The sequence below is a fragment of the Streptomyces atratus genome (assembly GCF_014648655.1).
GTDB classification, from domain to species: domain Bacteria; phylum Actinomycetota; class Actinomycetes; order Streptomycetales; family Streptomycetaceae; genus Streptomyces; species Streptomyces atratus.
On record NZ_BMRN01000010.1, the window covers coordinates 112,665 to 170,335 of the forward strand.

Sequence of the window (57,671 nt, forward strand, 5' to 3'; positions counted from 1 at the left end):
GCGCTCCCAGGAACAGAACGACGAGGGCTACTCCGACGGCGACGCCGAGATCAAGCGGATGTTCGTGATACCCGAGGGCCGCGGCAACGGGCTGGCGCGCCGCATCCTGGCCGCCCTGGAGGCCGACGCGCGGGCGGCGGGCCGTGGTCGCATGGTGCTGGAGACCGGGGACAAGCAGCCCGAGGCGATCGCGCTGTACACGTCCAGCGGTTACACCCCATGCGAGAAATTCGGCCACTACCGCACGTACGAGAACAGCATCTGCCTCGCGAAACCGCTGCGGTAGCAGGTCTCACCGCCCCGGGCCTCAGGCCCCGGCCGCGTACCGCCAGAACTCCCGCATCACCGCGGGCGGGGTCGGTCCGGCCATTTCCAGCTGAGTGAGCAGGACGGTGACCGTGCCGGTGGACGGGGTGAGGTGCGCCGCCGTTCCGGTGCCGCCCACCCAGCCGTAGCGTCCCGGTACGTTCCAGGGGTCGATGGCCTCGACATCGACCGAGCCGCCGAAGCCCCAGCCCTGCCCCTCCAGGAACAGCGTGCTGTCGTCACGCTGCGCCTGCGTCAGATGGTCGGTGGTCATCTGCCGCACCGACTCGGCCGACAACAGCCGCCGTCCGTCGGCACTGCCCTCGGCGAGCAGCATCCGGGCGAAGGAGTACCAGTCGTCCACGGTCGAGACCAGCCCGCCGGCACCGGACGGAAACACCGGCACGCTGCTCCACTGCCCGTCGGGCGCATCGACCAGTTGGAGACCGCCGCCGCCCTCCGGGTCGGTCCGGTAGTAGCTGGTGAACCGGTCGAGCTTGTCGGCCGGTACCGCGAATCCGGTGTCGGCCATACCCAGCGGCGCGAACAGTCGCTCGGCCAGGAACTCGGGCAGCGGACGGCCCGAGACCCTGGCGATCAGCACGCCCAGGATGTCGGAGCAGGTGTTGTACAGCCAGGCCTCGCCCGGCTGGTGCAGCAGCGGAATGCGCGACAGGGTGGCCATCCACGCGTCCGGCGCCTCGATGAACCGGGGCTGCGGCGGTCCTTGTTTCAGCTCGCTGAACAGCAGTCCGACCACCGGCAGCGAGAAGTCGGACGGGAATCCGCACCCGGCCCGGAAGGTGAGCAGGTCGGCCACCGTGATCGCTCTGGCAGCCGGGACCACGTCGTCGACCGGGGAGGCCGGGGTGCGGACCACCTTCGGTGCCGCCAGTTCCGGCAGCCATTGCCCGACCGGGTCGTCCAGTGCGATCCGGCCGTCCTCGACCAGCATCATGACGGCCGCGGCGATGACGGGCTTGGTGATGGATGCGATGCGGAAGATCGAGTCCCTGGCCATCGGGGCCGTGCCGTCCGCATCGGCGGAGCCGACCGCCGTCACCTCGACCCGGTCACCATGGGCGACCAGGCCCACGGCTCCCGGCGCCGCCCCACCGCCGACATGCTTCTCCAGGAGGTCGTGCAGATTGCTCATCGGTCCACCCTCTCGCCAGTGCGCTCGGAAGCAGGACTGCCGCACCGCCCCGGACTCATCGGTCCCGGACGTCACTCCCTCCGGCTCAGCACACCCGCCCGACACCCACGTAGAAGCCGCTGCGTTCCCGCACCGGTGCGGGCTCCTGCTGGTACCACTCCGTGGCGAACACCAACCCGGGCTCGACGAGGCCCAGGCCGTCGAAGAAGGGCCCGACCTCGCTTCGGGTACGCATCCGCAGTGGAATCGCCCCCTTCCTGTACGCGGTCTCGGTCTCCTGCTGGAGCTCGGGATGCCGGTCGGCCGTGCCGTAAGAGAGCACCAGGAAGCTGCCCGCGGGCAGGGCGTCGACCAGGGTGCGGGACGAGATCGACGACCAGGTCGCGGAGGCGTTCGATGCCTACCTGTCCGACCGACTGGCGGAACCAGGACCGCTGCGCGAGTCCCTGGCCGCTGGGCGCGGTGCCCGGGTGGTGCTGGGCACGGTCGCACTCGGTGCCCTCGCAACGGCGCTCGCACCACCCGGCGTTGCCGCCATCTGCTGGATCCGGGGCGCGATCACGTTGATCGATGTCACCTGGCTGTGGGCCGCTCGCCGCCATTGACGGTCCGTGAGGACCCTTCCCCTCATGGGTCCGTCGCGAAAGGCGGGCCCGGAACGACAAGATCCCGCCCGATCTTTCGATCGGACGGGATCTTGTGTGTGCGGTGGACCTGTGGGGATTTGAACCCCAGACCCCCTCGATGCGAACGAGGTGCGCTACCAGACTGCGCCACAGGCCCTTGCAACGAGTGAAACTTTAGCACCCCCGCGGGGGTGCTCGGAAATCCGGTCCGCGCTGGTCAACCGAGTCGGTGTCGCAGCAGGGCCCGAAGGGGCTCACTCGTTGGCGGCACGGGGGCGTTCCCCGTCCTCGTACTGGTCGAAGAGCGGGGTCCGGCCGCGGTCGCGGGTGCGGCGGGACTGGCTGGTGCGCTGGCGCGGCGCCGGGTCGACGGGGGGTGCCACGGGGTGCGAGGTGCCCGTCTGGGTGGGCTCGGCGGTGCTGGAGCGGGCCGCGCTCCAGGTCTCCGGGTTGCCGACCTCGACGCCGCCCGTGGCGCGCGGGGCGACCGGCGCGGTGACGTACGTCGGCAGGGGGACCGGGACCGGCTCCCAGCTGTCGCCCTGGACCCGGCCGCGTTCGCGCTGCTGGTCGACCCATTCCGCATGGTCCGTCTGCTCGACCAGGGCGCGGCGGCCGGCCTCCTGCGGGGAGACCACCGGTGCGGGCTCGGGCTCGGGCTCGGGGCGGCGCCCTTCGGGCTCCTCGTCGGCCTCGGCGGGGGCCGCCGCGGCCGGCTGGTGCCTGCGGGAACGGCTTTCGCGCAGATGCTGCGCCGCCACTTCGGCCCGGCGCCGGTCCATGGTGAAGGCGAACCGGCGTCGCTCCTGGGCGCGCAGATGCACGATGTACGTGCTCAGCAGCACCGCCGGAACCGCGGGTGCCCAGAGGAAGCCGAGGCCGCCGACCGCCGCAACGACCGCGCCGAGGGTGAAGGCGAGGAAGAGGACGACGGTGGTACGCCGACGGCGCGCGAGGACCTGGAGTCGCTGGGCGCGCCGGACGCGCTCGGCGTCCGTCCCGCCGGTGCGCGGGCGCGCGCGCCGCGCGGCACCGGGTTCGGGGCGTTCCCGGCCCGGGCGCGCCGGGTCGTACACCCGGGCTTCGGTATGCGCCTCAGGCGCGGCGAAGGCCCGGACGTCCACGGAATCCATTCGGTCCGTGACGACGTCCGGGTCGGCGTCGGGCCCCGCCTCCTCGGTGCTGCGCTCCCGCAGCTCCTTGGCATACCGGCGCTCCATGGCCGCCCGTCCGGACAGCAGCCGGATGGCGGTGCTGAAGCGTTCCGTCGGACGGGCTTCATTGAGCTCGTCCTGCCTGCGGAGCCACATCGGCACCAAGTAGGCGGCCCAGGCCCCGACGATGACTGCGTAGATGAGGCCGCTGCTGCTCACGTCTCACACCGTAGAGGGGTTTGCGCGGGGGCATCCGCCAATTGGCCCGGTGTGTCGCACGATCCGGCTGATATCAAGGACTTTTTTTGTGATTGTTCAGATCAGCAGTGGGTGTTTGCGCGTTCGTTTGCCGTCACATGCCGATCAATATCGAACACTTATTTTATTTCCCGTGGCGTTCCGGGTCGTGCCTGGTGCCAGCGCCGGAGCAGCCCGTCGGGTACTTCCTCCGCAGTGAGCGCGTAGATCAGATGGTCCCGCCAGGCACCGTCGATGTGGAGATAGCGCGGACGCAGACCTTCCTCGCGGAACCCCAGTTTCTCGACGACCCTTCTGCTGGGCCCGTTCTCCGGCCGAATGCACACCTCGATGCGGTGCAGTCCGACCCTGCGGAAGCAGTGGTCGACCGCGAGGGCGACCGCGGTCGGCATCACACCGCGGCCCGCGACGTCCTGGTCGACCCAGTAGCCGATGTGACCCGAACACATCGAGCCCCAGGTGATCCCGGCGACCGTCAGCTGACCGACCAGACGGCCCTCGTACTCGATGGCGAAGGGCAGCATCCGGCCGGCGGCGGCCTCGGAGCGCAGATGACGGACCATCTGGCGGTAGGTGGGGCGCTGGGCCACCGGGCCGCCCGGGGCGGGCGGCGGCACGGTCGCCTCCCAGGGGCGCAGCCACTCACGGTTGCGTCGGTTGACCTCGCGCCACATGCGCTGGTCGCGCATCTTCACCGGACGGAGGGTGATCTCGCCGTCGTTGAGGACCACCGGCCAGGTCGGGACGTTCAGCTCGGGCTCCCGGGTCGGGGGTGATCGCCGCCGCGAAGCTGGTCGACGGCGTGCACCAGAAGACGTGCGAGGACGGCGAGGCCGTCACGCACCCCGCCGGTGGAGCCCGGCAGGTTCACGATGAGTGTGTGGCCGGCGACACCCGCGAGGCCACGGGAGAGCGCGGCGGTGGGCACCTTGTCGCGGCCTTCGGCACGGATCGCCTCGGGGATGCCGGGGATCTCGTGGTCGAGGACGCGGCGGGTGGCGTCGGGGGTGCGGTCGGTGGGCGAGATGCCCGTACCGCCGGTCGTGACGATGACGTCGTACCCGGCGGCCACCCCGTCGCGCAGCGCCTGTTCGACCGGGTCGCCGTCGGGCACGACCCGGGGGCCGTCGACGGCGAAACCGAGCTGCGTGAGCGCCTCGGAGATCAAGGGGCCGCCCTTGTCCGCGTAGACCCCGGCAAAGGCCCGGTTCGATGCGGTGACGACGAGAGCGGCGTACGGGGCGGTCAGTGCGCCGCCGAGCGGAGGCTCGGCCTGCCGGCCGTCACCGGACTGCCCGGTTCTGGACGCCGCGTCCTCGTCCGGCCCGCCGGGGGGCACCGCGCCGGGCGCGGTCATGCGTCGGCTCCATCCGGTGCGGTGCGCCGGTACTCGCCGGACTTGCCGCCCGACTTCGACTCGACCCGTACGTCCGTGATGACCGCCGCCTTGTCGACCGCCTTGATCATGTCGATCACGGTGAGCGCGGCGACCGAGACGGCGGTCAGGGCCTCCATCTCGACGCCGGTGCGGTCGGTGGTCTTCACCGTGGCGGTGATCTCCACCGCGTCGTCGGCGACGCTCAGGCCGACCTCTACGCCCGAGACGGCGAGCGGGTGGCAGAGCGGGATCAGTTCGGGGGTGCGTTTGGCGCCCATGATTCCGGCGATGCGGGCGGTGGCGAGGGCGTCGCCCTTGGGGACTCCTTCGCCGCGGAGCAGCTCGACGACGCGCGGCGAGACGAGGACCCGGCCGCTCGCGCGGGCCACCCGCGCGGTGACGTCCTTCTCCGAGACGTCGACCATACGGGCCGCGCCCGCCTCGTCGATGTGCGTCAGCCTGTTCTGCGTACTCAACTAACTCCGCCTCGCGGTAGGGCGCCGGTTGCCCGCTCGGCCCGCACCGGGGTGCGGGCCCGGGGCCCGGGGGTGTCCCCGGGAAGGCACAGCGGCAGATACCGTACCGCCACCGCCCGGGGATCAGCGGAGCAGGATCACCTCGGTGTCCGCGCCGGGCTCGGCGGAGATGACGTCCTCGGGCAGCACGATCAGCGCATCCGCCTGGGCGAGAGCGGCGATCAGATGCGATCCGGAGCCGCCGACGGGGGTGACGGTGCCTGCCTCCGCGTCGTACGTACCGCGCAGGAACTGGCGCCTGCCGGACGGCGAGGTGAGTGCCTTGTCGGTGTTCAGCTTGGCCCGGACGGTGGGGCGGTTCACGTCCTGAAGCCCCATCAGGGCGCGGATCGCGGGGCGTACGAACAGCTCGAAGGAGACGTACGACGAGACGGGGTTGCCCGGGAGCGCCAGCAGTGGCGTGTGTTCGGGGCCGATCCAGCCGAAGCCCTGCGGCTTGCCGGGCTGCATGGCGAGCTTGCGGAAGTCGATGCCGCTGCCGGGCTCGTCCTCGTCGCCCACCGACGACAGGGCTTCCTTGACGACGTCGTACGCGCCGACGCTGACGCCTCCGGTGGTGACGACGATGTCGGCGCGGATCAGCTGGTCCTCGATCGTGGCGCGGAGCGTGTCGGCGTCGTCGGTGACGGCGCCGACCCGGTAGGCGATCGCTCCGGCGTCCCGGGCGGCGGCCGTGAGCGCGAAGCTGTTCGAGTCGTAGATCCGGCCGCCGGTCAGCTCCTCGCCGGGCTGCACCAGTTCGCTGCCGGTCGAGATGACGACGACGCGCGGCCGGGGCCGTACCTTCACCGTCGAGCGGCCGATCGCGGCGAGCAGCCCGATCTGCGGCGGTCCGATCACCGATCCGGCGCGCAGGGCCAGATCGCCCGGCTTGACGTCGCTGCCACGGGCCCTGACATGGGCGCGAGCCTCGACGGGGCGGTGCACGCGGACCTCGCCGCCCGCGCCCTCGGGGGCGGCGCGGTGGGCACGCATGGTGTCGGCGGGGCCGCCGCCCGTCCCGCCGTCGGTCCACTCGACCGGGATCACGGCCTCGGCGCCGGCCGGCAGCGGGGCGCCGGTCATGATGCGGGCGGCCTCGCCCGGGCCGACGCTCCGGTCACCGGGCAGCCCGTCGCTGCCCGCCGCGATGTCACCGATGACGGTGAGCACCGCGGGGAACTCCTCGTCCGCGCCCTCGACATCGGCCACACGGACCGCGTACCCGTCCATCGAGCTGTTGTCGAAGGGCGGCAGGGCGATCTGCACGATGACGTCCTCGACGAGGACGCAGCCCTGCGCGTCGTGCAGTTGCAGCTCGATGGGTTCGAGCGGTCGCACTGCGCCGAGAATGTCTGCCAGATGCTCGTCCACCGACCAGATCGTCTTGCTCAAAGTGCTACATCTCCTCGGTGACGTAACTGCGGAGCCAGGTCCGGAAGTCCGGGCCCAGGTCTTCACGTTCGCACGCGAGTCTGACAATGGCACGGAGATAATCGCCCCGGTCACCGGTGTCATAGCGGCGCCCCTTGAAGACGACGCCGTGCACGGGACCGCCGATCTTCTCGTCCTCGGCGAGGAGTTGAAGGGCGTCGGTGAGCTGGATCTCGCCGCCGCGGCCCGGCTCGGTCTTACGCAGTATGTCGAAGACGGCCGGGTCCAGGACATAGCGGCCGATGATGGCGAGGTTGCTGGGCGCCTCGGCCGTGTCGGGCTTCTCGACCAGGCCGGTGACGCGCACCACATCGCCCTGGGCGGTGGGCTCGACGGCCGCGCAGCCATACATGTGGATCTGCTCCGGCGCGACCTCCATCAGCGCGATGACACTGCCGCCCTCGCGCTCCTGGATGTCGACCATGCGGGCCAGCAGCGGGTCGCGCGGGTCGATCAGGTCGTCGCCGAGGAGGACCGCGAACGGCTGGTCGCCGACGTGCGGTGCGGCGCACAGCACGGCGTGGCCGAGACCGCGCGGGTCGCCCTGCCGGACGTAGTGCATGGTGGCCAGGTCGCTCGACTCCTGCACCTTCTGGAGCCGTTCGGCATCTCCCTTGCGGGTGAGCGCGGACTCCAGTTCGTAATTGCGGTCGAAGTGGTCCTCGAGGGGGCGCTTGTTGCGGCCGGTGATCATCAGGACGTCGGAGAGGCCGGCGGTCACCGCTTCCTCGACGACGTACTGGATCGCAGGCTTGTCGACGACAGGCAGCATCTCCTTGGGAGTGGCTTTGGTGGCCGGCAGGAAGCGGGTACCGAGGCCTGCGGCCGGGATGACAGCCTTGCTGATCCTGGGGTGCGACTGAGTCATGCGCAGAACCATAACCGGCGCGTATGGGCGGAAGATGAGACTCCGGTTAACTTTGTACGCCTATATGTGCATACAAGAGATTCAAAGGTGCCCGTTGAACACCGACATGTCCCAAAAGACGCTTCTCAGACGCAAACTGCTGGCCGCGCGGCGCCTTCTGACCAGGGAAGACGTGGAAAACGCCGCGACGGTTCTGTCCCGGGGCGCATTGAGTCTTCCGGAGCTCTCCGGGGCGCGCACCGTCGCCGCCTACGTCTCGGTGGGGAGCGAGCCGGGCACCCGCGCCCTGCTGGACGCGCTGCGTGAGCGGGGCGTACGGGTGCTGCTGCCGGTGCTCCTCGCGGACAACGATCTGGACTGGGCGCCGTACGAAGGAGCCGATCGTCTGGTCCGGGCCGGCCGTGGGCTCCTGGAGCCGGACGGGGAGCGCCTCGGCCCCGACGCGGTCCTGGACGCCGACGCGGTCCTGCTGCCGGGCCTCGCGGTGGACGCGCGCGGCATGCGGCTCGGTCGTGGCGGCGGCAGTTACGACCGGGTGCTGGCCCGGCTCGCCGCGGCGGGGGCGCATCCGGCGCTGGTCGTCCTGCTCTACGACGACGAGGTGGTCGCGCAGGTCCCTGAGGAACCGCACGACCACCCCGTCGACGTGGTGGTGACGCCTGCCGTGATCCGCCGGATGGGCCCTACGGTTTGAGGGTCAGGGTGTCGGTCGTCGACTTGGCGACGGCGTTCGTCCCGAAGGACCAGTCGAGCAGCTCACCGTTGACCCACTTGTCGGTCTGATCGGTGTAGTGCGCGCTGAACGCGTGCCCGGAAGCGCCGGTGAGGTTGATCCAGCGGGACTTGTCCCAGTCCCCCACGTTGACGACCATCCGCATCGACGGAACCCAGACGACGTCGTAGCCGCCCGCCGCGTTCCAGCCGGTGGCGTTCACCGCGGCCTCGCCGCCGCCGAGGTCCCACGGGCCGCGGTTGAGGATCCGCTGGAGCAGACCGGGGCCCTCGGTGCCGAGGGTCTGGTTCTTCAGGGTCAGCTGGTGCAGCCGGCCCCAGCTCCAGGTGCTGATGTCCTTGCCGAGCTTGGCGGTCAGCTCCCAGCGGGCGTCCTCCATGGCACGGGCGAAGAGTTCGTCCCGGTTGTCGGTCGCCTCGTCCCGGCCGCTCGCCGGCGACTTCCACCAGTCACTGTTCCGGTCGTCCATCAGGTCGGCGACGACCTGGTACCAGCGGTCACCGCCGTCCGGCTGCGCCGTGTCCGCATCGCGCCGGCCGCACTCGCGCACCAGCTTGTGCTGCTCGTCGACCGGGCCGGAGGTGTCGGCCCGGGGCACATTGAGGCACTCGCCCTTGACCCGCAGCTCCTTGGGCAGCTTGTCGCCGAAGGCCAGCTTGAGGATGTTGCGCCAGACCGCGTTGAAGTACGCGGCCGCAGCCGAGTCGGGCTCCTGGGTGTAGTCCCAGCCCTCCAGGAGCTTCTGTGCCTCGCGAACGCTCTTGTCCGAGACATTGATCTTCATCAGCTCGGGCACCAGCAGCGCGGCGATCTCGCTGGTGTTGTCCATCTGCATCTTCTGCATGTCTTCGGTCGAGATCTTCCCGCCGTCCTTGATCTTCGCCTCGATGAGGTCGCTGATCCGCTGGCTGCGGGTGCCGTAGCCCCAGTCCTCGGTGAGGAGGTTGGGATAGTCCTCGCCGACGACGGCCTGGTTGGCGGTGACGATGTAGCCGCGCTTCGGGTTGTACTCGTAGGGCAGCTCGTCGAACGGGACCGGGTCCTTCTTCCAGCCGTACGCCGAGGACCAGCCGGGGCTGGGCATCGTTCCGTCGCCCTGGACGCGGACCGGAATCTTCCCGGGGGCCTGATAGCCGATGTTGCCCTTGGTGTCGGCGTAGATGAGGTTCTGCGAGGGAACCTCGAAGTGCTCGGCCGCCGCCTGGAAGCTCTTGAAGTCCTTGGCCCGGTTGAGCTCGAAGACCGCGTCCATGGACTTGCCGGGTTCCAGCGCGGTCCACTTCAGGGCGACCGCGTAGCCGTCGGCCCGGTCCGGAGCCGCGTTGGCGACGGGGGCCTTCTGGCCGACCTTCTCCAGCTCGCTGCTGCGGTCGGAGACCAGCGGACCGTTGTTGGTCTCGCGGATGGTGATCTCCCGGCTCTTGCCGCCCGCGACCTTGATGGTCTCCTTGCGGACGGTGAACGGCTTGACCTTGCCGTCGTAGAGATAGCCGTCGGTGGAGACCTTCTCCAGGAAGAGGTCGGTGACGTCCGCCCCGAGGTTGGTGAAGCCCCAGGCGATGTCCTGGTTGTGGCCGATTATCACGCCGGGCATGCCGGAGAAGGTGTAGCCGGCGGTGTCGTACTGGCACTTCGCCGTGATCTCGCGGCAGTGCAGCCCCATCTGGTACCAGAGCGAGGGCAGCTGCGGCGCCAGGTGCGGGTCGTTGGCGAGCAGCGGCTTAGTGGTCGTCGTGTATTTGCCGGAGACCACCCAGGAGTTGGACCCGATGCCGTTGCCGTTCGGGCCGAGCAGCGCCGGGATCTGGTCGAGCGTGTCGGAGAGCGAGGAGAGCTGGGTGTTCACGCCCTCGGTGGCGCCCTGCACGGTGTCCGAGCCGAGGCCGGACGACGACGGCGTCGCGTCCGGGTCGAACTTCCCGGTGACCGAGGAGATCGCGCCCCCGTCGACGATCGGCTTGTGCTTCTTGTACGGGTAGGGCGGGTAGAGGTCCTCGATCTGCTTCGCGTCGAGCCTGCTGGTCATCAGCGAGCGGTCGATCTCTTCCTGCATGTTGCCGCGCAGGTCCCAGGCCATCGCCTTGAGCCAGGCGACCGAGTCGACCGGGGTCCACTCGGCCGGCTTGTAGTCGTTGGTGAGGCCGAGGGCGGCGTACTCGACGGAGATGTCCTTGCCGTCGCGCCCCTTGAGGTAGGCGTTCACGCCGTCCGCGTACGCCTGGAGATTCTTCTTGGTGTCCGTGGACAGGACGTTGTCGTACTCCTCCTGTGCGATCTTGCGCCAGCCGAGCGTGCGCAGGAAGGAGTCCGTCTCGACCTGTCCGGAGCCGAACATCTCGGAGAGCCTGCCCGCCGTCATGTGGCGGCGGACGTCCATCTCCCAGAAGCGGTCCTGCGCCTGCACGAAGCCCTGGGCGCGGAAGAGGTCGGCATCGGAGTCCGCGTACAGCTGCGGGATTCCGTAGCTGTCGCGCTTGACGTCGACGTTGCCGTCGAGGCCGTCGAGCTTGATGGAACCGGTCGTCTGCGGGTACGAGGCCCGCACGGTCGATACGGACCAGAACGCGCCGTAGCCGATACCCGCGACAAGCGCCAGCACCAGAACGATCACGATCAGGCGGGCACGTCGCCCCTTCTTCCTGCCGGTCTTCGCACCGGCGGAACCGGTGGTGCCGGAAGAGGCGGTTGTGTTGGCGGGCATCGCTGTCCTTCGAGGGGCAGGTGGTCCTGGGAGTGCAGGAGCAACCATAGGCGCAGCGCCTGCACGGCTCTGACGCGGCATCGGCATGGCTCGAATTGCGCAGCGATCGTACGAATGATCGAGCGCGTCAAGAAAGCGTTAAAGATTAGGTAAGGTAACGAAGTATGGGCCGCCAACGGCCGATGCCGAGGGTCGAATTCGGCAGGCGTACGCAGGGAAGGAACGGCCACTGACTGTCCACACGCTCAACGAACTCCTGCTCGTCTGCTCACTCGTCCTGCTCGTCGCCGTGGCGGCGGTGCGCATCTCGTCCCGCAGCGGGCTCCCCAGCCTGCTCCTGTACCTCGGCATCGGGATCGCCATAGGGCAGGACGGCATCTTCGACGTCAAGTTCAACAATGCGGAACTGACTCAGGTGATCGGCTATGCCGCACTTGTCGTGATCCTCGCCGAGGGCGGCCTGGGCACGAAGTGGAAAGAGATCAAACCCGCACTGCCGGCTGCCGCGATGCTCTCGATCGTCGGCGTCGCTGTGAGCGTCGGCGTCACCGCGGCCGGGGCACACTACCTGGTCGGCCTGGACTGGCGGCAGTCGCTGATCATCGGCGCGGTCGTCTCGTCGACGGACGCCGCCGCGGTCTTCTCCGTGCTGCGCAAGGTGCCGCTGCCCGCTCGGGTCACCGGGGTACTGGAGGCCGAGTCCGGCTTCAACGACGCGCCCGTCGTGATCCTCGTGGTGGCCTTCTCCACCAGGGGACCGGTGGAGAGCTGGTATGTACTGGTCGGCGAGATAGCCCTGGAGCTCGCGATCGGTGCGGCCGTCGGTCTCGCCGTCGGCTGGCTCGGCTCGTTCGGACTGCGTCATGTGGCACTGCCCGCGTCCGGTCTGTATCCGATCGCCGTGATGGCGATCGCGGTGTCCGCGTACGCGGCGGGCGCCCTGGCCCACGGCAGCGGCTTCCTCGCCGTCTATCTGGCCGCGATGATCCTCGGCAACGCCAAACTGCCGCACTGGCCCGCCACCCGCGGCTTCGCCGACGGGCTCGGCTGGCTGGCCCAGATCGGCATGTTCGTGCTGCTCGGACTCCTGGTCACCCCGCACGATCTGTACGACGACTTCTGGCCCGCGGTCATCGTGGGACTGGTACTGACCGTGGTGGCACGTCCGCTGGAGGTCTTCATCTCGCTGGCGCCGTTCCGGCTGCCCTGGCAGGAGAAGGCGTTCATGTCCTGGGCGGGGCTGCGCGGCGCCGTACCCATCATCCTGGCGACCATTCCGATGGTGTCCGGAGTCGAGGGCTCCACCCGGGTCTTCAACATCGTCTTCGTGCTCGTCGTGGTGTACACCCTCATCCAGGGACCGACCCTGCCCTGGATGGCGAAGGCCCTGAAGATCGCCGACGATCCGGCCGAGGCCGCCGACCTGGGCATCGAGTCGGCGCCGCTGGAGCGGCTGCGCGGCCATCTGCTGTCGGTGGCGATCCCCGGGAAGTCGAAGATGCACGGCGTGGAGGTCGGGGAGCTGCGGCTGCCCGCCGGGGCCGCGGTCACCCTGGTCGTACGGGACCAGAAGAGCTTCGTACCGGCGCCGTCGACCGTGCTGCGGCGCGGCGACGAACTGCTGGTGGTCACCACCGACCCGGTGCGCGACGCGGCGGAGGAGCGGCTGCGCGCGGTCGGCGAGGGCGGCAAGCTCGCGGGCTGGCTCGGGACGAGCGGCAGCGGTGGCAAGAGCCTTGCAGGGCCTCACGTGGCACATGACGTTGCGCACGCGCTGAAGGCCGCGAAGAAGCTGGGGAGGGCCGACGGGCCGAAAACGCATCGCTGAGAGGATCGCGAGGGCTGCGCGCTGTCGATCCGAGGCGGGGGTGGGCTCCTTGCGCACAATCAGAGGTGTGCAAGGACGTCCACCTGTATCATGAAGGAAACCTGATCGGCCTCCGTAGTGGGGTCGGCCAACCCGATCGACCAACCCGAACGACCAACTCTGCCTGATGCAGAGCTGGCGCGACCGTATGGCGGTCGTGGCGTCCTCCGCCTCTGCTGAGCGCCCGGCATCTACCGCAGTTCCGCGCGAAGAGGACAGCTCTCGGCAGCACCCGCACGAGCCTGCACCACCTGTGCCGGTCCGGACCTGCGGGAGCTCGGCCACCAGGCGGCAGAAAGGCATGGACCGTGGCGTCCACGGTCTCCGACCGCCCCGGTTACGGGCAGTTGCTGCGCACCCCCGGTGCGTGGACGTTTCTCCTGCCGGGCTTCGCCGCACGGCAGCCGTTCGCGATGCTGACAATCGGCATCGTGCTACTGGTTCAGCACACCACCGGCTCTTACGGCAGCGCGGGCTCCGTCGCTGCCGTGACCGGTGTCTCCATGGCCCTGTTCGCACCGCAGACCGGCAAACTCGCCGACCGTTTCGGCCAGCGCGCCGTGCTGCTGCCCGGTGTCCTGGTGCACGCGGCGTCCGTGTCGGCGCTCACGGCGCTGGCGCTGGCGGACGCGCCCCTGTGGGCCCTGTTCACGGCGGCCGTGCCGACCGGTGCGTCCGTTCCGCAGATCGGCCCGATGGTGCGGGCCCGCTGGGCGGCCGTACTGGGCGCGGCACCGGGCCGCAAGGCCTCACCGCTGATGTCCACCGCGGCCGCCTTCGAATCGGTGACGGACGAGTTCACCTTCGTCATCGGCCCGGTGCTCGCCACCGCACTGTGCACGGGAGTGCACCCGGCGGCCGGTCTGATCACGGAGGCCGGGCTGACCTTGGCCGGTGGACTGCTCTTCGCCGCGCAGCGCCGCACACAGCCCGCGGTGCGCAGCACCGAGTCCGGTACCTCCCGGCGGCATGTGTCCGCCCTGTCCGTACCGGGTGTACGAGTGCTCGCGGTGGCCTTCCTGGGCATCGGCGCGGTCTTCGGCGGCATGCAGGTCTCGCTGACCGCCTTCGCCGAGGAGATCGGCCGGCCCGGCGCGAACGGTCTGCTGTACGGGGTCTTCGCGGCCGGCAACATGCTGGCCGGGATCGCCTGCGGCGCCATTGCCTGGAAGAGCGGGCCGCGGCGGCGTCTGATCGTCGGGTACGCGGCGCTGACCCTGACCGCGTCCGGACTGTGGGCCGTGCACTCCGTGCCCCTGCTGGCCGGGCTCGGACTGCTGGTCGGACTCTCCATCGCCCCGGCCCTGATCAGCGGCTACACGCTCGTCGAGGCGCTGGTGCCGGGGTCCGCCCGGACCGAGGCGTTCACCTGGCTGACGGGCTCGGTCGCCCTCGGCCAGGCGGCCGCGGTGACGGTCGCCGGGCGGCTCGCCGACGCCCACGGCGCGAGCACCGGTTTCGTGGTGCCGCTGGTGGGAACCGTACTGGCGCTGGTCACCCTGGTGTCACTGCGTTCGCGACTGACACCGGCCCGCGCGACCATCACGGCCGCACGCGGCACGGTTCACCGCGACCCTGTCGCGGCCGGAGAATGACGATTCATACGCTCGCATCAGCGGAATACGTCAGTGTGACCCCTCCGCCACATCATGTGGCAGCTTTTCACTCGGGCCGACGGCCCTCATGACGGCCGAGCCCTGACCGCTGCCCTCCGGGCAGGTGACAGACATAACTGCAAACAGCGGCCCGTAGCAGCTACCATTGACGACTGTTAGCACTCATCGAGTGAGAGTGCCAGGAGGAAGACAAGTGCCGACCTATCAGTACCAGTGCACCGAATGTGGCGAGGGCCTCGAGGCGGTGCAGAAGTTCACCGACGATGCCCTGACCGTGTGCCCGAGCTGCGAAGGACGCCTGAAGAAGGTGTTCTCGGCGGTCGGCATTGTCTTCAAGGGGTCCGGTTTCTACCGGAACGACAGCCGTGGCTCCTCGTCGAGCAGCACGCCGACGTCGGCCTCGGCGAAGGCGTCCGGTTCCGCTTCGTCCGATTCATCGTCGTCGAAGGGATCGGACACGAAGTCGTCCGCTTCCTCCTCGTCCGCCGCGTCTTCCTCTTCTTCGTCCTCTTCGTCCTCTTCGTCTTCGACGAGTGGCACGTCGGCCGCCTGAGCCGAACCGCACTTCCCCGAGGACCCCGCCGATCCGACCGGCGGGGTCCTCGGCGTTTTCCCGCGCCGCTAGTGTGATCGCATGGCGAACGCAGAGATCGGTGTCATCGGCGGCTCGGGCTTGTACTCCTTCTTGGAGGACGTCACGGAGGTGCGTGTGGACACCCCGTACGGACGGCCGAGCGACTCTCTGTTCCTCGGCGAGGTCGGCGGCCGCCGGGTCGCCTTCCTGCCCCGCCACGGACGCGGCCACCATCTGCCGCCGCACCGCATCAACTACCGGGCCAACCTGTGGGCGCTGCGCTCCGTCGGCGTACGTCAGGTGCTCGGCCCGTGCGCGGTGGGCGGCCTGCGTCCGGAGTACGGGCCGGGCACCCTGCTCGTGCCCGACCAGTTGGTGGACCGCACCAAGGCCCGGACGCAGACGTACTACGACGGGGAGATCCGGGCCGATGGCGCGGAGTCGAACGTCCTGCATCTGGGCTTCGCCGACCCGTACTGCCCCGATGGGCGCAGGGCCGCGCTGGCGGCGGCTCGCGCGAAGAGCTGGGAGCCGGTGGACGGCGGGACGCTGGTGGTGGTCGAGGGGCCGCGCTTCTCGACCCGGGCCGAGTCGCGCTGGCATGCGGCGATGGGCTGGTCGGTGGTCGGGATGACCGGGCACCCGGAGGCGGTCCTCGCCCGTGAACTGGGCCTCTGCTACACGACGATGACGCTGGTGACGGACCTCGACGCGGGTGCTGAGGCCGGGGAGGGCGTCTCGCACGGGGAGGTCCTGAAGGTGTTCGCGGCCAACGTGGACCGACTGCGCGCGGTGCTCTTCGACGTGGTGGCCGCGCTGCCTGCGCAGGCGGACCGCGACTGCCCGTGCTCGCATGCGCTGGACGGGCTCGAGACGGGGATCGAGCTTCCTTAGCGGGGTGGGTGACGGTTGCGGCATGGGTGGGTGACGGGGTTATCCACAACGCCGGGGCCGTCCACAGGCCTCGGCGGGAAACTCGTGGCCGGTGGATCGTGAGGGGTGTTCGCCCGAAACTCTTCACGGCAGGTGGTGTTGGCCATGTTCCCGTCGTCCCAGTCGTCCCAGTCGTCCCAGTCGTCCCAGTCGTTCCCGTCGTCCCCGTGTGTGCCCTCTGAACGATCCGCTCCGGCCATGACTCCAGGGCCTCCGGCGTCGGCTCCCCCGCCCTGTGGCGTGCCCGCGTTCGAGCCGTTGCGGGTGCGCGGAAGTGGTGGGCACCGGCTGCGGCGGGCTCTGTGGCGGCAGCGTCGCGCGCTGGCCGCCGGGCTGGCCCTGACGGCTGCCGCGCTGGCCGCGACGGGGCTGGGCGGGAGCGCCGCGGGCGGCGATGCGGCGCATGGGGCAGGGGCGGGGAGTACGGCCGGGTCGGCGCCGGAGCGGGCGCGGCGTCCGGTCCCCTTGGTGTCCGCGCCGGTCCGGATCGCGGATGCGGGGACGGTGCGGCTGTTGCGGCCGGGGGACCGCGTCGACGTGATCGCCGCCGAGGGGACCGGAGCCGACGCCCGGGTGCTGGCGAAGGGCGCGCGGGTGGCAGACGTACCGCAGACCTCGGCCGAGGGTCCCGCGGAGGACGGTGCGCTGATCGTGCTGTCGGTCCCCCGGGGCACCGCCGCATCGCTGGCCGGAGCGGGTATCTCGGCCAGGCTGGCGGTGACCCTGTGCTGATTCGTACTGATGAGCTGTCAAATCACCGGACCAAAGGCGCAGATCGGGTGTTTCCATCGCTTACTGCCGTAAGTTGCGGAGGAGTTTGCTCCGCCTACGGCACATGCGAAGGAAGGCTCACCCGTGAGCGAGAAGAAGAAGGTCAGTCTGCTGGAAGGATTCAAAGCCTTCCTGCTGCGCGGCAATGTGATCGACCTGGCGATCGCCGTCGTGATCGGCGCCGCGTTCACACAGATCGTGAACGCTTTCGTCAAGGGCGTCATCAACCCCCTGGTCGGTGCGTTCGGCACCAAGGACCTGGAGAGCTACAGCTCCTGCCTCAAGGGGCCCTGCGTCACAAACCCGAAGACGGGCGAGGTGACCGAGGGCATCCGGATCCTGTGGGGCTCGGTGCTCAGCGCCACTCTCAGCTTTGTGATCACGGCGGCCGTCGTCTACTTCCTGATGGTGCTGCCCATGGCCAAGTACCTTGCCGGGCGGGCGGCCATGCAGGCCGCGAAGGAGGGCGTGCAGGAGACGCTGGAGGTCAGCGAGCTGGAGGTGCTGAAGGAGATCCGCGACGCCCTCGTCTCACAGCGTGGCGGCCCGGGGGGGCGGGACCTTTGGGCAGGACCCCGGCCGAGGTCACGACCAGTAGCGGGAGGCGCGGCGGGAAGACCGCAAGCAGCGTCGTCGGACCACCACGGAGCGGGGGCTCAGATGTGGTGGGGCGGCTTCTCATCGAGAAAGCGCGCCAGATCGGCGGCGCTGCCGCCGGCCGGGGCCCGCTCGCCCCACCCTCGGTCCGTATCGTCCGCGGACTGCTGGTCCAGCGGATCGTCGAAGACCAGAGCCGGTTTGGGTTTCTTCTGTTCCGGCTGGGTCGGCTTCGAATCGCGCGGGCCGGGGGCGGGGGCGGTGCTCATACCTCAAGGGTACGGCTGTGGTCAGCGGTCCTTCGGGTCGAGCGCCCACAGCCCGAGGACGACGAGGAACGACAGACAGAGGAAGCCGGCACCCCACCAGGCCGTGCCGGTGTTGCCCTCCATCCACGCGTCGACGACGACGGTCAGGCCCCAGAGCTGTCCGATGACGACGGTCATCGCCAGGGCCAGCCGGGCCGTCAGTTTCGAGGAGCGTTCGGGTTCCTGGTCGGTGCCGGCACCCGGGCCAGGGCCGGTGTGGCGGACCCGGGGGTCGCCGTAGCCGCTGGTGGCACGGATCTGCGGATAGCGTTCGTGGACGGGGCGGTTGAGTTCGGGGCGGGCGCTGCCCGGGCGGTACTCCGGATAGTCGGGGGACTCCTGGTCACGGGACTGCCGGGCGTCGGTCATGTCCGCCTGCCGGGGGTCTCGGCCTCGGCGGCCCGGGGTGCCTCCGCGCCTGTGCCTCTGACCGCGGGGCAACCGATGCGGGACGCAAGGTCCGGACGGTCAGCGCTGAGCCGGCGGCACAGGCCGTGCTCGATGCTCTCGCCCGAGCGGGTCGTGCCGACCGCCCAGATGCTGCCGTCGGTCTGCTCGGTGAGCACCACCTTGGGCAGTGCGCGGGGCGGTGGCCCGGCGGTGACCTCGCCGGTGCGGGCGTCGAAGACGCCCTCGTGGCAGGGGCAGTACAGCTCACCTTCGGGGCCGCGGTCCTTGCGCCAGAGCACGGCACAGGCGAGATGGGTACAGATCGCGGAGTAGCCGACAAGGGTGCCGTCGTCGAGCCGGACGGCGACCGCCCGGTCGTCTTCGTCCGGGTAGCGGAAGGCGATGGACTCACCGGGAAGAAGCTGGGCGGTGATCTTCTTCGGCGCGGGTGCCTTGGCGTCGTCGGGGTCGCCGTGACGCGGAAGGATTCCGCCGGCCACGCCGAGGCCGGCGACGGCAAGTCCGCCCGAGACGGTCGCGACGATCCGGAGGTAGTCGCGCCGGGTGGCGAGGGCGCCGGCGGCGATCCGGTCGTGCAGGGCTTTGCGCGGATCCCCGGAGGGCGGCTGGTCGGTGGCGCTCATCGGCGGACGTCCTTCCCGTTGATCTCGACGACAGGAAGGCCGCCGGGCACCGGCCACTGGACCTTGTCGGCGGGTACGACCATGGCGACGCCGGTGCGGACCTCGCTCCGGCCGAAGACGAAGGTGTCGGCGACCTGGACGCCGGGACGCTCGGCCTGGAGCTCCTCGACAGTTCCGTAGAACAGCGCTCCCGTCGGGCAGACGGTCGCGCACATGGGGGCGAGGCCATAGGCGGTGCGGTCGTAGCAGAGGTTGCATTTCATCTGCAGCTTCGCCTGCAGATCGATCTTCGGAACGCCGAAGGGGCAGGCGTTGACACAGTTGGCGCAGCCGATGCAGCGGGTGGTGTCCGCCTGCTGCACCACACCGTCGGCGGTCACCAGGATCGCGTCGGCAGGGCAGACCTCGGCGCACGGAGCGACCGGGTCCTCACAGTGCATGCAGACCGTGGGAAGGGAGGCCACGGACTGGCCCTCGTCGGTGTAGTCGAGATGGATCATCGACTTGCCGCGGTGCGAGTCGCATTCCCGGCAGGCGGAGACACAGGCCTGGCATCCGATGCAGCGCCCCGGGTCGATGAAGATCGTTCTGCCCATCATGCGGCGATCAGCCCCTCTCCGAGGTGCCACGGCCCTGGGGGGACGTGGGCGGCAGCGGGTCGGTACGGGAGACCTGGGCCTCCGGGTAGGCCGCATGGCCAGGCGCGACAGGAGGTGCGGGGACCTCGTCGATCGTTTCGGCGTGCTCGATACGGCAGGCGCACACCTTGTATTCGGGGATCTTGGAGCGGGGGTCGAGGGCGTCGATGGTCAGGGCGTTGGCCGAGGTGGGGACGGGCCAGTGGTACGGGATGAAGACGGTGTCGGGGCGGATCGCCTCGGTGACCAGGGCGGGGAAGACCTCGCTGCCGCGCCGGGTGACGACGCGGACCGGTTCGCCGTTGCGGAAGCCGTGGGAGGGGTGGAGTTCGGCCCAGGGGCGCGGGGTCTGTTCGACGAGGCCGCCGAGCCGGCGGGTCTGGTTGCCGGAGAGGAAGTGGGCGACGGTACGCCCGGTGGTCAGCGACATGGGGTGCTGGTCGTCGTACGGGTCCATCGGCGGGTGCCACTCGACGACCTGCAGATGGATCTTGCCGTCGGGATGGTAGGTCTTCCCGTCCTCGAAGAGGCGGGGGGTGCCGGGGTGGTCGGTGGAGGGGCAGGGCCAGACGATCCCGCCGGTCTCCTCCAGCCGTTCGTAGGTGATGCCGTAGTAGTCGTTGACGGTGCCGGCGGAAGCGGTCCGCAGTTCGTCGAAGACCTCGCGGGAGTCGGCGAAGGCGAATTTGTCGCCCGCACCCAGGCGCTTGGCGAGTTCGCACATCACCCAGGTGTCGGTCCGTACGCCGGGGGGCGGGTCCTGGGCCTTGTTGTGCTTGACCACCCGGGCCTCGGCGTTGGCCATCACCCCTTCGTCCTCGGCCCAGGTGGTGACGGGGAAGACGACATGTGCGTTGGCAGCGGTCTCGGAAAGGAAGAAATCGAATTGGGCATGGAACTCTGTGGCGTCGTACCCCTCCTTGACCACCCCGTAGTTGGGAAGGGAGACGAAGGGGTTGTTGCAGATGCCGATCAGTCCGCGGATCTCGCGGCGCTGCATCTGCCAGACCATTTCCATCATCGAGGTGCCTGCGGGTGGGAGCTCGGACTCCTCGATGCCCCAGATCTCGCAGATCTGTCTGCGGTGCTCCTCGTTCATGATCGAGCGGCCGCCGGGAAGGAGGTCGGCTTTCTGGCCGTGCTCGCGGCCGCCCTGCCCGTTGCCCTGGCCGGTGAGGGTGCCGTAACCGGCACCGGGCTTGCCGATGTGGCCGGTGGCGGTGCAGAGGTTGATCACGCTGAGGCAGTTCTCGACGCCCTGCGAGTGGTGCTCGATGCCGCGGGCGTGCCAGGCCATGGCCTTGGGGGCGCGGGCGAAGGCGCGGGCGACCTGGACGATCTGCTGGGCGGGGATGCCGCAGATCTCGGCGGCCCGGGACGGCGGGTACTCGCCGGCCTTGGCCTTCACCTCCTCCCAGCCGGTGGTGTGGGCGGCGAGATAGGCTTCGTCGGTCAGGCCCTCCTCGATGACCACATTCAGTACGGAGTTGAAGAACGCCGAGTCGGTGCCGGGCTTGAGCGCGACATGGATGTCGGCCGTGCGGGCGATCGCGGTCTGGCGCGGGTCGACGACGATCAGGCTTGCGCCGCGGTCCCGGGCTCCCCACACGTACTGGGTCATCACGGGGAAGCACTCGCCGACGTTGGAGCCTGCGATCAGCAGGCAGTCGGTGAGCAGCATGTCGGAGAAGGGGTTGCCGGCCCGGTCGATACCGAAAGCGAGTTTGTTGGCGCCCGCGGCGCTGACCATGCAGAGCCGGCCGTTGTAGTCGACATGCCGGGACTTGAGGGCGACCCGGGCGAATTTGCCGACCAGATAGGTCTTTTCGGAGAAGAGGCTGGCGCCGCCCAGGAGCCCGAAGGCGTCGTTCCCGTAACTCTGCTGGATGCGCTTGATCTCGGAGGCGGTGAAGTCGAGTGCCTGGTCCCAGGAGACCTCGCGGAAGTCCTCGTCGCGGGAGCGGCGCAGGAGCGGCGCGGTGAGCCGGTCGGGGTGGTTGACCTGCTGATACGCGTTGATGCCCTTGGGGCACAGTCGCATCCGGTTGATGTCGTGGTTGCGGGGTTCGACGCCGAAGACCTTGCCTCCACGGTCGACGCGCAGATACATCCCGCACTGGACCCCGCAGAAGCAGCAGTGGGTGGGGACGAGCGTCTCGCCCTCCTGGTCGGCGTGCCACCGGTCGGCGGGGATACCTCCCGCGTCCCGGAAGGCCCGGGTGCCGGGCGGAGCGAGGGAGAGGTCGAGAGGGACGGCCGTACGGGGGTCGGCTGCTCGCGGATCCGAGGTCACTTGAAGCCCTTCTTCACCTGGGAGAGGTAGGCGCTGCCGCGCAGCACCCGCTTGCAGCGCGGGCAGTATTCGGCCCACTCGTCGAAGCCGAGGCCGAGGTCGCGCATGGTGCCGCGGAGGTTCTCGACGTACGGCCCGGTATCGATGGGCTCCTCGCAGCGGCGGCAGCCGAAGACCTCCTGGTTCTGCCGGGCGGTGTATTTGAACAGCTGCATGCCGACTGCGGCCGGGCGCTGGACGATGTGGAAGAACTTCCCGAACGGGATGTAGATGAGGGTGAAGACCACCGACATCATGTGGAGGATCGCCAGGAATTCGTATCCCCCGCCGTGCAGGAAGATCGACGAGAAGGTGAGCAGCAGACCTGTCACGGAGATGACGATCAGGGCGATCAGCGGCACCAGGTCGTAGGCGAAGCGCTGGCCGGTGATGGCGCCCCGGTCCTTCATCCGCCGCCAGAAGAAGTACGAGGCGCCGGGGATGACAAGCACGGCGGCGATGTCCAGGCCGTGGAACATCAGCCAGCCCAGGATGTCCAGGGAATCGAAGCCGATGATCTTGAAGCCCCAGATGCGCATCTCGTAGCCGGGGCCCGAGCCGGAACCGGAGGTGAAGGTGAACCAGCCCCAGGTCAGCGGGAAGGTGATCAGGGAGGCGAGGATGCAGCCCCAGAAGATCAGTTGGTGGGCGGCCCAGCGGGCGTAGGAGCGGGCGCCGAGGAATTTCTGGAAGCCCAGATAGGTGGCGATCATCCTGGGCAGGGCGGTGGGGGCCTGGCGGAAGTTGGCCACGGAGAAGAAGGTCCGCCACCCCTGCTTGAACAGGCGCCGGGCACCGGGCGCGGAAACCCAGACCGTGTAGCGGTAGGCGACGCCGAAGGCCAGGAAGACGGTGGCGACGGCGTACGGAAGAAGGGCGGAGTCGAAGTTTTCCAGAAGCCGGCTGCCGAACACGATCGCGAGGATCAGCAGGGCGGAGACGATGACGCCGGCCGCGGTCGCGCGGGCGGTGACGGACCGGGGCGCGGCGGCCCCGGGGGGCGGCGGGGCGGCGGGCACTCCGGCAAAGTCAGCGCGTGCACCAGGAGCGGGCTGGGCGGCGGAGACGTCTGGTGGCTCGGTCACCCCGTCACCGTAGGGTCACACGGGGTGATTGGTCCTGTTTTGCGGCTCTGCGGGGTGAGCCCGTTCGCCCGACCGGCTCGAAGCCAGTCGGGCGGCTCGCAGTGCGTCAGACGGCCCGCAGTCCGTGGGACGTGAAGATCTCGCAAGCCAAGGCGGTCTGCTCGGGGGTGGGTGACGGGGTGTCGTGCAGGGTGAAGGACTTGCCCAGCGCCTGCCACTTCGCCTCGCCGAGTTTGTGGAAGGGGAGGACATCGACACGGGAGACATTGCCGAGGGAGGCGGCGAACGAAGCGACACCGTCGACGTTGGCCGGATCGTCGGTCAGTCCCGGCACCAGTACGAAGCGGACGTGCACCTCTTTGCCGAGGTCGGCGAGGCGGCGGGCGAAGTCCAGGGTCGGCTCCAGCGGCCGGCCGGTGACCTTGCGGTATGTGGCTCGGTCCCAGGACTTGATGTCGAGCAGGACCAGATCGACGTCGCGCAGCAGTGCGTCGGTGGCGCGGGCGCCCAGGAAGCCGGAGGTGTCCAGGGCGGTGTGCAGCCCCAGCCCGTGCTTGAAGCGGTGGAAGAGCTCACCGGCGAAGACCGGCTGCAGCAGTGGTTCGCCGCCGCTGATGGTGGCGCCGCCGCCCGCGGCCCGGATGAACGTCGTGCACTTGCCCGCTTCGGCGACGAGGTCGTCCACCGACATCCGGGTGCCGCTGCGCATCCGCAGGGTGTCGATGTTGTGGCAGTAGAGGCAAGTCAGTGGACAGCCGGCCAGGAAGGCGACGAAGCGGGTGCCCGGGCCGTCGATGCCCGTCGACAGGTCCCAGGAGTGGACCGCTCCGGAGACCGGCCGACGGGTGGCCGCACCCGCCGGAGTGACGGAGGTGCCGATGTTGTCCATGTCGCCGGCGTTGTCGATGTTGTCGATGTTGTCGAGGAGTGTGGCCATGGCAGGGCCTCCTGTGCAGGCGGGGCGTTCGGTGGCCGGGCGCGACGGGCGCGGAGCGCGCGGCGCCGGGGCCCTACGGGGGATGGGCTCCCGACGCCGCGCGGTTCAGGGGGCTCGGAGCGATCGGGGAGGATCAGAGCGAGCCGTGGAAGGTGCGGTTGATGACGTCGAGCTGCTGCTCGCGGGTCAGCCGCACGAAGTTGACCGCGTATCCGGAGACCCGGATGGTCAGCTGCGGGTAGCGCTCCGGGTGCTCCATGGCGTCTTCCAGAGTCGCCTTGTCGAGCACGTTGACGTTCATGTGGAAGCCGTCGCTCGCCATGAATCCGTCCAGCACGCCGGCGAGGTTCTGGATCCGCTCCTCGGGGGTGCGGCCGAGTGCGTCCGGCGTGATGGTGTTGGTCAGCGAGATGCCGTCCTCGGCGTCGTCGTACGGCAGCTTGGCGACCGACAGGGCGGAGGCGATGTAGCCGTGCTCGTCGCGCCCGTTCATCGGGTTGGCACCCGGGGCGAACGGGGCGCCGGAGCGGCGGCCGTCCGGGGTGTTGCCGGTCTTCTTGCCGTAGACGACGTTGGAGGTGATGGTCAGCACCGACTGAGTGTGCACCGCGCCCCGGTACGTCGCGTGCTTGCGGACCTTCTCCATGAAGTCGTGGACGATGCCGCGGGCAAGGGCGTCGGCACGGTCGTCGTTGTTGCCGTACGCAGGGTAGTCGCCCTCGATCTCGTAGTCCGTCGCGAGACCCGTCTCGTCCCGGATCACCCTGACCCGGGCGTGCTTGATGGCCGAGAGCGAGTCGGCGGCGACCGACAGACCTGCGATGCCGCAGGCCATGGTGCGCAGGATCTCCTGGTCGTGGAGGGCCATCTCCAGGCGCTCGTACGCGTACTTGTCATGCATGTAGTGGATGACATTGAGCGCGTGCACATACGTCCTGGCCAGCCAGTCGAGCATCGCGTCGTACCGCTGGGCGACAGTCGCGTGGTCGAGGTACTCGTCGGTGACCGGCTCGAAGCCGCTCACCACGAGCTTGCCCGTCCTCTCGTCACGGCCGCCGTTGATCGCGTACAGCAGCGCCTTGGCGACGTTCACACGGGCGCCGAAGAACTGCATCTGCCTGCCCACCGCCATCGCGGAGACGCAGCAGGCGATCGCCGTGTCGTCTCCGTACTTCGGGCGCATCAGCTCGTCCGACTCGAACTGGAGCGCCGAGGTGTCGATGGCGGCCTTCGAGGCGAACTCCTTGAATCCGGAGGGGAGTCGCTGCGACCAGAAGACCGTGAGGTTCGGCTCGGGGGCCGGGCCCAGGTTGTAGAGGGTCTGCAGGGCCCGGAAGGTCGTACGGGAGACGAGCGGGCGGCCGTCCTCACCGATGCCGGCCATCGACCAGGTGACCCAGGTCGGGTCGCCGGAGTACAGCTCGTTGTACTCCGGGGTGCGCAGGAAGCGGACGATACGGAGCTTGATGACGAAGTCGTCGATGAACTCCTGTGCCCGCTCCTCCGTGATGAGTCCGCGCTCGATGTCGCGCTGGAGGTAGACGTCGAGGAAGTTGTCGATGCGGCCGATCGACATGGCCGCGCCGTTCTGCTCCTTCACGGCACCGAGGTAGCCGAAGTACAGCCACTGCACGGCCTCACGACCGGTACGGGCGGGCCCCGATATGTCGTGGCCGTACGACATCGCCATCGCCTTGAGCTCCTTCAGGGCCTTGATCTGCTCGGCGATCTCCTCACGGTCCCTGATGACGTGCTCGGTCGGCCACTGCTCGCCGAGGGCGGCCCTGCCGTCCTCCTTGGCCGCGATCAGCCGGTCGACGCCGTAGAGGGCGACGCGGCGGTAGTCGCCGATGATGCGGCCGCGGCCGTAGGCGTCCGGCAGTCCGGTGATGATGCCGGAGGTGCGGCAGGCTCGGATTTCGGGTGTGTACGCGTCGAAGACGCCCTCGTTGTGAGTCTTGCGGAGACGGGTGTAGATCTCCCTGACCTCGGGGTCGGCCTCGTAGCCGTACGCGTTCAGAGCACCCTCGACCATCCGCCAGCCCCCGTTCGGCATGATGGCTCGCCTGAGTGGGGCATCGGTCTGGAGCCCGACGATCAAATCGCGGTCGGCGTCGATGTACCCCGGCTCGAAGGCATCGATCCGGGACGGGGTCTTCACGTCCACGTCGTGGATGCCGCGGGCGATCTCGTCCGGGAACATCGAGAGGAGCTTCTCCCAGACCGCGGTGGTCCTGGCAGTGGGGCCGGTGAGGAAGGAACTGTCGCCCTCGTACGGGGTGTAGTTCTGCTGGACGAAGTCACGGACGTCGATCGCGTCGCGCCACAGCCCGCCCCTGAAACCGTCCCAGGCCCCGCTGTCCGTCGTCGCCTCTGCCGCAGTCGCCGTCATGGCCCGCACCTTCCGAGATCGTCCGTGCGCCTCATTGCCGCTGCGTCCATTGCACTCCCGATTTCCGCAGTCCCGGGCCCGCAATGGTCCCTGTCGAAGGGCCCAAGGTCCCGTCAGATAACGGATCTGACCCGGCATCACCCTGCTGACCTGCGATTTCTCCGAGGACTTTGGACCCTCGTTCGCTTGTGAATACTTTCACAAGAATTTTCCGATGCACGCCCGACTCGCGCCCGGGGCGCGCCCCCCCTGGGCGCCGCCGATCCTCGTCTGGTGTGCTGGTCCCCATGCCTGGAATGACCGCCCGCAGCCGCGCCGAGAGACATCGCGCTTCGACCCCGCTGGAACTCTTCTTCGACCTCTGCTTCGTCGTCGCCGTGGCGCAGGCCGGCGGGCGGCTGCTGCATGCCGTCGCCGAGGGCCACGCCGCCACCGGAATCGTCAGCTACGCGGCTGTCTTCTTCGCGATCTGGTGGGCCTGGGTCAACTTCACCTGGTTCGCCTCGGCCTACGACACCGACGACCCGCTGTACCGCGTAGTCACGTTCGTCCAGATCACCGGTGTGCTCATCTTCGCCGCCGGGGTGCCGCGCGCCTTCGACGCGGGCGACTGGACGATCGGCGTCGTCGGCTACGTCGTGATGCGGCTCGCCCTCACCAGCCAGTGGCTGCGCGCCGCGTACTGTACCCGGGGCGCAGAGCGGCGCGTCGCGCTGCGGTACGCCGTCGGGATCACCGTGGTGCAGCTGGGCTGGATCGCCATGCTGCTGCTGACCGACGACACGGGCGGAGCGCGTGCGGCCGTCTTCGCCGTGCTCGTGCTCGCCGAGATGTCCGTTCCGGCGATCGCCGAGCGCGACCGCCCGACGAGCTGGCATCCGCGCCATATCGGTGAGCGGTACGGCCTGTTCACGATCATCGTGCTGGGCGAGACGATCGCGGCGGCCACGGTCGCGGTCCAGGAGGCGTTGGACGAACACCGAGCGTTCGGTGAGCTGCTGCCGATCGCCGTGGGCGGGCTGCTGATCGTCTTCTCCGCCTGGTGGATCTATTTCGCCGTGCCGATCCATGACTACCTCCGAGGCAGCAGGGAAGCGTTCATCTGGGGATACGGGCACTACCTGATCTTCGGCTCCGCGGCGGCGATCGGCGCGGGCATCGAGGTCGCGGTGGAGGAGGCCGTGGGCAAGGCCCACGTCTCGGACACGGTGGCCGCCGCCGCGGTGACCGTGCCCTCCGCACTCTTCCTGCTGACGGTGTGGGCGCTGCACGCCCGCCACTTCAAACGCGATCTCGCGGAGCAACTGTCGCTCCCTGTGGCCGCGCTGGCCATTCTGGCCTGTACGTTCGCCGGGGAGTGGGCGGTGCTCGCGGCCGGCCTGGTGGCGGCGGCGACCGTGATCGTGGAGGTGGCGCTGTCCCGACGGCCCGCTGTGAGGGATGAGCACACGGGGCGGTGAGCGATGAGTCGTGAGTGGCAAATCGTGAGTGGTGAGTGGTGAGTCCAGTGAGGAGCACGCAATGACGGAAGAACCACAGGAGTCGGCAGAGCGCTCCGTAGCGCAGCACACATCGCCCATATCGTCAGGGCCGCTCGACGCACTGACCGATGTCACCGGGCCGCTCGACGCGCTGACCGATGTCACTGGGCTGCGCGTCGGCCATGCGCAGGTGACGGGCGCGGGCGCACTGAGCGGCACCACCGTGGTCCTCGCCCCCGAGGGCGGTGCGATCGCGGCCGTCGACGTACGCGGCGGCGGCCCCGGCACCCGGGAGACGGACGCGCTCGATCCGCGCAATCTGGTGCAGCGCGTGGATGCCGTCGTCCTGACGGGCGGCAGCGCGTACGGCCTGGATGCGGCGTCCGGCGTGATGGCCTGGCTGGAGGAACGGGGGCGCGGGGTGCGGGTCGGCCCCGATCCGGCTCAAGTGGTGCCGGTGGTCCCCGCCGCATGCATCTTCGACCTGGGGCGGGGCGGTGACTGGCGGGCCCGCCCGGACGCCTCGACCGGCCGCGCGGCGGTGGAGGACGCGGCGGATACGGAGCCGGGGGCGCCGGTCGTCGAAGGAGGTGTCGGCGCCGGCACGGGCGCGGTCGCCGGGCAGCTCAAGGGCGGGGTGGGCACGGCGAGCGTGCGGCTGGCGTCCGGGATCACGGTGGGCGCGCTCGTCGTGGTGAACGCGGCAGGTTCGGTCGTCGATCCGCGCACCGGAGTGCTGTACGGGGAGTACGGCGCCGCAAAACCGCCGGTGTACCCCGCGCCCGAGGTCCACCTGGCCGCGCAGCAACGCCTGGCCGAGGCACGGGAGGCGGACGCGCGGCCCCCGCTCAACACCACCCTCGCCGTCGTCGCCACGGACGCCGATCTCACCCGGGCCCAGGCGCAGAAGCTCGCGGGTACGGCGCACGACGGACTGGCGCGCGCCGTCCGCCCCGTGCATCTGCTGACCGACGGGGACACCGTTTTCGCGCTGGCCACCGGCGTCCGGGCGCTGGATCCGCAGAACCCGATCGCGCTCAACGACCTGCTGGCGGCCGGTGCGGACACCCTGACCCGTGCCATCGTGAAGGCTGTCCGGGCAGCTCAGAGCGTCAACGGCCGCCCCGGCGGCGGCAGCTATCCCGCGTACAGCGACCTCTACGGAGCTCGCGGGAACCCCTCACGGCCGTCGCCGGGCAGCCACCCGGACCCCGGCTCGCCTCCTGGGTAAGGAAGTTCGGACGAACCACCAGGAACCATCTGTGTGTGTCATACGTTTTCCTGAACCCCGGTCACGATGTCGGACCCAGGGACTACGTTAAGCACGCACCAAGTAACACGCGGCGACGGCCTGGAGACAGCACCTTGAGCGATCCGTACGAGACAACCGAGCAGCACCTCGAGCGACTCCTGCGACGGGCACTCAACTCTTTCGACCTGCCCGACAGTACGGTCGAGAGACTCGGTACCGCACTCGCCCACAGCAGTTCCCTGCACTCCTCGCACCACAGTTCCGTACTTCACCGCGAGACCTACCGGCATACGTATCTGCTGTCCGACGGCACCCCCTTCACCCTGTGGGAGCTGGTGCACAGCGGTCCGCGGAGCACGAGAAACCCGCAGCCGGGGACGGAGCCCGACCTCCGGCACCACGAGCTGTACGACGACGAGGCCGACATCCAAGTCGCGGCTGCCCGGCTGACCGGCGGCTTCGGTGAGGTCCCGGTGTTCGGGGACGACGGGCCGCATGCCGACCTGGAGATACTCACGGTTCTGATGGCGGCTCCCCCGGTCCCGCTGCCCCGGATGTACGCCCCGGACAATTCCGCCGACCACGCCCGCCGTGTCCTGCGCCGCGCGGAGAACAGCGACGGCCCCGGTGAGGAGACCGCCCGGCTGCTGCGCGCCGCCTTCGCCCACCACATCACCCAGGTCTTCGGCCGGCAGTGCCGGGTGGACGGGCGGGACGCCGGATTCACGCTCTACGAGCACGCCTTCCTGCTCCTCGACGGCAGCGAGACGAGCCTGTGGGAGGTCGAGCACACAGCCACGCCGGACGGCCGCCACATGTGCGAGGTGTACGGCGACGAGGACGCCGCACGCGGAGCCATGGAGAGCCGCACACGCATCTGCTGACCGAGGGGGAGGGCGGGAGCCCACGCTCGCGCCCGCACACGCAGGTGCCCGCACCCCCGAGGGGTGCGGGCACCGTCGCGCTTCAGGGCATCACGGCGTCAGCGCGGGCTCCTTGCCGAGCTCGACCTCGGGCTCGGCAACGGTGTCCATGCCCTCGTCGCCGCCCTCCACGTGCTGCCGCGGCCGCGCGGGCAGCGCGAACATCACCAGGAAGATCACTGCGAGCACCCCTGCCACCCACCAGAGCGAGTGCTGGAACGCCTCCGCGAACGCCGGGCCCACCTCCTGCGGCGCCGGCCGGTCGCTGATCGAGCCGAAGAAGACGACCGAGACCAGTCCGAGCCCGAGCGCATTGCCCATCTGCTGCACGGTGTTGATCAGCCCGGAGGCCGAACCCGAGTGCTCCTTCGGCACCTCGGACAGCACCGCGTCCGTCAGCGGGGCCACGATCAGGCCCATGCCGGTGCCCATGACCACCAGCGGCAGGGCCATCTGCCAGGACGTGATTCCCATGCCGTACCGGTCGGACTCCCAGATGTAGAGCAGCAGGCCGGCGATCATCAGCAGTGCGCCCGCCTGGAGGACCTTGCGGCCGAAGCGGGGCACCAGCTTCTGTACGGAGATCCCGGCGGCGAACGAGACGGCGACCGAGAACGGGATACCGGTCGTGCCGGCCCGCAGCTCGCTCCAGCCGAGACCCATCTGCATGTAGAGCGTCCAGACCAGGAAGAAGATGCCGAGACCGATGCCGAAGGTCAGCTGCACGGCGATGCCCGCCGCGAAGCTCTTGACCCGGAACAGCGACAGCTCGACCAGCGGCGAACCGTCCTTGCTCGCCTTCTTCCGCTCGAACACCACCAGGACCAGGAACACCAGGAGGCTGCCGACCATCGACACATAGCCCCAGACCGGCCAGCCCAGCTCGCGCCCGCGGGTGAGCGGGTAGATGAGCATCAGCAGTGCCAGCGTCACCAGGGCGACACCGATCAGGTCGAGCCGGAGCGCCTTGGGGGCCTTTGACTCGGTGATGAACTTCCGGCCCAGGATCAGGCCCGCGATGCCGACCGGCAGGTTGATCAGGAAGATCGGACGCCACTCGAGACCTGCGATGTTCCACTCGGTGAGCAGCGCGCCCAGCAGCGGTCCCGAGACGGCGCCGAGGCCGACTATCGCGCCGAAGAGACCGAAGACCTTTCCGCGCTCGTGCGCCGGGAAGGTGGCGTGCACGATCGACAGCACCTGCGGAACCATCAGCGCGGCGGTGCCGCCCTGGAGGATGCGGGAGGCGACCAGCATCTCCGGGTTCGCGGCGAAGCCGCAGAGCGCGGAGGCCAGCGTGAAGCCGCCGATACCGATGAGGAAGAGCCGCTTGCGGCCGTAGATGTCGCCGAGCCGGCCGCCGGTGATCAAACCGGCCGCGAAGGCCAGGGCGTATCCGGCGGTGATCCACTGGATCGAGCTGAACGAGGCACCGGTGTCGCTCTTGATGCTCGGGATGGCGATGTTGACGATCGTGACGTCGACCAGGTCCATGAAGGCCGCGGTCATCACGATGGCGAGCGCGAACCAGCGTCGCCGGTCCGACGGGTCCGAGGACACCGTGGGCCCGGATGCCGTGGACGGCAGAGATGCGGAAGAAGTCATATGAAGAAGCTAAACGGCCATTAGGTCAGCTCATGACCCAATAGATGGGCATCCTGATGGGATGACCCACACCCCGGCACGAGGCTGAGCCCATGACCGACACCCCGGCACGACTGCTGAATCTGCTGTCGCTCCTCCAGACGCCCCGCGAGTGGCCGGGCAGCGAGCTCGCCGAGCGGCTCGACGTCAGCCCGCGCACCATCCGCCGCGACATCGACCGGCTCCGCGATCTCGGCTATCCGGTCGAGGCCTCGCGCGGATCGGTCGGCGGCTACCGCCTCGTCGCGGGCACCGCCATGCCGCCGCTGCTCCTCGACGACGAGGAGGCGGTGGCCATCGCGGTGGGCCTGCGGGCGGGCGCCGGCCATGCCATCGAGGGGGTCGACGAGGCGTCCGTACGGGCTCTGGCGAAGCTGGAGCAGGTGCTGCCGTCGCGGTTGCGGCACCGGGTCTCGACCCTCCAGAACGCGACGATGCCGCTGACCCGCGGCGACGGCTCGACGATCGATCCGCACACACTGACGGTGATGGCGGCGGCGGTCACCGGGCGGGAGCGGCTGCGGTTCGCCTACCGTGCGGGTGACGGCGCCGAGACGAAGCGGCAGGCCGAGCCGTACCGACTGGTGAGCACGGGGTGGCGCTGGTATCTCGTCGCGTACGACCTGGGGCGCGAGGACTGGCGTACGTTCCGGGTCGACCGGGTCAGCGAGCCGTTCGCGACCGGGGCCCGGTTCACACCGCGTGAGCTGCCGACGGGTGATGCGGCGGAGTTCCTCAGCAGCTCCATCGCCCGGCGGCAGCCGGAGCTGGCGGTCGATGTGAGCTTCGCAGCCCCGGCGGACTTCGTGTCCGCGCGGCTGCCGGCCTCGATCGGCCCGTTGGAGCGGACCGGCGAGAACAGCTGCCGGCTGCGGGCGGTCCTGTCGGACTCGCTGGAGTGGGTGGCGCTCCGACTGGCACTGGTGGACTGCGAGTTCACCGCGCACGAGCCACCACAGCTGGTGGAGTACCTGAGTCATCTGGGCGCCCGGCTGACCCGCGCGACAGCACACTGACGCGTCGCCGCCCGAACGACGACCGACCCGGCCGCCGCCGAACGCACAGAAAGAATGAGCCCCGGCGCCAGGGGGGGTGGGCGCCGGGACTCAGTTCAGGGGGTCACGCGAAGCGACCTATTTCGGAGGTTACTGGACGATGGCTCACGCCGCAGCGTCAAAACCCGTGTCGTGGGCCATTCGCTTCAGTTCGAGCAGCGCGTGCTTCTCGATCTGGCGGATCCGCTCACGGGTCAGTCCGTGCTGTTTGCCCACCTCGGTGAGGGTCCGCTCACGGCCGTCCTCGATGCCGTACCGCATACGGATGATCGATGCGGTGCGGTTGTCGAGCTTGCCGATCAGGTCCTCCAGCTCCTCGCTGCGCAGCAGCGTCATCACCGACTGCTCGGGCGACACCGCGGAGGTGTCCTCCAGCAGGTCACCGAACTGCGTCTCACCCTCGTCGTCCACGGACATGTTGAGGCTGACCGGGTCACGGGCCCAGTCCAGGACGTCACCCACACGCTCCGGCGTGGTGTCCAGCTCGGCGGCTATTTCCGTGTGCTCCGGCTCACGCCCGTGCTCACGGTTGAACTCGCGCTGCACCCGTCGGATCCGGCCGAGCTCCTCCACCAGGTGAACGGGGAGCCGGATCGTACGGGACTGGTCGGCTATGGAACGGGTGATGGCCTGACGGATCCACCACGTCGCATACGTGGAGAACTTGAAGCCCTTGGCGTAGTCGAACTTCTCGACCGCGCGCACCAGGCCCGCGTTGCCCTCCTGGATCAGGTCGAGCAGGGGCAGCCCGGCCCGCGGATAGCGGCGGGCGACGGCAACGACGAGCCGGAGGTTGGAACGGATGAATATGTCCTTGGCGCGCTCGCCCTCGGCGACCAGCGCCTCCAGCTCCTCGCGCGTGGCTCCACCGGCTTCGCTCTCCACCGCACCGCCGAGAATCTGCCGTGCGTAAACACCCGCCTCGACGATTTGCGACAGCTCGACCTCCTTTGCGGCATCGAGCAGCGGGGTACGCGCGATCTCGTCCAGGTACATGCCGACCAGGTCGCGATCGGCGATCTCCCCGCTCGAGGCGCGAACACTGCTTGCCCGGCTGGTCCCGCCGGTGGCGGACGAACGACGGGCGACGGCACGGGTTGCCATGCGTGCTCCCTTGCTGAGTAGGTCGCGACACCCTCTCGGGTGCCCTGCATCCGATGGAAACAACGACTGGAATCCGGACAGAATTCCCATGCCTGGCATTCATTTTCGCGATCATGCAGTACCCTGTCGCGCCGCGAAGGGAGTACACATGCCGAGCATCCAGACGAAAGTGCAGGTCAGGACGGGCACCGAAGGTGATTTGGTAGCGCTCACGGACATCTACAACCATTACGTACGTGAGACCGCGCTCACATTCGATACGGCCCCCTTTACACCCGAACAGCGGCTGCCGTGGCTTCGTTCCCATCCTGAAGACGGCCCGCACCGTCTTCTGGTTGCTCAGGATGTCCGCATTGTCGGCCCTGCCTCGGTCCTGGGGTACGCCACCAGCAGCGCCTTCCGTCCCAAGGCCGCGTACGCGACCTCGGTCGAGGTGAGCGTGTACTGCGCCCCGTGGGCCACCGGCCGCGGCATCGGCACGCTCCTCTACTCATCCCTGTTCGAGGCACTCGCCGGCGAGGACGTGCATCGCGCGTACGCGGGCATCACCCAGCCCAACGACGCGTCGGCCCGGCTGCACGAGCGCTTCGGTTTCCGCCATGTCGGTACGTACGCCGAGGTGGGCCGGAAGTTCGGCACGTACTGGGACGTGGCCTGGTACGAGAAGCGGCTGGGGCCACAGCCCTAGGGCCCGGCCCGGTCGCGGCCTAGGTCCACGGCCCGTTACGCACCGCGGACGCCGCGCCTAGCGTGCTGCCGTATGAACGACACAACGAGCAGGGACGGCACAACCAGCAAAAACGGCACACCCGACACGACCACCGGTGCCACCGACGACACCACGGGCACGCTCGACGAGGCGCTGGAACGTCTCCACACCGCGGGCCCCGAACGGAACGGCTGGCTGAGCAATCACGGTCCGATGGCCGTCGAGGCGCTGGTCCGGCACGGTCAGGCACCGGCCGTCCACCGGTGGCTCGACCACTACAGCCACAAGCTGGAGGACATGCCGGACACCGCGTCCCGGGTGACCGCGGAGAACTGGCGCGAGGCCCTGGGCGACCCGCGCCGGATCGCGGACTGGACTGAGTACTTCGAGCGGGAGACGGCCGAGCGCCCCTGGCGGGATGTCCTGACCGAGTGGTGGCCGCGGCTGCTGCCCGGCATCGCGGCGGGCGCCACCCACCCCGTGATCCGGGTCGGCCACTGCGTACGCACTCTGCTCGCCGGCGAGGCGAGCGCGCCCCGGATCACCGAGCTCGCCCACGGCCTCGGCTACTGGGCCGCCCGCCACCAGCCGCTTCCCACGCTGACACCGCTGGCGCCCGCACCGAGCGCCGCGTCCGCGCTGGACGCCGTACCGCCGGTGCCCGAGCAGAGCGGCGGCATCCGGGACCGGCTGGCGCAGCTCACCGCGTTCCCGGTGTGGCCGCAGCGGTTCACCGACGACCCGGACGAGGCGCGGGCCCGGCTGGAGGAACTGGTGCGGGCCGCGACCCACCGCTACGCCACGCACGGGCACGGCGAACCGATCATGCTGGTGCATGCCGCGACCGCACCCAATGCCGTGCTGCGCACGCTGCCCGCACTCCCCCGCGCACTGTGGGTGCCGAGCCTGCAGGCCGCCTGGGCGGCGAGCGCCGCGGTCACCGCCGCGTACGGCCCGGCCGAGCCGGCCCCGTACACACCAGCGACAGCGTCGGCCGAGGAGCTCTTCGCGCGGGCGGTGGCGCACGGCGACGATCACACCATCAAGTTCACGGACACCGCACTGGACATCGGCGATGCGACGGCCCTCGCCGCCGCACTCCGCTCGATCGAACTGAATCCGCCGGCCCTGTGACAGGACCTCGGACGGAGCTCAGCCGAACTGCACCGACCGCTTCGCAAGTCCCATCCAGAATCCGTCGATGACGCTGCGGCCCCGGTCCAGCTCACCCTCCGAGGCGCCGAGTGCCACGAAGAGCGGCGCGAAGTGCTCGGTGCGCGGGTGGGCCAGCCGGCCGGCCGGGGACTTGCGCTCGAAGTCCAGCAGCGCGTCGATGTCCTGCGCCTGGAGCGCCCGGTTCCCCCAGTCGTCGAACTCCGCCGACCAGCCGGGGGTGCCGCCGCCCGCATGCCGCAGGGCGGCCAGGTTGTGGGTGAAGAAGCCGCTGCCGACGATCAGGACGCCCTCGTCGCGCAGCGGCGCGAGCTTGCGCCCGATGTCCATCAGCTTCTGCGGGTCCAGCGTCGGCATGGAGATCTGGAGCACGGGGATGTCGGCGCCGGGGAACATCTCGACCAGCGGGACGTACGCCCCGTGGTCGAGCCCGCGGTCCGGGATGTCCTGGACCGGCGTACCGGCTCCGCGCAGCAGTTTGCGTACGTTCTCCGCCAGCGCCGGGGCGCCCGGGGCCGCGTACTGCACCTGGTAGTAGTGCTCGGGGAAGCCCCAGAAGTCGTAGACGAGCGGGACGGCCTCCGTCGCGCCGAGGGCGAGCGGGGCCTCCTCCCAGTGCGCGGAGACCATCAGGATCGCGCGGGGGCGTGGCAACTGCGCGGACCAGGCGGCCAGTTCGCCCGGCCAGACCGGGTCGTCGGCCAGCGGCGGTGCGCCGTGGGAGAGATAGAGGGCGGGCATGCGTTCCGCGGTGACAGTCATGGCACTCCCCATCCGCTGCTGATCGAGGTAAGTCTTTTAGAGGTCTCTTTGAAAAGGAAGGATTCTTTAATCTTCAAGCTCCTACCTCCCGAGACCTTAGCTCTATCTAGTTAAACTTTCAAGAAAAGGTCGTACAGTGGAGTACATGACCACGGCATCCCCCGGCGAGCCCCGCTGGCTCTCCGACGAAGAGCAGAGCGTCTGGCGTGCATATCTCCACGCCACCACGCTGATGGAGGACCACCTCGACCGCCAGCTGCAGCGCGATGCCGGCATGCCGCACATCTATTACGGACTGCTCGTCCAGCTCTCCCAGGCGCCCCGCCGCCAAAAGCGGATGACCGAGCTCGCCAAGGACGCCAAGATCACCCGCTCCCGGCTCTCGCATGCCGTCGCGCGGCTGGAGAAGAGCGGCTGGGTGCGCCGCGAGGACTGCCCGTCCGACAAGCGCGGCCAGAACGCGGTCCTCACCGACGAGGGCTACGAGATGCTCCGCCGGTCCGCGCCGGGCCATGTCAGCGCCGTACGCCAGGCGATGTTCGACCGGCTCACACCCGAGCAGATGCGTTCGCTCGGCGAGATCATGCAGGTCGTCGCCACCGGACTGCAGCCGGAAGGCACGGACGCGGACCTGCCCTGGCTGCGCTGAGCAGTCGTCGAACGCGGCTCTGCCCCGGTTCCGCCGAGCGGAACCGGGGCAGAGCCGCGTTCACATCACTTCACGTCACGCATTGCGCGACCCGCATCGGTGTTCAGCCCTCAGTGGGCGACGACCGGGACCTTGAACTCGTCCTCGACGCCGTCGGCGTCGCCCGAGCCAGAGGCTCCGGTCACCGCGGTCGCCGAGGGACGGCCGGCATTGATGAAGGTCACCGCGATCGCGAAGGCCACCACCAGGATGCCGACGGCCCACCAGATGGCGCCGGTGAAGCCGTGCACCATCGACTGGAGCTTCAGCAGCTCCGGGTCGGTGGCGCCGAGTGCGGCGTGCGAGGTGGCGTACGCCGTCGCGGCCGACGCGGCAATGGTGTTCAGCAGCGCCGTACCGATCGCGCCGCCCACCTGCTGCGAGGTGTTGACCATCGCGGAGGCGACACCCGAGTCCCTCGGCTCGACACCGTGCGTGGCCAGCGACATGGCCGGCATGAACGCCGTACCCATGCCGAGCCCCAGCAGGAGCTGTGCGGGCAGGATCAGCGTGGTGTAGGAGGAGCCGATCTCCAGCTGCGTCAGCAGCAGCATGCCGACGGCAGCGGTCAGGAAGCCGGGGCCCATGAGCTTGCGTGCCGGAACCCGGGTCATCAGCCGGGCACCGATCTGCGTCGAGCCGGTGATCATGCCCGCGATCATCGGGAGGAAGGCGAAGCCCGTCCTGATCGGCGAGTAGCCCTTCACGACCTGCAGGTAGTACGTCAGGAAGAGGAACAGCCCGAACATCGCGATGATGGCCAGACCCAGCGAGAGGTAGACGCCACCGCGGTTGCGGTCCAGCACGACGCGCAGCGGCAGCAACGGCGACTTGACCCGGGCCTCGGTCAGGACGAATGCGAGGAGCAGCACACCGGACGCGACGAACATGCCGATGGTCAGCGCGTCCGACCAGCCGGCGGACTCGGCGCGGGTGAATCCGTACACCAGAGAGACCAGGCCCAGCGCGGACAGGACGACGCCCGGGATGTCGAGCGACGAGCGGTTACGGCTGCCGGCCGGCTCACGGATCACGAAGTACGCGCCCGCGGCCGCGACTATCGCGAACGGGATGTTGACGAAGAACGTCCAGCGCCAGTTCAGCGCCTGGGTGAGGAAGCCACCGAGGATCAGGCCGACGGCGCCGCCGCCACCGGCGATCGCACCGTAGATGCCGAACGCCTTGGCGCGCTCCTTGCCATCGGTGAACATCACGGCGAGCAGCGACAGGGCCGCAGGAGCGAGCAGCGCGCCGAAGACACCCTGGAGCGCGCGCGAGCCGAACAGCATGCCCTGGTTCTGGGCCACGCCACCGAGCGCGGAGGCCAGCGCGAAGCCGATCAGGCCGACGACGAAGGTGCGCTTGCGCCCCCAGAGGTCGGCGATCCGGCCGCCGAAGAGCAGCAGCCCTCCGAAGGCGAGGGCATAGGCCGTGATGACCCACTGCTTGTTGGCATCGGTGATGCCCAGGGCCGTCTGGGCGTGCGGCAGAGCGATGTTCACGATCGTGGAATCGAGCACGACCATCAGTTGCGCAAGGGCGATGAACGCCAGCGCTTTCCAGCGGCTGGGGTCCGGGAGTCGGATATCAGCTGTTTTTGACATGGAGGCATCCACCTAAGGACGCGCGTGGGCGCGCGAAGTCGTGAACCGAGAGGTCGGCGAACGGGCAGTCGGTCGAGGGCGGTCGGCGAGACGACCGTCGGCGCAAGGGAGCGCGGTGAAAAGGAACGCGGTGAAAGGGAAGGGATGGTCAAGGCGTGGCGGGCGCGCCACCGGGCACCCCGCTCAGGGGCCCGGTGCGGGCGTCATGGCCGGCGCCGCAGATCCTCCAAGGTCGCAGCCGTTCCGGGCAGTTGGGACCGGGCCGGAGCCTCCAGCCCGTCCAGGAGCAGCTGTAGGTGGCGGTGGGTGAACCGGTCGATGTCCAGGCAGCCGGTGCCGGGCAGTGGCCGAGTGAGCTGGGAGAGGGCGACCAGCACGTCACCGACGGCGATGTCGGTACGCAGGCGCCCCGCGGACATGGCGCGCGCCACGAGCCCTTCGACGGCCTCTTCGAGGCGCCGACGCTCGGCGAGCAATTCGGGATGGTTCTTGTCGAAGCTGCCGGACAGCATCGGACACAGCGCCCCGATCCGTTCGTCGGCCGCCGCGTGCACAAAGCGGCTGAGCGCGGCGAAGGGATCGGCCTCTTCGGCCGTCGCTTCCTCCGCACGGTCGGTGGTGCGGGAGGTGACCGAGAGCACGACCTCGTGTGTCAGCGCGGCCCGGTCGGGGAAGTTCCGGTAGAGCGTGGCGTTGCCGACGCCGGCGCGGCGGGCGACCTCGTCGAGCGGCACATCCGGCCCGAACTCGACGAACATCTCGCGCGCGGCCGTCACGATCCGCTCCCGGTTGCGCAGTGCGTCGGCCCTCGGACGGGTCGTCCGGGGCCGCACTGCTCCCGTGGCGGTGCGGGTGACGGTATCCACGACGGCTACCCCTGCCTTCCGGCTCTTCCGGCCCTCATCACGACGCCGTTGGTCATTGCGACGCCCTTCGTTCTTCATGGCGACCCCTTCCCGTAACCGGGGACCATCTCCCCGCTTCACGGGGACACAGGTTCAAACGGGGAAAGGATCCCCGGTTATTTCCCACCACAATGTGACCTGACCCACACCCCCGGAACGGGAAAACCAACCGATCGGCGCACCCAGCGAGCGGTGCCGCACCACCCGTCACAGGCTGATCCGCAGAGGGCAGTCGGGGTCGGCCGGCTGCCGCGGACCCCGAGGCGCCTATATGCAGAAGACCCGCCACCGGATACGCAGGCACCGCCACCCGATCGCTCTCGGCTCGGCAACAGCCCTGGTCATTGCCGCAACGACCACGGCCAGCAGCAATCTCCCGATACCCAGCCGGACCTCGGCCGGCCCGGTGACCGCGGCCCGTCCGGCGGGGATCGCCCCGTGCCGGATACCGGTGACCATGGGCGTACAGATGTCGGAAGGCATACCGACTCCGGCGGGCTACGCCCGCTCCACGGGCAGGATTCGCGCCCTCAACCTGATGATCGACTTCCCGGACGCGCCGGGCCCCGGGCCGGCGATGGACCGGTACGCCGAATTCTTTCCGCAGACCACCAAGTGGTTCCGGACCGGTTCGTACGGGCGGCTCACCTACACCCCCGACGCCCCCGTGAAGTCCTGGCTGCGGATGCCACTGCCGTTCTCGGAGTACGGGATAGACCGCGGATCACCGTACGAGCCGGGCTACCACCGCCTCGCCGAGGACATAGTCGCCGCAGCCGACCCGAAGGTCGACTTCAGCACGTACGACCTGGTCAACATCCTGGTCACCCCGAACGCCGGACCCTCCGCCCTGGACACCGTCCTGTCCGTGACGTTCTCCGGCAATGCCGACGCACCGCACGCGGACGGTGTCCCGCTCACCAACGCGTCCTTCATCTACAGCCGCCAGGACGACGGCTCCGGGTCGTACGCACAGACCGGATACCGCGTCCTGCCGCACGAGAACGGCCACATCTTCGGCCTTCCCGACCTCTACACCCTGGAGGGCGGCGGCTCGGTAGGGCACTGGGACATCATGTCCGAGGACTGGGGGGTCAACAACGATCTGCTGGGCTGGCACAAGTGGAAGCTCGGCTGGCTGGACAACAAGCAGATCAGCTGTGCCTCCAAGCCCGGCACCAGCGACCACGTCCTGGAACCACTGGCCACCAAGGGCGGCACGAAGCTGGCGTTCATACCGCTGAGCAGTGAGTCCGGCTACGCGGTGGAGGTACGGACCCGGGCGGGCAACGACCAGGCGGTCTGCCGGCCCGGCGTGCTGATCTACAAGGTGAGCTCGGACGTCGACACCGGTCAGGGACCGGTGTCCGTGGCGGACAGCACCAAGGGCAGCAGCGGCTGCACCCGGCAGCCCAATGTGCACGCCGAGCTCTCCGACGCCCCCTACGAGCCGGGCGAGACCTTCACCGACCGGGCCAGTGGGATACGCATATCCGTGATCGACAAAGACGACAAGGGGGACTACCGCGTCCGGATCACTCGCCCCTGACCACAATGATCACTCGCCCCGACCGCCCGTGATCACTCTCTCCCGCCCAACGGAGTCCACTCATCCGACCGCCCGCGATCACTCGCCCGACCGCCCGTGATCACTCGCCCCGACCGCCCGCCGCACCTCCGCCTCGACAGACCCGCGCAACTCCCGCTTGAGGATCTTCCCGGTCGGATTCCGGGGCAGCGGTTCATCGCGTACGAGCACATGGGCCGGGACCTTGAACGCGGCCAGACTCCGCCCGACGTGCGCCCGCAGTTCCTCGACCGTGACCGTGGCACCGGCCCGCAGCCGGACGACGGCGGCGACCTCCTCGCCCAGGACCGGATGCGCCACTCCCAGCACCGCCGCGTCCTCGACGTCCGGGTGGTCGTGCAGCGCCGCCTCGACCTCCACGCAGTACACGTTCTCCCCGCCGCGGATCACCATGTCCTTGATCCGGTCGACGACACTGACCCGCCCCTCGTGCACCACCGCGAGATCACCGGTCCGGAACCAGCCGTCGGTGAACGCCTGCGCGGTCGCCGCCTCGTCCCGCCAGTAGCCGCGGACCAGGGACTGGCCACGCAGCCACAGCTCACCGACCTCGCCCTCGGTCAGCGGCTCGCCCGCAGGACCGGCGATCCGCACCTCGGTGGCGGGCGTCGGACGGCCGACGCCGGCGGGGTGGAGCCGGTATTCGGCGCCGAAGTTCGCCAGGACGCCACCGCTGGTCTCGGTCAGGCCGTAGCCGTTGCGGGGCTCGATCCGGTCGCCGTGGCGGGCGGTCAGCTGCGCGACGAGGTCGGGCGGGGCGGCGGCCCCGCCGGTGCTCAGCATCTGGAGGCTCTCCAGGCCGTCGCCCGCGTGCTCGGCCGCGGCGAGCAACTGGAGCGCGGTCGCCGGGACGCCCGCGTAGTGTGTGACGCGGTGCTCACGGATCAGCCGCAGCGCCTCCTCGGCATCCCACTTCCGCATCAGGACGAGCGTGCCGCCCGCCGCCATCGCCGCGTAGAAACCGGTGAACGCGGCGACATGGAAGAACGGGAACGTCAGCAGCGACACCGGGGCGGGCCCCTGCCCCGGGATGATCCCGCGCCCGAGCATGGAGGCGGCCGCGTGGTAGCGCGGGTTGAGTGCGGCCCCCACCTGGGCGAGATGCGTGGCGACCGCGCCCTTGGGCCGGCCGGTGGTGCCGGAGGTGTAGATGATCGTCGCGTCGTCCTCGGGCAGGATCTCCACCTCGGGGGGCGCGGCGAGCGGATCGGGCGCGGGCAGGTCCTCGTACCGCTCGACGCCGTCCGGAACCGCCCCCTCCTCATGGAAGACGACCACGCGCGCCCCGTTCTTCGCCGCCCACCCGGCGACCCTGGGCAGACGCTCGCCGTCCACCAGGAGCACCCTCGGCTCGGAGTCGTCCAGCGCGTACGTGAACTCGTCCTCGGTCCACCAGGCATTGAGCGGTACGGCGACCAGACCGGCCAGCTGCGCGGCCCAGAAGGCGATCTGCCACTCCGGGTGGTTACGCATCGCGACGACGGCCCGGTCACCCCGGCGGAGCCCGTACGTCCCGGTCATCCGGCACGCGAGCGCGGACGCGGCGGCGAAGAACTCGGCGTACGAGTAGCTGCGCTCCCCCGCGATCAGGAACGGCCGGTCCCCGAAGGCCCAGGTGGCCTCCACGAACTCACGGAGCGTCCTGGGACCGTCCGCGTACACGAGCGAGCCCGCATTGACCCCGTCCTCCACCCGCACCACGGCGAACGGCGCTCCCGGCCCGGTGAGCGCGGCTTCGATACGAGCGACGGCATCCGCGGCGGCCTCTGCGTCAGCGGCCGATGCCTGGGCATCCGGGTCGGGGGTGGCGGGGGTCGGGTCGGTGTGCGGCACGAACGACCTCTCTAAGCGCTTGCTCAGTACATTCGCGACGGTATGCCCGCCCCCGCCCCTCGTCAAGACAACCGTCCGGCCCCCGTCTCCCCTCGGCCGAGATCCCGCCCGACGAGGTTCAAACGGAGTCATCCGGACGAGGCGCGAGGGCGCCGCGAGACGGCACCCGAACGACATGGGCGAAGTCCTCGGGCACCCCGGTCCGCTCCATCCCGTCGTCGCGGTAGCGCCATTCGAACGGCAGGCCGTGCGCGGTCATGACATCGGGACCGTCCATGAGCTGGAAGTGCAGGTGCGGCTCGGAGGAGTTTCCGGAGTTTCCGCACTCGGCAATCTCCTGACCGCCCGTCACCCGGTCGCCCACAGCCACCCGGAGGGAGCCGCGCCGCAGATGGGCGCAGACCGCATACACGCCATTCCCGAGGTCCAGCAGGATGTAGTTCCCCAAGAGGTGGCAGGGCCACCCCAGGCTGCGAACGAATCCCTCCACGAAGAGGTAGGCGAAGCCGGGCAGGGACGACCGGGACAGATGATCGCGCTGCCTGCTCGCGGTCGCCACGACGACCCCATCGCCCGGCGCCAGCACCGGCATGCCGAAGGCGGGATAGAGCCCGGGACTCCGCCCGAACGGCCGGAGCCGGCGGAACGGCGGCGCCGCGGGCGAGTCCGCTTCGCCCGGGGCCGGGTCGTACTTCAGGTCGACGGCGTATGTCTGCGCGTGGCTGTGCACATGGCTGGGGACCTTCGTGCCGGGACCATTGAGCACCATCCAGCGACCGGCCACGGGCACCTGAACCGGCACCGGCACCTGCCCCCGGGGCGGACCCTGGCTGCGCGCCAGGGTCCAGCGCATGAGCCCGCCGACAGCGAGCAGCGCGACGCCGGTGTACCAGAGAGGACCCAGGCCCTGCTTGTTCACCACGACGCACAGCACCCCGGCACCGAAGATCAGGCCGTGCCGCTTCCACACTCCCAACAGCATGCGCACTCCATCCGTAAGCCGCTTGCGGCACCTCGGTTGACGACGCGTCCGGCCACGCAGGTGCACGCTGGACTCACGGCGATCTCGCCGAGAACGTCGACCCCGCCTGCTGGTACACCCCCACCGACTTTACCTTTCATTGACCATCGCTTTACAGTCACCGGACGTCCTTCGCGAGAGGAAGAGACCCCCCGAAAGGCCAGGATTCGAATCCCCACCCCCCGGTACGGGCCGCACCCACCCGCTACACTGTTCGCGGCGGCACGGCCCTCACCGGCTGGACCACCACAACCCTGTCGGCAGTCCATCTGAATCCCACCGCCCACCCGGGCCGGGCTCCGGACACGCTTTCCGACAGATCCCCGCCTCGCCTTCGTGGGATCTGTCGAAAACTCTCGAGACGCAGGTCACCGGCTTGGCTCTCTGGGAGTGAAAACGACCTCCCCCGGAATTCAAAACGCCCCCAGCGTGCACGCCCCTCCAGGCTGACCAGACCTACACGGGGATGACGTGTTCCAAGGCTGCACACCGGCCCCGCGTTCACCCAGTCACCCCCAAGGCCGTCCAGGCCGTAGCCACCACGCACAACCTCGCCGTCGCCTGGTGAGGAGCTACGCGAGGTTCCCCTCGTAGCGTGGAGTCCGTGACAGCAGGGGATTAGTTGTCATGGCAGAGACAGGGCCTCGACGTAGTCGCGTTGCGTCCGGTTTGTGATCATCCGAGGCCGAGGAGTGCGAGGGGCCATCGGGGATCGCGGGCGTTGCCTCGCAGGCCCGCGACGCAGCGTTGGAGCACAACGGTCTCTTAAAGCGGGTCGCCGCAACTCCTACAGGTGTCTTCGCCATCGTCGTACATAACGCCGCAGCAGTACGTGGGGCCGCCGCTGACTTCATAACAAGCGCTGCACATCTGAGACTCGTCGTCCCAGTCAGTCGCGTTCTCGACGGGATCGTCACACCCTGTACAGACAAGCGCTGTCACCGCGCGTCACCCCAGCAATCGGAGGAGGTAAACGGAGAGCAGTAATCGCTGTCGTGTCGCTCGGAGTAGTTGCTCATGTTGGCTGTCGGCTTACCGCAGTTCGGACACGTGGGGTGTTCACCCGGACATGTGCGATTGTTGTGCCCACCGAGTCCACATACCCTGCATGCCATGACGACAGAGTAGATGAACCTCAGCCGTCGGACCCAAGGCTTCGGCAAAGACTGGATGACGTCCGGTTTGTGATCATGCGAGGCCGAGGAACGCGAGGGGTCGGCAGGCGTTGCGTGCGTTGCGGCGGAGGCCGGCGGCCATGTTCTTGACGCTGCCCAGGCGCATGGCGCCGATGGCGAGATTGCGCCAGGTCGCCATCGCCCGGGGTGCATTGCCTGTCCGCAGTTGGGAGGCGTCCTCGGCGAAGGTGGTGTCGCGGACGTGGTGCAGGGCCTCGATCTTCCAGTGGTCCCGGACCAGCTGTGCGAGCCGGGCGGGGGCGGCCTGCTCGGCGGTCAGGCTGGTCACCGCGTAGACGGTGGTCTTGCCGGTCTTGCGGTCGGTGCGGCGGCGCTTGATCTGGACGGCCTGGCAGGCGCCCGGAAAGAGCAGGTTGTTCACGGTGGCGACCTTGATTCGGCGGATCTCCGCGCGGCCGTGGCCGCTGCCGCGCGTGCGGCCCTGGAGAGGGATGCCCTTCCAGGGAAGGGACTTCAGCTGCTTGCGCAGTTTCTTCTGATTGCCCTTGACGATCGCGATGTAGTGGGCCCGGCGGCCCAGAAGGTAGCCGGCGTGCTCGCGCTGGGTATGCAGTGCGTCGCTGGTGACGACCGTCCCGGCCAGGTCGGCGACGGTGTCCAGCAGCGGCTGGAAGCAAGCGGTCTCGCCGGTCTTCTCGCCGACGTCGAGCTGGGCCAGGACCAGGCCGGTGTTGTGCTCCACCGCCGCAAGAAGGTGGATCTTCCGTCCCCTCGCCCTGGCCGCGCCGCGCAGGGACTTGCCATCCACGGACAGTCCGCGCAACCCGGAGCCGGCGAGACAGCGGTCGGCGAGCCAGCCGCCCACCGCCCGGTCCAGGGCGTCGCCGTCGACGCGCGCGAGCAGGCGGCGCACCGTCGTCTCGGCCGGCACCAGCCGCCTGGGCAGCACCGGATCGGGGCGCACACCGAGCCGATCCAGCACCTGGGGCGGCGCGTCCGCGATCCACTCGCCGACCGCCAGCAGCGAAGTCGCCCCCGCCAGCACCGCGCACGCGGCCAGGGCGAGGACAACGGCGAACGCGTGCCGCACACCGCGAGGGTCCCGTGGGTCCGGCACCTCGGCCAGCCGTTCCAGCAGGCCCGCCACCTCCCCGGGCCCGACGCCGGGCTGCTCGCGGAGCTGGTCAAGGGCAGGCGGAATCGGCAATGACGCGTCGGCAGGCACGGTCTTCCAGGCAGGTCACGGGGCGTAGAGAACTCCATGATCTTGGAAATCCGTGCCTGTCCTGCCTCCGGGACGCCCGCCGGTCAACGAACCGTCACAAACCGGACCAGGGCTGACTACGCCGAAGCCCTGATGGCGGAGAAGCGTCGGAAATTCACGGCGGAGTTTCGTGAGGGGGCGGTACGCATCGGGACGGAGACCGGGAAGCCGGTCCCCGAGGTCGCTCAGAACCGGGGGACCAACGAGACGCCCTGGCGAGCTGGGTGTCGCGGGCAAAGCGGGCCGAGAAGGCCACGCCGGAGGGCGAAGACGCGTTGAACGCCCGGCTGATGGCGGAGAACGCGGTACTGAAGAAGGAGAACAAGGAGCTGGGGATGGAGCGTGATGTCCTTAAACGCTGCATGGTCCTGTGGGTGAAGTAGCTGTGGCGGACCCGGCCGCCGTGGCTGGGGGTGATCAGCGACAACAGGACCGGGCACGGCATCCCGCACACCGTCTCTGCCGCGCTCTTGGCGTGAGCGAGTCATGGTTCCACAAGTGGTGCGACCGCAGGCCCACCGTGCGTGAACTGCGCAGACAGCGGCTGGCCAACGAGATCAAGGAGATCTTCATCCTGCTGGTCCGCAAGGGCTGGCGGGTCTCGATGAACACCGTCGCGAAGCCGATGGCCGAACTCGGCCTCGTCGCCGGAGCGGTCAGACGCCGAAGCGGGCTGGCCAGGCCGGGGAAACGGCCGGCTGCACCGGACTTCGTCCAGCGGGACTTCACCGCCGAGGAACCCGATCTCGCCTGGGCGGGCGACACGACGGAGATCGCCACCGAGGAGGGCAAGCCCTACCTCGCCACGGTGATCGACCTGTTCTCCCGGCGCCTGCTCAGCTATGCGATGAGTGCCCACCACGACGCGGACCTGGTCGTGGCCGCGCTGAACATTGCAGCGGCCACCCGCAGCGGTGACGTCCGTGGCGTGATGTTCCATTCCGACCGCGGCAGCGAGGGTGGATTCAACGGGTCGTCGCAACACCTGATCGTGGAGGTGTTGCATGGCAAGACCAGTGGGATGGATGACGACGTTGACGGGGCGTCCGGCGATGTGTTCGCCGGGGCGGCCTCCGGTCCGTCGGGATGTGGAGCGGGCGTTTTGGGTGAAGATCGCCGGGGTCCTGACAGCGAGGACGCGGCGATCGCGTGCAGCGTGTCGGGGCCGGTTGGTTCACGGTGGTTCCGCGAGCGTGGCGGCATGCCGTCGATCCAGCTCAGCCCGCCATCGGGCAGGTACCTGTCGTTCGCAGAGCGTGAGGAGATCGCGCTACTCATGGCCCAGGGCGAGGGGTGCGCGAGATCGCGCGTCGGCTGGGCAGGTCACCGTCGACCGTCTCGCGGGAGCTGCGGCGCAACGTAGGCACACGTGGCGGCCAGCTCAACTACCGGGCCTCGATTGCACAATTGATACAGGTCAATGCGGAAGTACGGCGGACTCCATGCCGGATTTCTGTGAGGCCCGCGAGCAGCACCACCGCCCCAGAGGCGATCCGACCTGCATTCTCCACGACGGCATGGAGCAGAGCCGCGTGGCCCACAGAGCTACACCACTCAGCGGGACGCAACCAGGAGCCGTACTCAGCCGTTGTCAGTGGCATGCGGTAGACGTTGTGCCGTCAACGTGTCGGGGAGATGACGCGAACGGCCGCCAGTTACCGTCCCGTCGGCGCCCCCAAGTCATGGAGGACGGTGCGCCTGCGCCGTTCAAGAGTCCACCGGAGGACGCAATACGTGGGTTGCCAAGTCGGGCAGCGTCGTCCATTGAGGCGGAAAACATGAGACTTTGGGAGGACGTGACCTCTCGACCCAGGGCAGGCATAGTCGACGCAGTGGCGTTGGCTACGCCCGAGCCTTCCCGTCCGACCGAATACATGGGGTGTCGCCCCTTGCGGCGTCCGACCTACAGGAACAGCGACAGAGGGGAGACTTCCGCCCTCTATCATCCGTTGCACGCTACACCTTTAAGGGTGCCATCGCGTCTCCACGCCGAAATAGCTGCACCCTTAAGGGTTCAACAACCCGTAGATCACGTGCTCAAATAGTGAAGGATATGTGGCCATGGCGCCTTGGGGGGGCGGGCCACACAGCAGGTGGGGGCAAGATCATGAAGTACGGTCACGCGAGCGACATCAGGCGCGGTGCTTTTGTTCGGGTACCGGGCGGTCCAGGGATCGGCAAGATTGGGGAGGTAGACGGGGAACGCGTCCGCGTCGACTACTTCGAGTCGCCGGTTTCGGTCATCGCACAGTCGCAGTGGGTTGCGAATCAACTGATCCATCGGGTGCTCCTGGAGCGCGAGGAGCGCATCTGGTGGAGGAGCCCGAACGGGTCTTGGAACGCGGGGCGGATAGTTCACGCCAGTGAGCGTGAGTACATCGTGCGGTTTCCTAACGCGGACTACGATCTCCCGGTTACCGTAGGCGATCTTTATGTCCGCTGGGATCGTCCGGTGCAGGACCCCGTGGCCAATCTCGCAGTGCGCGGAGGCAGTACGGCTCCCTTCCGGGAGGGCCGACTGCCGATGTTGCGCAGTCTGGTGCAGCAACGTGGCGCGTGCGCGGGTATGGGCGCTTTTTTGTCCTCTTCGGTGGAGATTTACCCGCATCAGGTCGAGGCCGCTTTGACGGTGTTGTCTGACCCCGTACAGCGTTATCTGCTGGCCGACGAGGTAGGCCTGGGCAAGACGATCGAGGCGGGATACGTGATCCGGCAGGTCCTGCTGGATGATCCGGCTGCGCGGGTGTTGATCGTCTCTCCCGCGGCGCTGCGCCGGCAGTGGCTGCGGGAACTTCAGGAGAAGTTCCACACCGGGGACTTCCCGCTGGAGCGACTGGTCGTCACCTCGCATGAGACACCGCATGAATGGCAGGCTTACGCGGGTTTTGCGCTCGTTGTCGTGGATGAGGCGCACGCTCTGGTGCAGTCGGGCCCGCAGCAGTCGCCGTATCGGGAACTTTGTGCGCTTGCGCACTCCGCGGAGCGATTGCTGCTGCTGTCTGCGACGCCCGTCACCTCTCACTACCTGACCAACCTGGGCCTGCTGCACTTGCTGGATCCCGAACTGTACCGGTGGGATCGACAGAAAGAGTTCGAGCAGCGTTATGTGATGCGCTCGGCCCTAGCTGACAGTGTCCAGTCGCTTGATCCGGATTTGAACTACGTGATCCGCGACAGCCTCGAGGACATCGCCAAGTTGCTCCCAGACAGCGACACTCGTTATCACCAACTTGCTCAGGATGTCCTGGCGTTGCTGGACGACGAAGACGAGTTGGTTGATGGCGCGCTGCGGGGCGAGTTCAGCTACCGGGTCGCGCAGGTGCGCGCGCATCTCAGCGAGACCTACCGCATTCACCGGCGGGTGATCCGGCATCGCCGCGAGGCGGTACTGCGGGAGAGCACCGACCCGGACGCAGTGGGATTGGCGTATGCGGTGCGAGGCCGGAAGCAGCCCACGCTCATCCACGCTCCCTCAGGCACCGGCGAAGCAGGGGAAGAGTTGGTCCTGCGCTGGTGGAGTCAGGTGCGCGACCATCTGGACAACGAGGAAACCACCGACAACCACAGCGCTGCCTATGGCATGGTCCTGGCGGTCCTTGCGGCACGGGCGACGGTGTGGCCGGGGGACGTCGTGGACGTACTGCGGTGGCGCGTGCACACCGATCAGGCCGCTGCGCAGCGAGCCGGCTTGAGTACGCGGGAAGTGGCCCTGCTGGCCGTGGCCCCGGTGCTGGCTGAGGAGCGCAGCCTGCTGAGCAGCGTGGAAGAACAAGACCACTCCCCTGCCCGACAGGACCTGCAGGCGATCGTCGATGCCCTGCTGCCGCACCTGCGCCGGCTGAAGAAGTCGGTCATCTTCTGCGGACCGGGGCCGTTGGCCGGTCACCTGGCCGAATATCTACGCAACTGCTTCGGCCGTCTGACGGTGGCCGAACACACGCACCGCCAAGGGCCAGGACCTTCCGCGGATGCGCTGACCGCGTGGTCGATAGCCACGGGACAGGCGCTGCTCCTTGCAGACGACTCCGCCGAGGACGGTCTGAACCTGCAGGTAGCCGATGGCGTCTTCCATCTGCGGCTGCCTTGGTCCGCCAACCAGTTGGAACAGCGAATGGGGCGGGTCGACCGCTACCCCGGTGCACAAGGGGCAGGAGCGGACGTGCCCGCCACGCAGTTCCGTCTGGCAGACGAGAGCGGCAGCGACGGCTCTTTCACCGAGGCGTGGGCGACGTTGTTGACCGAGGGCTACCAGGTTTTTGATGTCTCCACCTCGACTTTGCAGGATGCCATTGCCCAGTCCCTTGAAGAGGTGTGGGCGCATGCCTTTGTCTCCGGCCCGGAAGGGCTGCTGGCGCAGCGGGACAGGGTGCGGGGACGACTACGTGAGGAGCAGCATGAGATCGCCAAGATGGACCTTCTGGAGTCCATCCATGCAGCGGGCCAGGGGCTGCGCAGCGTGCCGGCATCCTTGATCGAAGCGGAAACGGACTGGGGCCAGATCCAGTCGGCGCTGTTGGGCTACACCGCTGCGGACGACGGAGGGATCAAGCTGCCGCACGTGACGCGCTCGGTGGACGGCGCAGCGGCGGTGCAGTTCAGCGTGCGGACTGCGCACCCCATGCTGGCGCCTCGGCACTGGCAGCAGGTACAGCAGCGGATCAGTGATGACGCGTTGGCACTCGGCTTGTTCAACCGTTCACCGGCACTGCGGCATCCTGGCACGCGGCTGTTCCGGCTGGGCAACCCGCTGGTAGACCTGCTCAGTGAAGCGGTCCTCAACGACGACCTGGGCCAAAGCGCCGTCTTTCGCCGGATCGACCGAGCGATGCCTTGTGGTGAGGAGCCCCAGCCGTACTACGGCTTCGACTTTCTCGTTGAAGCCGATGTCACGGCCGCCCTGTCGTGTGTGGAAGACAGCCCGGATGCCGCGCGTGCCCTGCACCGGCAGGCGGACCGCATCCTGGCTCCCTTCGTGCGTCGGGTATGGGTGGAAGGGGGAACCAACCGGGCGGTAACCCACCCGGCGCAGCGCGACTGGCTGGATCGGCCCTACGACAAGAACAAGGGCGACCGCAACTACAACAGCACACGCGCCGATGAGTACTTCGCTCTGTTCGGCGGCCAGGAGGCTGCCGCCTCCATGGCCCGCGAGGCTGCCGAGACTGCGCTGGCGTTCTTGCGCCAGCACACAGATCTGTCGGCCACCTGCGAAGAAGCCCAACAGCAGGCCCTGGAGGTAGCAGCGGTCCTCAATGCTCAGTGCGGGGCGCGGCGCGCCGCCGGACACCTGGTGGGAGACACCGAAGGTCTGGTGACCGATGCGGCCATTTTGCAGACCTTGGCCACTGGTTTGTCCCGTCCTGTGATCCGCATCGTCGCTGCGGCGTGTGTCGTACGGCGTGGTTTGGAGTATGTACAGAAATGAGCAAAGACGAATGGGGGCAGGCCCGGTACCTGTTTGCCGCGTGGCCGACCATCACCTTGGCTCTTACGCAGGAAGGGACAGTGCGCCGGTTGGGCGACACGCTGGCCGGCCTGCACAGCGGCGACAGCGGATGGCGCGACGTCGTCACACTGACGCATCAGATTCTGTTGCGGGCACAAGCACTGGGCAACACCGACCGATTGCCAGTCCCGCTGCGGGCCGGGTTGCCGACGCTCGAGCAGTGGCGGGAGGGCGGCTGTGATGCGCTCTTCGACGACGAAAGAGTCTTGCTCCGGGGCGTGACGTGGGCACCGGCCGAAGAATCTGCCACGGCACAGGAAGCAGGGCTTGACCAGGTCCAGCATGCCGTCTTGGGAACCGACTCCCCGATGCGGCGCGCGTTGGACCACACGCCGGCCGACCCCTTCTGGACCCATGTGTGGGACTACCACCATTATTTGTCGCGGGGCCAGCAACAGGCTGCTCGTTCAATCGCCATGATGCCACCGGGGGAAACCGCGATCGTGTGCCTGCCCACCGGGCACGGCAAGACACCGGTGGCTCTGGCAGCGTGCATGCTGACCAGCGCCCATGGCGGCGTGTCGGTGCTCGTGGTCCCCACGGTGGTGCTGGCCATCGACATGGAACGCAGAATCCGTAGCCTGCTGGGCCGCAACGATCCCCAAGCTGCCCAGCGCCGGTATGCCTATGTCGGCTCGCTCGATGCTGCCGCCAAGCAAGAAATGCGCGACAGCATCGTCTCCGGACGCCAACCCCTCGTGGTGGCCTCCCCCGAGGCCGTGACCATGGGGCTGCAGGCAGCTTTGCTGGAGGCCGCCAAAGCAGGCCATCTCAACTATCTCGTTTTGGACGAGGCCCACCTGGTCGAGCAGTGGGGCAACGACTTCCGCACAGCGTTCCAATCCCTGGCCGCGCAGCGCCGCTCCTGGATGACGGCGGCACTGCCGGGGCGGGCGCCGCGCACCGTTGCCATGAGCGCCACCCTCACGCAGCAGCAGGTGCGTACCCTGGAGAACCTCTTCGCCCGCCCTCGGCGGGCAAAAATGGTGTGGGCCTCGGAATTGCGACAAGAGCCGGCCTACTTCTTGGATTCGTTCCCCTCCGAGGAGGAGCGCACAGAGGCCGTGCTGGAGGCTGTCACCCGCCTACCCAAGCCCATGGCGCTGTATGTGGCGCGGCGCGACGACGCCAAGCTGTGGCTGCAGCGACTACGCGACGCCGGGTTGCACCGGGTGGCCACGGTGCATGGTGCTTCGACCGAAGACGAGCGGCGGGCTGCTTTGTCCGGGTGGGCGGGACGCAACGATGACACGCCTGTCTCGACACGGTTCGACGTCATCGTGGGTACCTCCGCCTTCGGACTCGGAGTCGACCTTGGTGATGTGCGCACGGTGATCCACGCGTGCCTGCCGGAAACGGTGGATCGCTACTACCAAGAAGTCGGGCGCGGCGGCCGTGACGGCAGCCCCTCTTTGGCCTATCTCGCCACCTGCCCCTCAGACCGCCAGATCGCGCACAGCCTCAACCGCCAAAAGCTCATCTCCGCCCCCACCGCCTGGGAGCGCTGGTATGAAGGCATGTTCCTGAAGCGCCCTCCCACAGAGGGCACCTTGTATCGGCTGAACCTGACGCACCGGCCGGCGCGCCTTGCCGAGGGATACAAGCGCCATCGCAGTTGGAACGAACAGATCCTCAACTTCATGGTCCGTGCCGGGCTGATCGAGATCTCCCCGCCCCAAGCCCCACAACGCGCACACGGCGAGGACGACCGTGCATGGGAGCAACGGCTGACGTCGTTCTACGAGCAGGCACCCGACCTGGTCGATGTCGACCTCAAGGACGGACAGACGAATAATCCCGAGTATTTTGCTGCCGCCATCGACCGTGTGCGCGTAGACATCAAGGTGGCCCAGGACCGTGCCCTGATGCGGATGGAGCAACTGCTGCTGCGTGAGCGGTGCCTGGCCGATGACCTGGCGCCGTACTACACCGTCAACGGCTACTACACGATGCCGGCATGCCGCGGATGTCCTGCCTGCCGTCGGCACGGCCTGCCGCCCGCCGGCCCCGGAACGCTGTATCGCACTCCTTTGTCCCCGGACCCGGACATTGCCGAATGGCCACGCGACACCGCGCCGCTCACCCCTTTTCACCCCCACAGCCCCGGTCTGTGCCTGTACTGGCGCAGCAGCGAAGAACGCCGCACGGAACTGATGCCCCTGTTGATACGACTGGCACGGGCCGGGGTGTCCTATTTCGGCGGTCCCGGTCTGGACGCCACCCAGGCGTTCCAGATCCAGGAAGAGGCCGGCTCGACTGCTGTGGTGTTCGACTACGACGACAGTCTTGTCCACGAGGTTCGTGGACTGATGGTGTGGGTGGAGAAGGAAGACGCATCCGTCGTGGATGCCGACGTATGGTCGCGCATGTCGGACGACGAACCTGTGTATCTGCTGCATCCGGAGAAGGCGGAAGATCCTGACAGACTCGGCCGCCTCCTCCTCGACACCCATGCGGCCACGCTTCCCCTTCCGCATGCGAGAAAAGGTCTCTGACTATGCAGTTGCTGAACGTCCCCACCCCACCCCCGGGAATCGTCTGGACCTTGGTGCGTTTCATGGCGGCAGAGGGAAAACCCACGCCCAAAAAGACGATCACCATGTACCTGGAGCCCGGGGAAGCCGAAGCAAAAACCACCGGCCCCGTGCATCACTCCTTGAGCACGCTCAAAGATCTGGGCCTGGCGGTCCGGTCCGAAGATGACGACTGGTCGCTCGCCGGTGGGCTGGAAGAAATGGACGTGGATGACTATGCGCGGTTCCAAAGGGTGGCACGCACGGCTGTTTTGGGCGTTAAGGGGGAGGTGCCGGATCCGCCCGATGACATCCGCCGCGCCCTTGTCTGGATCTTGACGAGAGATCCGTTTACAGAGTCTTTCAACTGGGCGACCATCGATCAGTTGTACAACCGCTCAGCACCCGATGGTCAACTGGTGCTGGCGAACGACACTCGGTGGCCCTCCTTGGCCGCTTGGGGCACCGCACTGGGCCTGCTTGCGCCTGCATCTCACACGGCCAGCCGGCATGTGCCGGATTGCACGCGTGCCGTGCGTCAGGTGCTTAGCGATGGACTGGAAGTTGGCCGCCCCTCCGATTCCATGAGCGCCTTGCAGTTGCTACGCCGCCAGCTGCCGGTGCTGCCAGGGGGTGCACTGGCTACGTCACTGGGTTATGCACTTGATGCTCCGAAGGTCGCAGGTGCCGCCCTTTCCTTTGCCCTGGCGCGCGGCGAACACGAAGGTTGGCTGCTCTTGGGCCAGGACTCGGACGCCTCCGTGGTCATCAACCTCCACGACCCGGAACGGACTTCTGTCCGTATTTGTTCATCCATCACCCTGCTGGAGGGCGACGATGCCTAAGCTGCGCGACTACGTCTGCTGGGACATCGAACGGGTCGTCTCGACGATCCAGACCGAGGCAGTGGTGGCCTCATCCGCCGTGTTCTTGGCGACCCATACACCCCTCCAGATCCAGCGCGCCGAGATCAGCGGAAGGACGTTCAACAACACCGGCCAGATGGTCAGCGAGAAGGATGTCCTGAAGGATTTCCTGGGACGTAAGACGGCAACGGGGACCGTGCTCCTACCGATCGTCGGCGAGTCCGGGTCCGGAAAGTCCCATCTGGTCCGCTGGGTGCGGGAGAACCTCCCGGCGTCGAGCAAACGCAAAGTCATCTACCTCGAGAAGTCCAAGACCAGCCTGCGGCACGTGATCGAGTCACTGCTGGAGGGTGTCGAAGACGAGGAGATCTCGAAGATCCGCGCGGATGTACGCAGCTCCACCAGCAGCATGGATGCCCCCGCGTTGACTCTGCGACTCATCAATGAGTTGATGCTCGCACTTGCGGGGACCACTTCTGCCGGGCTGCGGGGCCGGCAGCGGCAACTGGCCGGCCCGAAGGGTCTGGCGCTGATCCTGCAGGACCCGGTCCTCCAGGAGCAGATGCTGGAGAAGGGGAAGTTCGTTCCACGCTTCGCCGAGCACATGCTCAGCGACCGCGGTTCGGATGCTGAGCGCCCTCCCCACTTCAGCGTTGACGACCTGCCGCTCAGCATCGCCTCGTCCATGGACGGAGTTGCCGCACCAACCAGGGTCATGCTCAGACTGCTGCTGTCGAAGCCCGAGATGCGCGACACGGCCGTGGACCTGCTCAACGAGTATTGGGAGAAGTCGGTCCAGGCCACCTCTTCCCTCGGCGGCGGTCGCGTCCTGGATGCGATGAAGAAGGTGCGTGAAATTTACGCACAGCAGGGCAAGGAGATCGTCCTGCTGGTCGAGGACTTTGCTTTGATTCAGGGGGTCCAGGGCGATCTGCTGGATGCGATCACCGAGACGTCGCAGCGCGAGGGCCGCACCGTGCTCGCCCCGATGCGCACGCTCATGGCCATCACCAGCGGTTACTTCCACGATCTACCGGAGACAGCCGGCACCCGCATAGAGGCCTCCACAGGCGGCCACGTCTACAACCTGGACCTCGTCCTGAACGACCACGACAGCGAGGAAGCCATCGCTTCCTTCGCCGGCCGTTACCTCAACGCAGCCCGGGTGGGACGCAAGGAGTTGGAGGCACACGCCGGGGAGTCGGTGCCCAACCGGTGCGAAGACTGCCCAGTCCAGACCGCGTGTCACGACGCGTTCGGCAAGTCAATCGAAGGTTACGGGCTGTATCCGTTCAACCTTTCTGCGCTACGGCGGACCGTTCACGCAATCGCTCCGACCGGGCAGCCGCTCGCCTTTGTACCGCGGAGGGTTCTCAGTCGGGCCCTGATTCCTGTCCTGACCGAGGGTTACGACAGCATCCAAGAGGGCTCGTTCCCCGACGAACAGTTCCGCAGCCGCTTCAAGAGCAACCGCGACGCCAACGACCTTCCACTGGCAAGCCGAGTGCGGGAACAGATCGAGGATCTCGACCAGGTTGATGGCGCACGCCGTGAGAAACTTTTGGAGTTTTGGGCCGACAGCCCCACCGAACTAGTCAATCTCGACTCGGGTGTCGCTACCGCCTTCTCTCTGCCTGATCTTCCCGTCGACTCCAGTCGCGCGAAGCCACTCGCACCGGCATCTCGATCGACGTCCGTGAAGCGTCCCGTGGCCGACCCGCCAGTCGACGGTGACTCGCCTCTGCCACGGGGCCTGCAAAAGCGTCTGGAGCTGGTGGAGAGTTGGAGCACCGGTGATGCCGGCCTGCCGACGACGGAAGCCTCCGCCGTGCGTTCGATGGTCTCGCGAGCTGCCTTCTACCGTCAGGATTGGCTGCACCCGCCGGTGAAGCCGCTTGGCGTGAATGATGCTGAAAAGGCAGGCTGGACCAACAAGGCGAACACCGTCTCCATCGAGCAGGCCGCGGCTGAAGCGCTGTCCCGAGGTGACTCGCCGGTCATCTTCAAGCGCACCCCCACCAACGCAGAATTCTTCAAAAGCCTGATCTCCCTGAGTGCTGAGTCCGCAGTTGGGGTGCGGCCTCAGGACGTCGTGCGCCTGTCGAGCATGGCTGACCGCTATGCCCGCGTCTTGCGTGAACGCGTCACTGAGCAGTCCCAGGTCGGCGATGATGACCTGGTAGCGGGTCTACGTGTGTCGCTGATGGGCGCCGCGCTCGCCGGCCACGCTCATCCTGGCACGCCGCTGGCGCAGTTGTATGCTGCTGCCTTCCACCCCGGCCAATCCTGGTCGCGATCCGATGCTTCGTCCCGTACACCGCTATGGCAGACGAGTCTGGCTAGTCATCTGGCCAAGCGAGGCACTCTGGTGGACAAGTTGCGCGGAGCGCTCGGTGTGGGGCAGGGAACGGGCGCAGTGCAGGTCATCGAC

At 68.6% G+C, this 57,671-nt stretch carries 44 protein-coding genes, 1 tRNA gene and 5 pseudogenes (2 of these 50 cut by a window edge); 24 read left to right on the forward strand and 26 right to left on the reverse strand.

Annotated elements, in window-relative coordinates:
* On the forward strand, nucleotides 1-286 hold the 3' portion of the coding sequence (locus IEZ15_RS19075; RefSeq protein WP_114245010.1) for a GNAT family N-acetyltransferase. Its footprint begins 194 nt before the window's first position; only the last 286 of its 480 coding nucleotides appear in the window; the start codon falls outside the window, past its left edge; its stop codon occupies nucleotides 284-286.
* Between the two features lie 21 nt (nucleotides 287-307).
* Here IEZ15_RS19075 and IEZ15_RS19080 read toward each other — a convergent pair whose 3' ends face one another.
* Both IEZ15_RS19080 and IEZ15_RS19085 read right to left on the reverse strand, forming a co-directional pair.
* Nucleotides 308-1,462: a serine hydrolase domain-containing protein gene (locus tag IEZ15_RS19080; protein WP_189278329.1), complete on the reverse strand. Its 1,155-nt coding sequence runs from the start codon at nucleotides 1,460-1,462 to the stop codon at nucleotides 308-310.
* 85 nt (nucleotides 1,463-1,547) lie between these two features.
* Nucleotides 1,548-1,823, reverse strand: a pseudogene (locus IEZ15_RS19085) (SAM-dependent methyltransferase); the annotation flags it as partial.
* On the opposite strand from IEZ15_RS19085, the gene IEZ15_RS19090 reads away from it, so the two are divergent.
* Nucleotides 1,819-2,067: a hypothetical protein gene (locus IEZ15_RS19090; RefSeq protein WP_189278332.1), complete on the forward strand. Its 249-nt coding sequence runs from the start codon at nucleotides 1,819-1,821 to the stop codon at nucleotides 2,065-2,067. The pseudogene IEZ15_RS19085 and the gene IEZ15_RS19090 sit on opposite strands and share 5 nt — an antisense overlap.
* A 104-nt stretch (nucleotides 2,068-2,171) precedes the next feature.
* Here IEZ15_RS19090 and IEZ15_RS19095 read toward each other — a convergent pair.
* The 7 genes from IEZ15_RS19095 to galU all read right to left on the reverse strand — a co-directional run bounded on the left by IEZ15_RS19095 (nucleotide 2,172) and on the right by galU (nucleotide 7,695).
* Nucleotides 2,172-2,245, reverse strand: a tRNA-Ala gene (locus tag IEZ15_RS19095).
* Between the two features lie 97 nt (nucleotides 2,246-2,342).
* Nucleotides 2,343-3,461 (reverse strand): divisome protein SepX/GlpR, encoded by a 1,119-nt coding sequence (gene sepX, locus IEZ15_RS19100; protein ID WP_114245013.1) that lies wholly within the window; start codon nucleotides 3,459-3,461, stop codon nucleotides 2,343-2,345.
* A gap of 158 nt (nucleotides 3,462-3,619) precedes the next feature.
* Nucleotides 3,620-4,231, reverse strand: a complete 612-nt coding sequence (locus IEZ15_RS19105; protein ID WP_114245014.1) for a GNAT family N-acetyltransferase — start codon at nucleotides 4,229-4,231, stop codon at nucleotides 3,620-3,622.
* 17 nt (nucleotides 4,232-4,248) lie between these two features.
* Entirely contained in the window at nucleotides 4,249-4,857 is a 609-nt protein-coding gene (locus IEZ15_RS19110; protein WP_373302583.1) for a MogA/MoaB family molybdenum cofactor biosynthesis protein, read from the reverse strand.
* Nucleotides 4,854-5,354: a cyclic pyranopterin monophosphate synthase MoaC gene (moaC, locus tag IEZ15_RS19115; RefSeq protein WP_189278334.1), complete on the reverse strand. Its 501-nt coding sequence runs from the start codon at nucleotides 5,352-5,354 to the stop codon at nucleotides 4,854-4,856. The genes IEZ15_RS19110 and moaC overlap by 4 nt, the downstream gene beginning before the upstream one ends.
* Nucleotides 5,355-5,477: 123 nt before the next feature.
* Nucleotides 5,478-6,788, reverse strand: coding sequence for a molybdotransferase-like divisome protein Glp (gene glp / locus IEZ15_RS19120; protein ID WP_189278336.1), 1,311 nt, complete (start codon nucleotides 6,786-6,788; stop codon nucleotides 5,478-5,480).
* A 4-nt stretch (nucleotides 6,789-6,792) separates the two neighbouring features.
* Nucleotides 6,793-7,695 (reverse strand): UTP--glucose-1-phosphate uridylyltransferase GalU, encoded by a 903-nt coding sequence (gene galU, locus IEZ15_RS19125; protein WP_114249083.1) that lies wholly within the window; start codon nucleotides 7,693-7,695, stop codon nucleotides 6,793-6,795.
* 106 nt (nucleotides 7,696-7,801) lie between these two features.
* Between galU and IEZ15_RS19130 the strand changes: the two genes are divergently transcribed.
* Nucleotides 7,802-8,389, forward strand: coding sequence for a 5-formyltetrahydrofolate cyclo-ligase (locus IEZ15_RS19130; RefSeq protein WP_189278338.1), 588 nt, complete (start codon nucleotides 7,802-7,804; stop codon nucleotides 8,387-8,389).
* Here the strand turns inward: IEZ15_RS19130 and IEZ15_RS19135 are convergent.
* The gene (locus IEZ15_RS19135; RefSeq protein ID WP_189278341.1) at nucleotides 8,379-11,129 is read right to left on the reverse strand and encodes a penicillin acylase family protein; all 2,751 of its coding nucleotides are present in this window, start codon (nucleotides 11,127-11,129) and stop codon (nucleotides 8,379-8,381) included. The two genes, IEZ15_RS19130 and IEZ15_RS19135, sit on opposite strands and share 11 nt — an antisense overlap.
* A 289-nt stretch (nucleotides 11,130-11,418) precedes the next feature.
* On the opposite strand from IEZ15_RS19135, the gene IEZ15_RS19140 reads away from it, so the two are divergent.
* The 6 genes and pseudogenes from IEZ15_RS19140 to IEZ15_RS19165 all read left to right on the forward strand — a co-directional run.
* Nucleotides 11,419-12,957: a potassium/proton antiporter gene (locus IEZ15_RS19140; RefSeq protein ID WP_229845966.1), complete on the forward strand. Its 1,539-nt coding sequence runs from the start codon at nucleotides 11,419-11,421 to the stop codon at nucleotides 12,955-12,957.
* Nucleotides 12,958-13,304: 347 nt separating this feature from the next.
* Nucleotides 13,305-14,591, forward strand: a complete 1,287-nt coding sequence (locus tag IEZ15_RS19145) for an MFS transporter (RefSeq protein ID WP_114245018.1) — start codon at nucleotides 13,305-13,307, stop codon at nucleotides 14,589-14,591.
* Nucleotides 14,592-14,805: 214 nt separating this feature from the next.
* Nucleotides 14,806-15,165, forward strand: a complete 360-nt coding sequence (locus tag IEZ15_RS19150; RefSeq protein ID WP_114245019.1) for an FmdB family zinc ribbon protein — start codon at nucleotides 14,806-14,808, stop codon at nucleotides 15,163-15,165.
* 81 nt (nucleotides 15,166-15,246) lie between these two features.
* Nucleotides 15,247-16,080, forward strand: a complete 834-nt coding sequence (locus tag IEZ15_RS19155; RefSeq protein ID WP_189278343.1) for an S-methyl-5'-thioadenosine phosphorylase — start codon at nucleotides 15,247-15,249, stop codon at nucleotides 16,078-16,080.
* Between the two features lie 279 nt (nucleotides 16,081-16,359).
* On the forward strand, nucleotides 16,360-16,851 hold the full coding sequence (locus tag IEZ15_RS19160) for a hypothetical protein (RefSeq protein ID WP_322109356.1): 492 nt from the start codon (nucleotides 16,360-16,362) through the stop codon (nucleotides 16,849-16,851).
* 123 nt (nucleotides 16,852-16,974) lie between these two features.
* Nucleotides 16,975-17,505 (forward strand): annotated as a pseudogene (locus IEZ15_RS19165) (large conductance mechanosensitive channel protein MscL); the annotation flags it as partial.
* A 41-nt stretch (nucleotides 17,506-17,546) separates the two neighbouring features.
* On the opposite strand, the gene IEZ15_RS19170 reads toward IEZ15_RS19165, so the two are convergent.
* The 8 genes from IEZ15_RS19170 to pflB all read right to left on the reverse strand — a co-directional run bounded on the left by IEZ15_RS19170 (nucleotide 17,547) and on the right by pflB (nucleotide 26,213).
* Nucleotides 17,547-17,756: a hypothetical protein gene (locus tag IEZ15_RS19170; RefSeq protein WP_114245022.1), complete on the reverse strand. Its 210-nt coding sequence runs from the start codon at nucleotides 17,754-17,756 to the stop codon at nucleotides 17,547-17,549.
* 21 nt (nucleotides 17,757-17,777) lie between these two features.
* The gene (locus IEZ15_RS19175) at nucleotides 17,778-18,164 is read right to left on the reverse strand and encodes a DUF6755 family protein (protein WP_189278347.1); all 387 of its coding nucleotides are present in this window, start codon (nucleotides 18,162-18,164) and stop codon (nucleotides 17,778-17,780) included.
* Nucleotides 18,161-18,829 carry a QcrA and Rieske domain-containing protein gene (locus IEZ15_RS19180; RefSeq protein ID WP_189278349.1) on the reverse strand — a complete coding sequence of 223 codons (669 nt, stop codon included), beginning with the start codon at nucleotides 18,827-18,829 and terminating at the stop codon, nucleotides 18,161-18,163. Before IEZ15_RS19180 ends, IEZ15_RS19175 begins: the two co-directional genes overlap by 4 nt.
* Entirely contained in the window at nucleotides 18,826-19,428 is a 603-nt protein-coding gene (locus IEZ15_RS19185) for a 4Fe-4S dicluster domain-containing protein (RefSeq protein ID WP_114245025.1), read from the reverse strand. The genes IEZ15_RS19180 and IEZ15_RS19185 overlap by 4 nt, the downstream gene beginning before the upstream one ends.
* 7 nt (nucleotides 19,429-19,435) lie before the next feature.
* Complete coding sequence (locus IEZ15_RS19190; RefSeq protein WP_189278351.1) at nucleotides 19,436-21,760, reverse strand: molybdopterin oxidoreductase family protein; 2,325 nt, start codon at nucleotides 21,758-21,760, stop codon at nucleotides 19,436-19,438.
* Nucleotides 21,757-22,884, reverse strand: a complete 1,128-nt coding sequence (locus tag IEZ15_RS19195; RefSeq protein ID WP_189278354.1) for an MFS transporter — start codon at nucleotides 22,882-22,884, stop codon at nucleotides 21,757-21,759. Before IEZ15_RS19195 ends, IEZ15_RS19190 begins: the two co-directional genes overlap by 4 nt.
* 106 nt (nucleotides 22,885-22,990) lie before the next feature.
* Nucleotides 22,991-23,773: a pyruvate formate-lyase-activating protein gene (gene pflA, locus IEZ15_RS19200; protein WP_189278535.1), complete on the reverse strand. Its 783-nt coding sequence runs from the start codon at nucleotides 23,771-23,773 to the stop codon at nucleotides 22,991-22,993.
* A 181-nt stretch (nucleotides 23,774-23,954) separates the two neighbouring features.
* Entirely contained in the window at nucleotides 23,955-26,213 is a 2,259-nt protein-coding gene (gene pflB / locus IEZ15_RS19205; protein WP_189278356.1) for a formate C-acetyltransferase, read from the reverse strand.
* Nucleotides 26,214-26,509: 296 nt separating this feature from the next.
* On the opposite strand from pflB, the gene IEZ15_RS19210 reads away from it, so the two are divergent.
* The 3 genes from IEZ15_RS19210 to IEZ15_RS19220 all read left to right on the forward strand — a co-directional run bounded on the left by IEZ15_RS19210 (nucleotide 26,510) and on the right by IEZ15_RS19220 (nucleotide 29,830).
* The gene (locus IEZ15_RS19210) at nucleotides 26,510-27,673 is read left to right on the forward strand and encodes a low temperature requirement protein A (RefSeq protein WP_189278537.1); all 1,164 of its coding nucleotides are present in this window, start codon (nucleotides 26,510-26,512) and stop codon (nucleotides 27,671-27,673) included.
* Between the two features lie 61 nt (nucleotides 27,674-27,734).
* On the forward strand, nucleotides 27,735-28,925 hold the full coding sequence (locus IEZ15_RS19215) for a P1 family peptidase (RefSeq protein WP_189278358.1): 1,191 nt from the start codon (nucleotides 27,735-27,737) through the stop codon (nucleotides 28,923-28,925).
* A gap of 134 nt (nucleotides 28,926-29,059) precedes the next feature.
* Nucleotides 29,060-29,830, forward strand: coding sequence for a DUF6227 family protein (locus tag IEZ15_RS19220; RefSeq protein WP_189278359.1), 771 nt, complete (start codon nucleotides 29,060-29,062; stop codon nucleotides 29,828-29,830).
* Nucleotides 29,831-29,920: 90 nt separating this feature from the next.
* On the opposite strand, the gene IEZ15_RS19225 is transcribed toward IEZ15_RS19220, so the two are convergent.
* Nucleotides 29,921-31,474, reverse strand: a complete 1,554-nt coding sequence (locus IEZ15_RS19225; RefSeq protein ID WP_189278361.1) for an MFS transporter — start codon at nucleotides 31,472-31,474, stop codon at nucleotides 29,921-29,923.
* A 92-nt stretch (nucleotides 31,475-31,566) separates the two neighbouring features.
* Here IEZ15_RS19225 and IEZ15_RS19230 point away from each other — a divergent pair, with 92 nt between their 5' ends.
* Nucleotides 31,567-32,529 carry a helix-turn-helix transcriptional regulator gene (locus IEZ15_RS19230; RefSeq protein WP_114245033.1) on the forward strand — a complete coding sequence of 321 codons (963 nt, stop codon included), beginning with the start codon at nucleotides 31,567-31,569 and terminating at the stop codon, nucleotides 32,527-32,529.
* Between the two features lie 144 nt (nucleotides 32,530-32,673).
* Here IEZ15_RS19230 and IEZ15_RS19235 read toward each other — a convergent pair whose 3' ends face one another.
* Nucleotides 32,674-33,672 (reverse strand): sigma-70 family RNA polymerase sigma factor, encoded by a 999-nt coding sequence (locus tag IEZ15_RS19235; protein WP_189278363.1) that lies wholly within the window; start codon nucleotides 33,670-33,672, stop codon nucleotides 32,674-32,676.
* Between the two features lie 148 nt (nucleotides 33,673-33,820).
* Between IEZ15_RS19235 and IEZ15_RS19240 the strand changes: the two genes are divergently transcribed.
* Nucleotides 33,821-34,360 (forward strand): GNAT family N-acetyltransferase, encoded by a 540-nt coding sequence (locus tag IEZ15_RS19240; RefSeq protein WP_189278365.1) that lies wholly within the window; start codon nucleotides 33,821-33,823, stop codon nucleotides 34,358-34,360.
* A gap of 72 nt (nucleotides 34,361-34,432) precedes the next feature.
* A complete protein-coding gene (locus IEZ15_RS19245; RefSeq protein ID WP_189278367.1) occupies nucleotides 34,433-35,515 on the forward strand; it encodes a questin oxidase family protein in 1,083 nt (360 codons plus the stop codon).
* A gap of 18 nt (nucleotides 35,516-35,533) precedes the next feature.
* Here the strand turns inward: IEZ15_RS19245 and IEZ15_RS19250 are convergent, their stop codons facing one another.
* Entirely contained in the window at nucleotides 35,534-36,316 is a 783-nt protein-coding gene (locus IEZ15_RS19250; protein WP_189278368.1) for a dioxygenase family protein, read from the reverse strand.
* 136 nt (nucleotides 36,317-36,452) lie between these two features.
* Between IEZ15_RS19250 and IEZ15_RS19255 the strand changes: the two genes are divergently transcribed.
* Complete coding sequence (locus tag IEZ15_RS19255) at nucleotides 36,453-36,965, forward strand: MarR family winged helix-turn-helix transcriptional regulator (RefSeq protein WP_189278370.1); 513 nt, start codon at nucleotides 36,453-36,455, stop codon at nucleotides 36,963-36,965.
* 110 nt (nucleotides 36,966-37,075) lie between these two features.
* Here the strand turns inward: IEZ15_RS19255 and IEZ15_RS19260 are convergent, their stop codons facing one another.
* Nucleotides 37,076-38,608, reverse strand: a complete 1,533-nt coding sequence (locus IEZ15_RS19260) for an MFS transporter (protein WP_114245038.1) — start codon at nucleotides 38,606-38,608, stop codon at nucleotides 37,076-37,078.
* A 203-nt stretch (nucleotides 38,609-38,811) separates the two neighbouring features.
* Nucleotides 38,812-39,474, reverse strand: a complete 663-nt coding sequence (locus IEZ15_RS19265; RefSeq protein ID WP_189278373.1) for a TetR/AcrR family transcriptional regulator — start codon at nucleotides 39,472-39,474, stop codon at nucleotides 38,812-38,814.
* A gap of 310 nt (nucleotides 39,475-39,784) precedes the next feature.
* Between IEZ15_RS19265 and IEZ15_RS19270 the strand changes: the two genes are divergently transcribed.
* Nucleotides 39,785-41,062: a M6 family metalloprotease domain-containing protein gene (locus tag IEZ15_RS19270; protein WP_189278375.1), complete on the forward strand. Its 1,278-nt coding sequence runs from the start codon at nucleotides 39,785-39,787 to the stop codon at nucleotides 41,060-41,062.
* A gap of 78 nt (nucleotides 41,063-41,140) precedes the next feature.
* Here the strand turns inward: IEZ15_RS19270 and IEZ15_RS19275 are convergent, their stop codons facing one another.
* From IEZ15_RS19275 to IEZ15_RS19285, 3 genes and pseudogenes are all read right to left on the reverse strand, one after another.
* Nucleotides 41,141-42,934, reverse strand: a complete 1,794-nt coding sequence (locus tag IEZ15_RS19275) for a class I adenylate-forming enzyme family protein (RefSeq protein WP_189278377.1) — start codon at nucleotides 42,932-42,934, stop codon at nucleotides 41,141-41,143.
* Nucleotides 42,935-43,052: 118 nt separating this feature from the next.
* A complete protein-coding gene (locus IEZ15_RS19280) occupies nucleotides 43,053-43,916 on the reverse strand; it encodes a M23 family metallopeptidase (protein ID WP_189278379.1) in 864 nt (287 codons plus the stop codon).
* 1,386 nt (nucleotides 43,917-45,302) lie between these two features.
* A pseudogene (locus IEZ15_RS19285) lies at nucleotides 45,303-46,316 on the reverse strand (ISAs1 family transposase); the annotation flags it as partial.
* Nucleotides 46,317-46,579: 263 nt separating this feature from the next.
* Here IEZ15_RS19285 and IEZ15_RS44820 point away from each other — a divergent pair.
* From IEZ15_RS44820 to dpdH, 7 genes and pseudogenes are all read left to right on the forward strand, one after another.
* On the forward strand, nucleotides 46,580-46,738 hold the full coding sequence (locus IEZ15_RS44820; protein WP_229845987.1) for a hypothetical protein: 159 nt from the start codon (nucleotides 46,580-46,582) through the stop codon (nucleotides 46,736-46,738).
* A gap of 242 nt (nucleotides 46,739-46,980) precedes the next feature.
* Nucleotides 46,981-47,301: pseudogene (locus tag IEZ15_RS19295) on the forward strand (DDE-type integrase/transposase/recombinase); the annotation flags it as partial.
* A 79-nt stretch (nucleotides 47,302-47,380) separates the two neighbouring features.
* Nucleotides 47,381-47,819: pseudogene (locus IEZ15_RS47660) on the forward strand (helix-turn-helix transcriptional regulator); the annotation flags it as partial.
* A 643-nt stretch (nucleotides 47,820-48,462) separates the two neighbouring features.
* Nucleotides 48,463-51,780 (forward strand): protein DpdE, encoded by a 3,318-nt coding sequence (gene dpdE, locus IEZ15_RS19305; RefSeq protein ID WP_189278383.1) that lies wholly within the window; start codon nucleotides 48,463-48,465, stop codon nucleotides 51,778-51,780.
* Nucleotides 51,777-54,356, forward strand: coding sequence for a protein DpdF (gene dpdF / locus IEZ15_RS19310; protein WP_189278385.1), 2,580 nt, complete (start codon nucleotides 51,777-51,779; stop codon nucleotides 54,354-54,356). The genes dpdE and dpdF overlap by 4 nt, the downstream gene beginning before the upstream one ends.
* Nucleotides 54,357-54,358: 2 nt before the next feature.
* The gene (gene dpdG / locus IEZ15_RS19315; RefSeq protein WP_189278387.1) at nucleotides 54,359-55,219 is read left to right on the forward strand and encodes a protein DpdG; all 861 of its coding nucleotides are present in this window, start codon (nucleotides 54,359-54,361) and stop codon (nucleotides 55,217-55,219) included.
* On the forward strand, nucleotides 55,212-57,671 hold the 5' portion of the coding sequence (dpdH, locus tag IEZ15_RS19320; RefSeq protein ID WP_189278388.1) for a protein DpdH. It continues 603 nt past the right edge of the window; 2,460 of the gene's 3,063 nt are visible here — the first part of the coding sequence; the start codon lies at nucleotides 55,212-55,214; its stop codon lies off the right edge, out of view. The genes dpdG and dpdH overlap by 8 nt, the downstream gene beginning before the upstream one ends.

Excerpts from the sequence above, each read along its gene's own strand:
- IEZ15_RS19245 (WP_189278367.1), top strand. The coding sequence starts at position 34,433 with ATGAACGACACAACGAGCAGGGACGGCACAACCAGCAAAAACGGCACA.
- pflB (WP_189278356.1), bottom strand. The coding sequence starts at position 26,213 with ATGACGGCGACTGCGGCAGAGGCGACGACGGACAGCGGGGCCTGGGAC.
- IEZ15_RS19110 (WP_373302583.1), bottom strand. The coding sequence starts at position 4,857 with ATGACCGCGCCCGGCGCGGTGCCCCCCGGCGGGCCGGACGAGGACGCG.
- IEZ15_RS19260 (WP_114245038.1), bottom strand. The coding sequence starts at position 38,608 with ATGTCAAAAACAGCTGATATCCGACTCCCGGACCCCAGCCGCTGGAAA.
- IEZ15_RS19180 (WP_189278349.1), bottom strand. The coding sequence starts at position 18,829 with ATGAGCGCCACCGACCAGCCGCCCTCCGGGGATCCGCGCAAAGCCCTG.
- dpdG (WP_189278387.1), top strand. The coding sequence starts at position 54,359 with ATGCAGTTGCTGAACGTCCCCACCCCACCCCCGGGAATCGTCTGGACC.
- IEZ15_RS19225 (WP_189278361.1), bottom strand. The coding sequence starts at position 31,474 with ATGACTTCTTCCGCATCTCTGCCGTCCACGGCATCCGGGCCCACGGTG.
- IEZ15_RS19280 (WP_189278379.1), bottom strand. The coding sequence starts at position 43,916 with ATGCTGTTGGGAGTGTGGAAGCGGCACGGCCTGATCTTCGGTGCCGGG.
- IEZ15_RS19235 (WP_189278363.1), bottom strand. The coding sequence starts at position 33,672 with ATGGCAACCCGTGCCGTCGCCCGTCGTTCGTCCGCCACCGGCGGGACC.
- IEZ15_RS19215 (WP_189278358.1), top strand. The coding sequence starts at position 27,735 with ATGACGGAAGAACCACAGGAGTCGGCAGAGCGCTCCGTAGCGCAGCAC.
- dpdF (WP_189278385.1), top strand. The coding sequence starts at position 51,777 with ATGAGCAAAGACGAATGGGGGCAGGCCCGGTACCTGTTTGCCGCGTGG.
- galU (WP_114249083.1), bottom strand. The coding sequence starts at position 7,695 with ATGACTCAGTCGCACCCCAGGATCAGCAAGGCTGTCATCCCGGCCGCA.
- IEZ15_RS19080 (WP_189278329.1), bottom strand. The coding sequence starts at position 1,462 with ATGAGCAATCTGCACGACCTCCTGGAGAAGCATGTCGGCGGTGGGGCG.
- IEZ15_RS19270 (WP_189278375.1), top strand. The coding sequence starts at position 39,785 with ATGCAGAAGACCCGCCACCGGATACGCAGGCACCGCCACCCGATCGCT.
- IEZ15_RS19185 (WP_114245025.1), bottom strand. The coding sequence starts at position 19,428 with ATGATGGGCAGAACGATCTTCATCGACCCGGGGCGCTGCATCGGATGC.
- IEZ15_RS19170 (WP_114245022.1), bottom strand. The coding sequence starts at position 17,756 with ATGAGCACCGCCCCCGCCCCCGGCCCGCGCGATTCGAAGCCGACCCAG.
- pflA (WP_189278535.1), bottom strand. The coding sequence starts at position 23,773 with ATGGACAACATCGGCACCTCCGTCACTCCGGCGGGTGCGGCCACCCGT.
- IEZ15_RS19230 (WP_114245033.1), top strand. The coding sequence starts at position 31,567 with ATGACCGACACCCCGGCACGACTGCTGAATCTGCTGTCGCTCCTCCAG.
- IEZ15_RS19155 (WP_189278343.1), top strand. The coding sequence starts at position 15,247 with ATGGCGAACGCAGAGATCGGTGTCATCGGCGGCTCGGGCTTGTACTCC.
- IEZ15_RS19240 (WP_189278365.1), top strand. The coding sequence starts at position 33,821 with ATGCCGAGCATCCAGACGAAAGTGCAGGTCAGGACGGGCACCGAAGGT.
- dpdE (WP_189278383.1), top strand. The coding sequence starts at position 48,463 with ATGAAGTACGGTCACGCGAGCGACATCAGGCGCGGTGCTTTTGTTCGG.
- IEZ15_RS19250 (WP_189278368.1), bottom strand. The coding sequence starts at position 36,316 with ATGACTGTCACCGCGGAACGCATGCCCGCCCTCTATCTCTCCCACGGC.
- IEZ15_RS19130 (WP_189278338.1), top strand. The coding sequence starts at position 7,802 with ATGTCCCAAAAGACGCTTCTCAGACGCAAACTGCTGGCCGCGCGGCGC.
- IEZ15_RS19135 (WP_189278341.1), bottom strand. The coding sequence starts at position 11,129 with ATGCCCGCCAACACAACCGCCTCTTCCGGCACCACCGGTTCCGCCGGT.
- IEZ15_RS19175 (WP_189278347.1), bottom strand. The coding sequence starts at position 18,164 with ATGACCGACGCCCGGCAGTCCCGTGACCAGGAGTCCCCCGACTATCCG.
- IEZ15_RS19210 (WP_189278537.1), top strand. The coding sequence starts at position 26,510 with ATGACCGCCCGCAGCCGCGCCGAGAGACATCGCGCTTCGACCCCGCTG.